This is a genomic window from Zarconia sp., assembly GCF_057467645.1.
This window is the reverse complement of record NZ_JBRJXU010000076.1, coordinates 1-57,671: the sequence shown is the minus strand read 5'-3', so window position 1 is coordinate 57,671 and position 57,671 is coordinate 1. Positions and strand designations below refer to the sequence as shown.

The following is a 57,671-nucleotide window of genomic DNA, read 5'->3' as shown; positions in this document are numbered from 1 at the left end:
AAACCCAAGGAAATCGCACAATCGGCAAAAATCCATCCCCACAAACCCACGTACATCAGTGTTTGACTGGCTAACCAAAAGCCGAATCCGATAAATCCCGCATAGCGAGAAAATAAGATTCGATCGAACTGGCGCGGTTTGTGAAAGGCTGCCAATCCAGCCATCATTCCCATGGCAAATTCCGTCAGTCGCGAGGGAATAAATCCAAAAGGTGCCCGATGTTGAAAGAGTTCAAATAGCCAATTGGGTTGTTGGTTTAGGGCTTCAACGGTTTGGGGAATGAGGGTTAAAAACTTTTCGCTATAGCCGATGGGTTGTCCGTCTAAGGCATAAATGGCGATGGCGCGATAGGAAAACTCAATGGCGGCGATGACCAGAAAAAAGGTTAAATAATGATGAGGTTTCGAGCATTTTTTCAGCGCCCCGTACATCCAAGGAAAGAGTAAATACGCACCGACAATGAGCGGTACGTACCAAAACGCACCGGTTCCGCCGCCTCGAAATTGCTCGAAGACATTATTGAGTAGGAAAAAATCCAAAAATGTTTTAAAAATTCCCGCTTCGACACCGGGTTTGGGTCCGAGATCTAAAAATAATAAAAATGGGACAGACCCGAGGACGGCAATCCAATATGCGGGTAAAATCCTCTTAAATCGCTTGTAAAACCAAGGTTTCCACTGGATTTTTCCTTCAGATTTCGCGCAAGAGTAGGTCAGTCCGAAACCACTGAGGATTAAAAAGACATGAACCCCTTGCCAACCAAACCAACCACTTTTAAAGTGAACTAAAACGACCCAGAGAATAGCAATTCCCTTGCAGAAGTTGGTTAGACTTAAAATTAGAGATGGCTCTTTTTTGAGATTCATAAGTTTATTTGAAGAGCAATATTTTTACTTTTTATAAATATTCATTGTCTTTTGTTATGCTAACGCTTCCAATTTTAAGAATTATTTAGCTACGGTAAATATCGATCGATGAATTTTAAATTTTTAGTAAACTAAAGATAAAGATTTGCCGTCGGAGTTTGACAATCTGCTCGGCTGCTGTCTTTGAGCATCCCAAAACCTCACAGGTCCGAAGAAAATCGAGAGCGTGGAAGAACAACAGCATCCTCAAGCCAGAACAGATCGAAGCATTGTCGATACCCTACTGATGGAAGAAGCGACCGATCGAAATCTCGCAGAACTGGCTCGCCTGCGCATCCGCTATCGCGGGTTCCCCGGTGCGAGAGATATTCAAGCCGATCTTGACCGAGTCTTGCAAAAGTGGCAGTTAACTGAGGATATTTTATTTGAAAAAACTCGCCTAATTCATGCCATGGGAAACGTCTATTCCCAAGTTCGCAGTAACAAGCGAGATGAAGAAGATTGGAGTTAAAATTTTATATTTTTAACCCCGTTTAAATTGAGAATTCGACTGAACTGAATCTTACCGAGGTCTTGGATCCGCGAGATTACCTGCGTGAAAGCGCGTAACTCTTTTTTCCGAGAAATCACAGATTGACATCAAACATTCATGCGTAAAATTGCATTGGCAATTGTGAAGAGAGCGATCGATAATAGAATTACATTGAAAAAATTAAATATTTGCGATTGTTATCGGGTTTCATTTTGATGTAACCGCAACTCAATATCCAACTCAATTCTTCTAAAATTTCTACATGAAGGATACCCTAAAAATCGCCCCATTCAAAGAGATTGACTGAAGTCTGCAGGCATTTCGTTACCGATTTAATAGATACAATTGCCACTGAATCGAAGAAAAGCTAATGAGAAGGCTTTTCTAATCTCTCGTGCTGTTTGTTCTTTCATTTTCTCCCAGTTTGCCATGCTATCGGATCGTCTACTCGAACGTTCGCGACCTGAATATTCACCGTGCTCGACCCGTCAAGTGGATGCGGCGATCGACCCCGAAGAAATACCCTACGCGCCACCCACCGCATCGATCTCAGAACTCGCGCGGCTGATGACCCAGGAGGATGCAAGTTACGTGGCGATCGTTGAAGAATTGCAGGCACCGAATGGCAACGATCGACCCCGTAACCCCCTGGGCATCGTCACCGCTCGCGATCTGGTCAAATGCCAATCCCTCCACGGACAAAATCCGGGCGATCTCGCAGTCGAGTTCGCCCCTTTAGTTTGCGTCAGTCCGACGGATACCCTCGAGAGCGCCTATCGGGAAATGCAGCAGCAGGACGTGCAGTACCTGGGGGTATGCGGCGAGGACGGCGAATGGATGGGTTTGGTAACCCCAGCGAGCTTGTTGGGGGCGATCGAACCGAGTCAATGGTCTCCAAGTCAACCCCCAGCCCCAGAATCCGAAAACCTCGAACGGCGAGTGGGTCAACTCGAACTCGAAAAAATCGAGTTATTGCGCGATCTCGAAGCCGAAGTGGAACGACAAGTCCGACAGCGTACCCTCGAACTCCAACGGCAGGTCGACGTACTCACCCAGTCCGTGCGCAAATGTGCCCAAACCCAGCATGCCGAAATCGCCTTCCAAGAAAGCGAAGAGAAGTTCCGCCAACTTGCCGAAAATATCCGGGAAGTCTTTTTCATCCACGATGCCAAGTCGTTTCAAGCCATCTATATCAGTCCCGCATTTGAGAAAATTTGGGGATTTTCGAGCGATCGCATCTATGAAAATTCCTTTGCCTGGCTCGATGTGGTTCATCGAGAAGATCGCGAGCGCTTTGTGACCGAAGCCCAGCAGCGAGGGGGCAAAACCGCGTTCGAGCGAGAATATCGCATCGTCAGACCCGACGGTGAAATTCGCTGGATTCGAGAACGGAGCTTTCCGGTGCGAGACGCTTCGGGAGCCATCTATCGCCTGGCGGGAATTGCCGAAGACATCACCGAGCGCAAGTTAGCTCAAGAAGCTCTCGAACACCTCAACCAACAACTCGAAACCATTGTCGAGCAGCGCACCTTCTTGCTCAAACAAGCCAACGCTCGCCTCCAAGCTCAAATCGGCGAGCGCCAGCAAATCGAGAGCGAAATCGCCACCCGAGCCAAACAGCAAGCGATCGTCGCCGAATTGGGTCAACAGGCCCTCTCGGGAATGGAGCTACACCCCCTCGTTCGCCAGCTCGTTCTCCAGGTGGCGGCGGGGTTAGAGGTGGATTATTGCAAGATGTTAGAGATTTTACCCGACGCTCGATCGTTACTCACCTTGGGAATCCAAAACAATTCTGAAACCGACGGCATTTTGCTCGATCGCGAACCCCTCGCCGCCGGCAGTTGGGAATTCGATCGGATTGCCCAACAACCCAAATTGGCCGGTTGCGACGCCGGTAGCAGCCTCAGCGTTGCCATTCAAGGTAAGATTGCCTGCTTCGGCATTTTAGGAGCCTACAGTCGCCAGCCGCGCACCTTTACCCAGGACGATATCCATTTTCTCCAAAGCGCCGCTAACGTCCTGGCCGCCGCCATCGAACGCCAGCAGTCGGAAACGGCATTGCGGGAGAGCGAAGCGCAATACCGACGAACCATCGAGACCGCAGCAGAGGGGATTTGGACCCTCAATGCCGAGCGTCACACCACCTTTGTCAACCCGAGGATGGCAAAAATGCTCGGCTATTCCCCAGAGGAAATGCTCGGGCGACCGATGTCGGATTTTATGGAGGAAACCTGTTGGGCGAGCGCCATGGAAAACTTCGGTCAGCGCCACCCAGACAAACCTCAAGAAACAAGGGAACCACACGACTTTCAATTTCGCGCTCAAGATGGTTCCCCCCTGTGGGCGATCGTCTCGGCGACTCCCATTTTCACCGCCACCGGTCAGTATTCCGGGGTGCTGATGATGCTCACGGATATTACCGCGCGCAAACGAGCGGAGGCCGCCGTCGAACGCCAGCATCTCAAGTCAAAACTGTTTGCCGAAATTGCCTTAAAAATTTGTCGATCGCTCCAACTCGATGACATTCTCCAAACCACCGTTACGGAGGTGCAAAAAATCCTCGATTGCGATCGGGTTTCGATCTATCGGTTGTTACCGGATGGTTCCGGACACGCCATTGCCGAAGTCGTCGAGCCAGGACACGCCTCCCGACTGGATCTGTGTTGGCCGACAAACATTTTTGGCAGCGATCGCCAGCAATGTTTTCTCGAAGGTCGAGCGATGGCGATTGCCGATGTGGAACGAGCTGATGACCAAACCGCGCCGAATTTACTGGCGTTGATGCGCAAATGGGGCGTCAGAGCTAAATTACTCGTGCCCATTGTGCAACACGATCGGATTTGGGGATTCATCGTCGCCCATCAATGTTGCACGCCCCGATATTGGACGGGTTTGGAAACGGAATTGCTTCAGCAATTAGCCGATCGGGTTGGCATCGCCCTCGCACAAGCCCAGTTACTCGCCGCCCGCCAGAAAAGCGAGGCTCGATTCCGCGCCATGTTCGAGCAGGCTGCCGTGGGCATCGTCCAGAACGATCTCGACGGACGATTTATCCGGTGCAACCAAAAGTCTGGGGATATTCTCGGCTATCCCTGCGAGGAATTACTCACCAAAATGCTCGGGGAAATCACCCACCCCAAAGATCTCGTCCAATGCAATGCCGCCCTGGCTCGGTTATTGGGCGATGAGATTCAAACCTTTTCGATGGAACAGCGCTTTACCCGCAAAAATGGCTCGATCGTTTGGGTCAATTTAACGGTGTCTCTCGTGCGCGCGCCCTTGGGACAACCGGATTATTTTCTCGGCGTGATGGAAGATATTAGCGATCGCAAAGCGGCCTTCTACGAACGAGAGCAAGCTCAAGCCAAACTCAAAGCCTCTCTCTACGAAAAAGAAGTCTTACTCAAGGAAATCCATCACCGCGTCAAAAATAACTTATATATCATTTCCAACTTGCTCGATTTGCAGTCGGAAACCTTAGAAGATGAGGCGAGCAAACAATTATTTGCCGATAGTCAAAATCGCCTGCAAACGATGGCGTTAATTCACGAGCAGCTCTACAAGTCTACGGATTTAGCCACGATTGACTTTACCAGTTACGTTCGCAACTTAGTCAATAATTTGTACTATTCCTACGATAATACCGATGGCAAAATTGAAATTGCCATCGATGCAGACTCTTTACTATTAAACTTAGAAACGGCAATTCCCTGCGGGTTACTCATCAACGAACTGATAACGAACTCGTTTAAATATGCATTTCCCGAATCTCGCCCCGGCACGATCTCTATTCAAATTAATTGCGATCGCCACGAAAACATCCACTTAACCGTTCGCGACGATGGCATTGGGATTCCCGATCGGATCGACTGGCAAAATACCTCATCTTTGGGATTGCGGCTGGTGAATATTTTAGCCGAACAGTTGGAAGCCGATATCGCCCTCGATCGCCACAATGGAACTTCGTTTCATTTAGTCTTTCGCGAACTCAAATATCAAGAGCGATTTTAGAGGAAACAGGCATCATTATCGAGTTCGGTTAAATACTTACAATTCCGGTTTGAGTGAGCTTCGGGGGCAACGCTAGCTCTCGGAGGCTTGGGGAGAGAGTTAGAGCCAAAGTTTAGCAATCGCGCTAATTGTACAGCTAAGCGCAGCGCTTAGCTATAAGTACCTCTGTGAGGGAGTTATACAGCACCCATCATCGCCCCTAGACAATGAATTTGATAATCATTATCATTTTATTATCTTCAGTAATCCCGATAAATTAGCGTGAGCCAACCCCAAACGAATCCATCCTATGACGTTGCGATTATCGGCGCGGGAGCAGCCGGCATTGGTTGTGGCGTCGTGCTCAAAGAACTGGGGCTAGAACGCTTCACAATTTTAGAACGACACCAGGTCGGAGCCTCCTTTAGCCGTTGGCCCCAGGAGATGAACTTCATCACCCCATCATTTCCCAGCCATGGTTTTGGCCTGCTCGATCTGAATGCCGTAACCTTGAAGACTTCGCCGGCGATCGCCTTTCGCCGCGAACACATCAGCGGCCAGCAGTACGCCCTTTATCTGCAAACCGTTGCCGACTACTTTGAGTTACCGATTCAGACTGAGGTGGATGTGCACAGTGTTGAACCCTTGCCCCAGGGAGGCTTTGCTCTACACACTAGCAGCGGTGAAATGTCTACCCAATTTGTGATTTGGGCTGCTGGAGAATATCAATATCCCCATCTCAATCCTTTTCCAGGGGCAGAGCACTGCCTCCACAACACTCAGGTTCGGTCGTGGACCGATCTAGAGGGGGATGAATTCATCATTATCGGCGGCTACGAAAGCGGTATGGATGCCGCTGCCAATTTAGTCGCACTGGGCAAGAAAGTCGTTGCGATCGATCGCACCGGGACCTGGGCCAATCCTGACACCGACCCCAGCATTGCCCTCTCCCCCTACACCCTACAGCGATTAGAGTTTATCTACCGCACGGGGCGTCTGGAGCTGCTCGGTAACGCCCTCATTGAAGAAGTCAAACCGATCTCCGGCGGCTACGCGGTTTACAGCGAATATCAGAAATGGGTGAGTGCCAATCCCCCCATTCTCTGCACGGGCTTCGACACCAGTTTGAAACAGATTGCTCCCCTATTCGATTGGTCTGAGGGCTACGCTGCCCTCACTGAAAACGATGAATCTACCCTTACCCCAGGTCTCTTTGTGAGTGGTCCCTCCGTGCGCCATGGCGACCTGATTTTTTGCTTTATTTATAAATTTCGTCAGCGGTTTGCCGTCATCGCCAATGCGATCGCCCATCGTCTCGGCCTCGACCCCACGCCCCTCGATGCCTACCGCCAGGCAGGACTCTTTCTCGATGACCTCTCCTGCTGCGGCAACGATTGCATCTGTTAGTGAGGTTCGCAATGCCCACAGCTCCCCCCTCCCGGCACACTATTGTGCTCATCGGCAAAGAAAGTACCGGCAAATCTGCACTCGCGGCGGCTCTCACTGGCCAATGCCCCACCAGTACGAACATTCAGGGCTCAACAATTGCCTGCGAAACCTATCAGACCCGAGACGATGCCTTTATCGACACTCCCGGCATTCTCTTTCGCTCCGACACCATCACCACCCGCACGGCCCTGGCGCAACTCCAGGCTCATGACAGGATTTTGTTAGTCGTTAAAGCGACCCATATTGATGATGACCTGGTGGATTTGCTGCCGCTAGTGGCTGGGAAGCAAGGGCTGATAGTCGTCACCTTCTGGGATAAGGTGTTGCCTTCTGAGTTTACCGAGCAGGTCTTGAGCCGTTGGGAGCAAACCTCCCAGGTTAGGTTTATTCCCGTGGATGCCCGTCATTTAAGCCAGAGTCAACGCCAGCAGATTCTAGAGGCGTTGCAGACTCCAGCCCCCTTCCCCCAGCAGTGGAACCCGATTCCGGCGGGCTGGCGGATCGAACCCGCACCCACCTGGCTGGAGCATCCCCGGTGGGGCGGGTTGCTGGCCATCTTGCTGTTGCTGTTGCCTGCGGTTATTGCCGTTTGGGTCGCCAATGGAGTTGCGGGTATGCTCGATCCACCGATCCAAGCCGGATTAGCCCCTCTGGTCAATTTTCTATCCCAGGCCCCCTCGCTGCTAGGGGCGATTTTAATTGGTCGCTATGGCTTAGTCACCATGGGACCGCTGTTATTTGTCTGGGCGGTGCCGACGGTGATTCTGTATGCCCTGTTTTTAGGCGCATACAAGGCCAGCGGGTTGGTGGAACGCATTACCGTGGCACTGCACCCAATCCTCAGACCTTTCGGCCTATCCGGGCGAGATTTGGTGCGGGTCATGATGGGGTTTGGCTGCAATGTGCCCGCCGTAATCGGTACTCGCGCCTGTTCGAGTTGTTCCCGGTCCACCTGTGTGAGTGCGATCGCCTTTGGCTCCGCCTGTTCCTACCAGTTCGGGGCTACCCTGGGAGTCTTCAGTGCCGCCAATTTGCCCGGTTTAGTCGTGCCCTACCTGGGCTACTTAACCCTAACCACCCTAATCTACACCCGTTCGATCGCGCCCTTCGCCGCCCGTTCTCCCCACAATACGCTGACGATCGAACGTCGCACCTTTTTGGAAATGCCCCGTCGAGCGGCCATCTGGCGCGAAACCCAAAGCACCCTCAGCCAGTTTTTTACCAATGCGATTCCCATCTTTTTCGCGATCGCGATCGTCGCCTCAGTATTGGACGGGTTTGGCCTCATCACCGCTCTGGCAGCATGGATTAGTCCCCTAATGGGGCTGTTTGGCCTGCCTCCAGAAGCCGCTCTACCGGTTATTGTGGCCTCGATTCGCAAAGACGGATTGCTGCTTTTTGCCGAACCGGACACCCTGGCAGTACTCACACCCCTGCAAATCTTGACGGGCGTTTACCTGGCCGGGGTGTTGCTGCCCTGCCTCGTCACCGCACTCACCATCGCCCGCGAACAGTCGGTGCGGTTTGCGGTGGGGCTGATGGCTCGTCAGGCGATCGCGGCGATCGCGTTTTCAATGCTGTTGGCCTGGGGAGGCAAGTGGTTTTGACACTCCCCCACATAAACGATCGAGGGTTCGAGTCGATAGCGACTTCTTGACTCGATTGCCACATTCAGAGCAATCCTGGCTGGTGTACGCTGGAGGTACGGCAACAGTGACTTTGCCAAACACTGTCGCAAAGTATTCGAGCCATACCCGAAACTGATACCAACCCGCATCGCCAGGGCAAACGCATCTTAAGCTGGATGATTCATGAGCCGGTGACGAAGGTGCGATCGTGTGTCTGTCTGACGGGGCGATCGCATAACGTAAACGATCCAGGTTTAAAGAAAACAGTAGTAGACACTCGCGTGTAAGGTAATGAGGAAACCACTGCCAACATTGGGGTAAAAAACAAGCGTCTGCGGGCCCGATGGGATGATGACTACCTCCTCGAGGTTTTGGCTGGTTAAGATGCGTTTGCCCTGGTAACCGCAAACCCAAACTTGACATAGCACTAACCGAGCAACGATAATTGAAGGCTGGCAATTAAAACTTACGCTCGGATCGGGTACAGCCAAGGCTAGCCTTCTCCATCCACGAGAAAGCTAGACACCCGTACGGCTACCTTGAGGACGATTAAATGACTTACGCAATTATTGAAACCGGTGGAAAACAGATTCGGGTCGAACCCGGTCGCTTCTACGACATTGAGCTATTACACGTCGAACCCGATGCCCCAGTGACCATCGATAAAGTATTACTCGTACAACACGACGGAGAGGTTAGCGTCGGTCAACCCTTCGTCGAGGGTGCAGTGGTTGAAGGCAAGGTGATGCGGCACTTCCGGGGTCGCAAAGTCATCGTCTACAAAATGCTGCCCAAGAAGAAAACGCGCAAAAAGCGGGGACACCGTCAAGAACAAACCCGGCTGATGATTGATTCCATTAGCCTCAACGGTAAGGTCTTAGCATCGGAAGCCAACTCCACCTCGTCCGAAGGAACCCCAGACTCCACCCCAGAAGAAAGCACCCAAACTGCGGCAGAATAGAAACAGTTCGATCGCCTCAAAGGGCATCAAACTCATGAATGGCAAGTTCTGCCAGCCCAAATCAATTGTATAGCACGACCAAAGCTTGAGACCTCTGACCGTGCAACCCGCAAGCAGTCGCGAGCTTTTCGCTCAATGCTAACGGTACGGTCGCTAAGTGCGTACTGCTATACAACGTAAATTGCACGAAAAATTTCACAATCGATTGTCAAATCGGAGGATAGTATGGCTCACAAGAAAGGAACCGGTAGTACTCGCAACGGTCGCGACTCCAACGCCCAGCGCCTCGGCGTCAAGCGTTATGGCGGCCAAGTCGTCAGAGCGGGAAATATTCTCATCCGCCAGCGCGGCACGAAAGTCCATCCGGGAGAAAACGTCGGACGGGGAAATGACGATACCCTCTATGCCAAAATCGATGGAATCGTCACCTTCGAGCGCAAGGGTAAAAGCCGCAAAAAAGTAAGCGTTTATCCCGCTTAATCGTTTCTCGCAAGGGAAACGGGAGCCTCGGGGGAAATGAAAGAAACGGGGGAAACGGGAAAAACGGGAAAAATTAGCGACATTCTTGCTCCCAAAGTCCCCAAAGCCCCCGAAGCTCCACTAAATCGCCCGCACGATGCCAATAATAGCCAGTCGGTCGTTGAGTTTCGCGCGATTACCTTCGAGTTCCACATTAATCAGCCTGCCTCTTTTTTGCCGACCGGTGAACGTACAGTAGATATAGTTCGTCAATCCTCGAAAACAATACTCAATCTGCTTGCGAATCAACACAGTGCTATCTGAGGCCACTAAATCGAAAATTGAGTTGACAGCAGTGACCTCACCGAACGCATAGTTAAAAATTTCTGCAAACCGAGGATTGGCATAAAGCAGTTTTCCTCGGGTCGTCATAATAAAAATTCCCGTCATATCCATGCGATCGGGTTTGGGCGCTTCTACAGCGATTTCCCCCTGAATCAGGGTTTTGAGTTCCGGGTTATCCAACTTACTAACGGGATAGGACTCTTGTTCGCGCAGGGCAACGTACAGGCGAACGTTATCGAGTACGAGCGCGATCTGATCGGCCATTGCTTCCATCGCCTGGATCGTGGAGTTGAAGTGTCCGGGTCGAGCGTGCATCAACGTAATGAGTCCTAAGAGCGTTTTCCCTCTCAAGATGGGGATGCACAGAGCCGAGCGCACCTCATACGGTTCGTTGGGAAGCGTCAACCAGCGAGCGTCTGTTTTTGTATCCTCGATCGTCCCGATTTTGTGGTGGCGGCTGACCCAGCCGGCCAAACCTTTATCGAGAACCTGCCCTAAAATCGTTTGTTTCTGGGATTTGAGGGTTGCCCCTCGCGCCAGGATGCTTTCGATGACTCTACCTTTGGCATCGAGGAGAAAAATACTGCTCTCCTGGGCTTGGGTGATGTCGTTGAGCAGTTGTGAGACTTTGAGTAAGATCGATCGCTGCATCAGCCGACCCGACGATGCTTGTTCCATCTGGGCCCAGCAAGCCGTGAGTTCGCGTTGAGCGTGGATAACCGCTTTGAAGATTTGGAGTTCCGATGCATCTGGCGAGGAAGCTTCGAGGGTTTCCATGGGGGGGTCCGTCGATCGATCTCGATTATTCATCTCAATTGGGGTCTGAAAATTGTGGACTAGACATTTAAATGGTGAGTAGCTTTCCCCTTCTCGGTTCTCTGATGGCGATCGCACTGATTCGCGTCACCGAGTACAATTCCATAGCCTGTGAATGCTGCGGTACGTCCGTAATACAATATTACGGTTATATGTAGTTACATTCGGTGGCAAACTTTGATAGAGCGTTATACATTGCCCGAGATGGGCAAGCTGTGGACCGAGCAGTACAAATTTGAAACTTGGCTGAGAGTTGAAATTGCCGTTTGCGAAGCCCAAGCCGAACTGGGTCTGATTCCCGATCGAGCCGTTGAGGAAATTAAGGCTAAAGCCCAGTTCGATCCCAAACGGATTTTGGAAATTGAAGCTGAAGTTCGCCATGATGTAATTGCATTTCTGACTAATGTTAACGAATATGTGGGGGATGCGGGTCGATATATTCACTTAGGATTGACCAGTTCCGACGTGCTCGATACCGCTTTGGCCCTGCAAATGGTTGCCAGCGTCGAAGTGTTGCTCGAAAGCGTCGAAAATGCCATCCACGCCATTCGCTACCAGGCGCAGCAGCATCGATACACCGTGACCATCGGGCGCTCTCACGGCATTCATGCCGAACCGATTACCTTTGGGTTCAAGCTGGCGGGATGGTTGGCAGAAATGCTCAGGCATCGAGATCGGCTCGCGAACTTACAGCGTCATATTGCAGTTGGTAAAATCTCCGGTGCGGTAGGAACCTATGCCAATATCGATCCTCGGGTGGAGGCGCTCGCCTGCCAAAAGTTGGGACTCAAACCCGATACCGCTTCAACTCAAGTGATTTCGCGCGATCGCCACGCCGATTTCGTCCAACAGTTAGCGCTACTGGCCGCAACGATCGAACGATTTTCTGTAGAAATTCGCAACCTTCAACGCACCGACGTTCTCGAAGTTGAAGAATTTTTCTCCAAAGGGCAAAAAGGCTCCTCAGCGATGCCCCATAAGCGTAACCCAATTCGCTCCGAACGTCTATCGGGACTGGCGCGGGTGGTCCGCGGCAACGCAGTCGCCGCCCTCGAAAACGTCGCCCTCTGGCACGAGCGGGATATCTCCCACAGTTCCGTCGAACGCATGATTCTGCCGGATAGTTGTACGGTGGTTCATTTTATGCTGAGCGAACTGACTCATTTGGTGAAGAACCTCCTGGTTTACCCGCAAAACATGGAACGCAACATGAATTTGTACGGTGGGGTCGTTTTCAGCCAGCGGGTCTTGTTAACCCTCGTGGAAAAAGGTTTGAATCGCGAGGACGCTTACGCTGTCGTTCAGTCCTGCGCTCACGGTGCCTGGAACCAACCCGATGGCAATTTCCGCGAAGCCATTGCCGCGGACCCTCGCGTCACCGAAAAGCTATCCCCTGAAGAAATTGACGCCTGTTTCGATCCCAAGCATCATTTCCAACATCTCGAAGAGGTGTATCAGCGATTGAATATTTAGGAGAAGAGGGGAATGGGAAGCAGAGGGAGCAGGGGGAGCAGGGGGAGCAGGGGAAGAGAATTAAAAATTAAAAATTAAAAATTTATTCAGACTCTCCATCACCCTATCCCTCGATCTCTGCGTCACTGTGTCATCCAAACTACCCCACACCTCACACCCCACACCCCACACCCATTAGAAATGTGACAACGGTTTCTTTATCCCAACTGATCGAAGGTGCGCGTCAGGGACGGGTGGTGAGTTTTCCCACCGATACCGTTCCCGCACTAGCCGTTCGACCCGATCGCGCGGCCTCAATTTTCGCGCTCAAACAGCGCAGCCAGAACAAACCCCTGATTTTAATGGGGGGCGACCCCGAGGATTTGTGGCCTTATGCGATCGAAAGCGATCTCGAACGGGAAATTTGGCAGCAGGTCGCGCAAACCTATTGGCCGGGCGCGCTAACCCTTGTACTGCCGGCGAGCGATCGCCTTCCCGAGCAAATGAATCCCACCGACCCCACCACCATTGGCATGCGGGTTCCCGACTGCACCATCGCTCGCGAAATTCTCCGGCAAACGGGACCGCTGGCGACCACGAGTGCCAACCGTTCCGGGGAACCGCCCCTGGAAGACGTGGCGAGCATCGATGTCGCGTTTCCCCAAGTGTTAACTCTGTCGGAGGTTTCAGAATTTCCCGCTCTCGGCGTGCCGTCTACGGTGGCAAAATGGACGGGTCGAAGTTGGCAGATTCTGCGTCAAGGAGCGGTAGAGTTGAGAGAAGAATAGAGAGCTTAGTAGACATGGATTGGAGCAATTGGGTATTTTTAGGATTTGGATTGGTTTTGGGAATCGGGAGTCGGTGGTGGAAACCTTCCTCTGCGGTTGAGCGTGAGGAAGAGACGGTCGAAGCCGCCCAACCCGCAATCGATACGAGTGAGGTCGAGAATCTGCGATCGCAGCTCGATCGACTCCGCCTCGATTATCAAATGCTCGCGGATATGGTTCGCTACAAAGCTGGATTCTTAGCGCGAGTCTCCCACGAACTGCGATCGCCTCTGAGTGGTGCCATTGGCGCTCACCAGATTATTCTGGCGGATTTATGCAACGATACGGAAGAAGAACGAGACTTCCTCTCTAAAGCCAACGAATCCGCTCTAAAAATGGTGGAGATGCTCGAAGAGATTATCAAAGTCTCCAGAGTCGAAGAAGGGAAACTGCCCCTGAAAATGAGACAGTTTCCCCTAGAAGATATTTTCGAGGAAGTGTACGGTTTGACGTACCTACAAGCGACGAATCGAAATTATCCGTTTAATATCGAGTATCCCGATCCCGAAATTCAGATTTACACCGATTTTAAAATCTTGCGGCAGATTTTAGTCCACGCCATCGAAACGGCAATCTCGAATATGGAAGAGGGAAGTTTGAACTTTTTGGCTCAAAGCATTCCCTCCCAAAACCAGGTTATGATTTGGCTGGATTCCCCCTGTCCTTTTGAGACTTGGAGCGATGGGATCGATTTCCTGAAATCGGAATATCCTTCCACTCCTGAGTCCGTTCCTCAACTTTCCGCCGGCTTAAGCGTCGATATCGATCGCAGCCTACTCGAGCTGATGGGAGGACGCTTGGAAATCCTCGCCGCGCCGCAAGAGGGCGATACGGGCTACGTTACTCGGATTCAATGCTTGCTGCCATCGATCGCTCCCGTTCCCGAAGTTCCGGCATGAGGGGACGATTGTGCAATACCATCGTGGTACTTGTATTTTCCTCGAACCCGATCCGCTTGTAAAACTTTTGTTGGTAGGTCGTCATTAAATAAATGCGCTCCACGCGGTTCATGCGAGGATGGCTGAGCAAGGTTTCGACGAGCTTGCTACCCAAGCCGACCCCTTGATATTCTGGATGAATGGCCACATCCCAAATGGTCGCCCGGAAGACACCATCGGAAGTTGCACGGGCAAACCCGATGAGACGCTCTCCATCCCAAACGGTAATGACCGGAGCGCTATTGTCCAGGGCGATCGCCCAATCTTCCAGACTGCGCTCTTGAGCCCAAAAAGCCGTTAATTTAAACAGGGCCTGGACTTGATGAAGGTCGATGGGGGGTTGACATTCGCTCGATAAGGCGGTGTCGCGAATGCAAAAGCGAATGTGGCTGCAATCCATTGTCATAAATCTGTAGGCCTCCTCAATCTACGTTAACGTGTCTTGTTGAATGGTGTTCTGTTAAAGCAATCTCGCTCATATTAACGAGATTTATCAGATTTTGATAGATGGGATACGATCTGCACGATCGTTTCTTGACCGATTCCATATCTGCCACTGTTGGAAAAGGGGCGATCGAAGGAGGGAAGGGAAAAGGTGAATTCGCGGATCGACAATGTTGGGTGAGCCATCGAAAATTGGCACCGGGTATTATTCATTAAAAACTGGCGATTGCCTTATCTGGTATGGGGTCGACCGCTCGGAAACGACAAAGATTTTCTTCGCGTTACACCAGCGAGCTCGATGCGTTGTGCCATACAGGAGTGCAAGTTTGACTCCAATACTCCAACGTTAGCTCGGGTTCGGTTTCAACCCACATTCTCGAGCGATCGAACTTTGACATTTATCCCGTTTTCCCACGGATCGATCGACTTGATTGACGGAGGTTATAGCAGTCCCTGCCGGTATCATTACAAATTTTCAGTCATGGGGAATGGGGAGGGAAACGGGGAATCGAAACAATCTATTTCTTCAATCGTGTAAATACACCAGCGCGAAGCGCTAGATTTGGCGAAAACGGCGATTCGTTCCGAGTGAAGATCCCTCAATCCTTTACTCTTTGGCAACATCATCATCCGTTCGAGCCACCTCATCTGCATCCGGAGATTCTTCTTCAACCTCTCGAAGGTTCACTTGTGCCACTTCAGCGTCTGGAATTTGAGCATCGGCCATGTCACCTTCGGGGATTTGAGCCTCTGATGCTTCTGGCTCGGAGACTTCAACCTCTGATGTTTCTGGCTCGGAGACTTCAACCTCGGGAACTTCCACTTCCGAGAGTTCTACATCTGATATTTCTACATCCGATATCGAAAGAGATTCGAGATCCGATGCCAAACTCGACTCATCCGAGGAGCCTTTCTTCACCCGCACAATGGGCAAATTTGCCGTGAGTGCCGTGACGCGCTGGCTGCTATCGAGGGAAAAAATCAACCCCTCCGAATCGACTTCCACGTATCGCGACACCACTTCCAAGATTTCCTGCTGCATCGACTCGATGGTGGCCGGATTCAAATCGGCGCGATCGTGAGCGATGACGAATTGCAAGCGGCGCTTGACTTCGCTGCGGCTATCGTCTGGTGAGTTCGAGCGCCGAAAGAGTCGTTCTAGAAGTTGGGTCAGGGTGTACATGGGATTTCATCGATATCGCAGTGGGAGAGCATTAGACTTTTGGAAAAAAAGGGTTCAGGAGGAAAGAAATCGATCGGTTCAACCGAGAAACTGGATGAATTTTTAATTTCGACCCGATGCCTATGGACGATCGGGCAAAAAGCCGGTTGCGATCGCCGTTTGTCAATCGATTGTCGAACCAGCGCCGATTATGGGTATGGTGCCAGAAAATCGGTGCTAGAGAATTTTCGAGGTCAAAATCTTTCGCAGGCGGGTGAAGAAGTTATCGGGGGGTGCAGACCAATCGATAAACGGAATTTTCTCACCTTCGAGGCGACGGGTAATATTATCGAAGGCACGACCGGCCGGCGAGAGTTCCTCAGCCAGTACCAAAGGTTCCCCTCGGTTGGTGGAAACGATCGCCCGTTCGTCATCGGGAACCACACCAATCAAAGAAACCGCCAGCAGTTCCCGCACGTCTTCCACCGACATCATATCGTTGGCTTCCACCATCGCCGGTTTGAGGCGATTGACAATCAAGCGAATCCGCTTTACCCCGTTGGCTTCGAGCAAACCCACCACCCGGTCGGCATCTCGAACGGCTGCAATTTCCGGAGTGGTGACGATAATCGCTTCCTTCGCCGCAGCGATCGCATTTTGGAAGCCATGTTCGATTCCCGCCGGACAGTCGACGAGAATATAGTGAAACTTCCCCGCCAACGCGCCGATGAGTTTTCTCATCTGGTCGGGGGTGACCGCATCCTTCATTCGATTTTGAGCGGCCGGCAGCAGGGCTAAATTACTTTGCCGCTTGTCGCGCACTAGGGCCTGTTCCAAACGACATTCTCCCGCGAGCACCTCCACGGCCGTATAGACGATCCGATTTTCCAAACCCAGCAACAAATCCAGGTTCCGCAATCCGAAATCGGCATCGACGACCACCACTTTGCGACCCCGTTTCGCCAGTGCCATACCAAGATTAGCCGTGGTGGTGGTTTTGCCCACGCCTCCTTTACCCGATGAAATGACAATAACTCGACTCATGATAGGAGATGTTTGAACGTAAGGATTGAACGATGCCGACCGGCTAGATGCGGCTAGTGCAACGCGGCAGAAATAACAAGCTCGTTATCAACCGCTGAAAGCTATGTACAGTAAGCATTTTTAATTTTGCATTTTTAATTCTGCGTAGCAGCTACTTGGAATTTCGCCTCGCAGGTTTCGACCCCAGGAGCATCTGAGTTCTCGAAAAATCGCTCGCGCGGGTAATGCGAATGCCTTGGGGAGTCTCGTAGGCCACTTCTGGGTAATACTGGCTGGGTGGGTTGGCTGGAGCGCGGGCCACGGCTTCGGCAATCCGAAGTTGGGTCGGCTCCATTTGTAATGCCATAATCATACACCCAGAGTTGCCAGCCGCTCCGGCGTGGGCCAAACCGCGCAGACGACCCCAGACGAGAATATCCCCATCGGCAATGACCGATCCGCCGGGGTTGACATCGCCAACGATGACGATCGTACCGGGATGGCGAATTTCCACCCCCGATCGCACTGTGGTTTGTAAGTATAAAGGTTCCGCAAGCGCTTGAGCTTGGTTTTGAGCGACTTGGTGCAAGCTCTCTTGACGAGATTGCTGCTCGACGGAGTAGCCGGCCGTTGCTGCAGCCACTGCTGTTTGTCGGCGACAGGTGGAGACGCGATCGAGTTGAAGTTGTTCTCGGCTGAGGGTTTCGGCGATTTCTTGGAGTTGGCGTTGGTCGAGCAGGCGATCGACAGCGATTAGATGTACGGTGGTATTAGGCTGCCAGAAGCGCTCGCCACCATTGAGACGATGTTGAAGCTGTTGCGACAATTCCGTCCACGTCAGTTCCCCTGCTGCGTCCCGTTCTTCGGCTTCCGGCGGCAGCAGCAGCAACAAGCGTTCCCCATCACTCTTCAATCGGACTTGCAGGTTGCGATCGAATGTTTGGATGGCATCGGGGACTTCAGAAATCCCGACCTCTGAAGATGGCACTTCTGGAGTTGGCACTTCTGAAGACGGCGTTTCTGGAGTTGGCACTTCTGAAGACGGCGCTTCTGGAGTTGGCACTTCTGAAGACGGCGCTTCTGGAGTTGGCACTTCTGAAGACGGCGCTTCTGAATATCGTGATTCTGGAGACGGTGTTTCTGGAGTTGGCACTTCTGGGGCTTGCACTTCTATATACAGCTCTTGAGGAGCGCTCGATTCGCCAGAAGCCGAAGAATCTGTGGTCATGCAACATCGCGGGACTTGTACGGATGAGATTATATCAAGTTCGGGTGTTGGGTGTGGGGTTCGGGCTTCGGAGACTTGGGTTGGTCTCGGCAATAGAGGGAGACCCAGTTGGCACTGGAGGGAAAATTTGCCCTTGTCCTCCAAATTGGTGATGGGAAAGTTCACCCGTTTGGATGAATTGCCCATTGGAGAATGTGCGGTATTCTACAAATATCGACATAAGCCTGTGATTTCCCCATCCAACTCGGTGGGGTATTTTTTTGGGAATGTATAGCAGTTCGCGCCGGTATCATTACAAATTTTCAGTCATGGGGAATGGGGAATAGGGAATGGGGAATGGAAAATACCTATTTCTTCGATTTGTGTAAATACACCAGCGCGAAGCGCTATACGTCTAATGTGTCTTGAGTGGAATTTAGAAAAATGGCAATCGTAGAGCGCTCTACCCTCAAGGGTAGAGGCTGGTTGACTGACAAAACTTACGAGATCGCATACTGGTAGGTTTGTACTGTAATCGCTTTTGTCGCTGGCGCGATAAGGGGGTGTGGGAAAAGTTGCTCGAGCGCTCAAATTCGTCTAAACTCCAGTATCCGTTCGGGAGAAAACAGTTGCCGACGAGGGAGAGAATTCGGCCGCCTCGCAAATTTCAGCATAAGGACAAACCTGGCAAATTTCCGATGAGGGGGTGGGGGTGTAGTCTCCGGCGAGAATTCGTCGTACCAATGCCGTTGCCTCTCGCGCGGTGGTTGCTAAATCCTCTGCCCCGAAGGTATGCAGGCGATCGTGCCGCAAATAGGCAATGTGAGCGGTACGGACTCCGGTTGCCTCTGCATAAGCCCAGAGTTGGAAGCGGTGATATTGGGGCGTAACCTGGCGATCGGTTTTGAAATCCAACACCCAATCCTCTCCAAGAACATCCACTCTCCCGTTTAACGTCAAGCCGGCAAACGTCAAGCTAACGGGTCGTTCTTTGGCAACGATGCCCTCGCGAAACGGGGCGTAACAGTCCTGACGATCGAATCTTGCCGCCAGAGCGATCGCCTCTTCGATGGATTCTGGTGCCAAACCGGGGTCGAACCGTGCCAGGGCTTCCACATCCCGAATTCCCGATTCGAGGGCTTTGTGGGTGAGGATGCCAATGCGGCAGGCTTGGGCAATTCCGTCCCCCAACCCCGGATGACCCCGTACGACGGCAAACTCGAATCGCCGGGGACAGCAGGCATAATCGCTCAGGGCAGTTACGGGAACCTCGAAAATCCCCGAACCGACGGAACCCAGGAGAGTGGGTGAGCTCGGCAGTGGGGTTGATAGGGTGCGGGTCTCGAGTCTCGGGTTTTCGGGCATTTCCCAAGTTTGAATGGGAATTCCAGCCGCTTCGAGTCCCGGACGCAGGCGATCGAGTCCTCCCCCTTTGGGATCGCAAGCGGTCAGCAGAAGGCGATCGCGCGCCCGCGTCAGGGCAACGTAGAGCACTCGCAGGGCTTCGGCGTCTTCGAGTTGTTTGTGCATCTGTTCTAAGACGATGTAGAGGACGGGTTTTTGGGGTTCCCCGGCCCCATCTTCCAACTTCAATCCCACCCCCACATCGGGATCGAAATAGAGAGGTGGAGGGGTGTTTTGACTGGTTCGGGCTAAATCGGCAACCACCACCACCGGCCACTCCAACCCTTTAGAAGCGTGAATCGTCATCAACGATACGGCATCTTTGGCATCGAGGGGAGGGCGGGGAATTTTGACGTCGGTTTCCACTAACTGTTTGAGGCGGCGCACCACGGCAAAAACGTCCTGACTCCCCGCTTCTAAGGTGCGTACCAGTTCCCGAAACCCGCGCCAGTCTGCTTCTCGCCGGGCCGCACCGGGAAGATTGGCAATGGCGGCCGTATATCCGGTCAGGCGATCGACCCGTTGTAACAAGCGGGAGGGGGGTTCGCGATCGCGATCGGCTAGGAGTTCTTTGAGGGTGGCGATGGGGCGCCCGAGTTCGGGGAATTCCTCTCGACGATCGACGTCTTGCAGGCGATGCCACCAGGCAATTCGCTCCCGATCGGATTTTTTGGACGATCGTTTTGATTTTGGGGATGGGGATTTTTGGGATAACTTCTGGCGAGAAACCCGATATAAAATCCGATCGCTGAGGGCGAAAAACGGACTGCGCAGAATGGCAATCAGAGCGATATCGTCTTTGGGATCGGCGAGAAATCGCAGCAGGGCGATCGCATCTTTGACTTCCCGCGTGGCCAGCAAACTTTCTCCCCCGGCAATGACCGCCGGAATGCCCGCACTTTCGAGAACTTCGCTATAGGTTTGCAAGGCATCCCAAGTCCGGGCGAGGATAGCGATATCTCCGGGGGCGATGGGGCGCAAATCGCCGTTTTTGGCGCGAATCGGGGTTTGGGCAGTCAACATCTCTTGCAACATTCCCACCAGATGTTGCGCTTCGGCGAACTGACGCTGGGGTTTGTTAATCCCCCGTTCGGCGTGGATGGCGTAAACTTCCAGATGGGGACTGGGGTGGGGGGCATCGGTGCAGTGGGCGGTTAAGTCTTGGTGAATCTCTCCGAGGAGGGGTTGAAAGAGGCGGTTGATACGATGGACTAGGGATTGGTGGGTGCGAAAACTCAAATCGAGGGTAATCGCTTTGCCCCCGTGGGAGACAATGCGATCGCGCTTTCGATCGAATACCCTCACATCGGCGCGACGAAAGCCGTAAATGGATTGTTTGACATCGCCGACAATGGTGAGGTGAGTGCCTTGGGTAAGGGCTTCGAGGAGTTCGGCTTGGACGGGGTTGGTATCTTGAAATTCATCGACTAAAAAGACCCGATAGCGAGCGCTCCATTCCTGGCGCACTCGATCGGATTGTAGGGCTTGGAGGGCGCACGCTTCTAAGTCGGAAAAGGTTAAAACGCGACTGCGGTATTTGAGCTGACTCAGGTGGTTTTGAATCCAGTCAAAGGCTTGTGCCAAAACCGGTAAGATTTGCGCGAATTGAGCGTCTACCTCCCCCAGTTCTAAGGTCACCAGTTGCTGGGCGAGGGCTTTTTTGACCAAGTCTCGTACTTGAGAAATGGCTTGTTTGACAATGGGTAACGCCCCGGCTTCCCAATTCTTCTTGCTGCCGACGTTAATTTTGAGGGTTTTCAGGGTTTCGAGGGACGTTGCGACGTTCTGCCGTTCCTCGACCCGGGCGATCGCGCTGCACGCTCCTTGACGGTAGACTTCTAATTTATCCCCCATTTTGCCGATATAGCGTTGGAGAATGTCTCGACTTTGGGCCCACGTGGGATGGGTGCACAATGCTTCTAAGGCCGTTTGCCGAATTTCGGTTGCTAAGGCCTCCCATCCTCGATCGCCTTTCGCCAGGGCGCGACGGGCGGAAATCGGATCGTCGATGAGGGATTTGACGGCAGCGGAAAGAAGGGAATAGGGAACTGTTTCGTAGAAATGTTGGGGGAGTTGTTCGAGGGCATCTTTCAAGGCATCCGCCAACCACAGGTCTCGCTCTAAATCGTCGAGCATGGCAAAATCTGGGGGGACGCCCGCGGCTTCGGGATACTGACGGCAAATGCGCGCTGCCAGGGCGTGAATGGTGCTAATTTGCGCGGCTTCCAACTCCGCAAGCATCTCTACCGCTTCGGGAAATTCTTGAGACACCGTCGATCGAATGCGCGATCGCAACTCGCTTGCTGCTTTTTCGGTAAACGTCACCGCCACCATCTCCAACGGTGAAATTTGGCGTTCTCGCAAGTAGTACAAGTAACGTTCGACGAGCATGTAGGTTTTGCCCGTTCCCGCTCCTGCCGTGACGGCGATGCTATAGGGAGCATAGGCTGCGGCTTGCTGTTGGGAAGTCAGACTCATAGAGCGAACAGAGGGAAGAACTCAACATTAATGTGACTCGAACAGAACTCACACGGTGACAAAGCTCTTAAGATATTGTAAAAGTCAGACCTTTTTAAACTTTTATTCTGTGCGAGTTCCCATAGACCGCTCGAATTGAATCGTTCGAGTAACATTTTCTGCCATTAATACGTTTTGTCAGTTAACTCCATGAACATCACAAACGAAGCCTACGTATGTGAAGAGCGAAAAAACATCGTTCTCTGTCCGCTCTCGGGAGAGAAGATGCAACTTCGTTTTTCGATTCCCAGAGATTGGCGCCGACCTCAAATCGAGCGAGATTTTCAATTATATTGGTGCGATCGTTCTCAGTTTGGGTGCATCTATCCGACTCCCACACCTCAAGAGGTTCAAGAGTTTTACGCTCTCGACAATTACTATACTCATACCCAGAAGTCTCAAGGGTCAAAATCCCATTCAACTCAAAATTTCTGGGAAAGACTACTCGTTCGCCTCGCTTGGCAATTCGATCGGGAAGTTGCTGTGGTCAGCGATCGCGATTGGTTCTCAAAACAGTTTGGTTCCCAGCCTCGTTCGATTTGTGAAATTGGCTGCGGTAGCGGACATCATCTCCAAGCATTACAATCTTACGGACATAGGGTATGTGGTGTCGAACCGGATCTGCAAGCCTACATCGTTGCCGGGCAACGCAATCTCCCGATTTTTCACGGCAGTGCTGAATCTCTTCCGGAACCGATTCAGTCCCAACGTTACGATGTCGTGTTGATGAATCACGTTCTCGAACATACCCTCGATCCGATTCAAGCGGTTCGGAACGCACTGCAGTTACTCGCACCGGGTGGGAAGCTGGTTCTGGAAACGCCTAATAATGCATCTCGAAGTTTTCAACTGGCCGGTCCGACTTGGTTTCACTTGGATGTGCCCAGGCACCTGTACTTTTTTACCCCCCACAGCTTGCGTTTAACCTGCGAAAAAGCGGGGGCCAAAATCCTGCGTACGGAATTTAGAGGGTATTGCCGTCAATTCAAATCATCTTGGATCGAAACGGAACAAAAAATTTGGGAGATTTTTGAAGACTGTGGCAATAGCCCAAGGGGGTTACCGCCTAAAAATTCAATGTTAAAAGCGTGGTTCCTCCTGCTACGTACGGTTTTTGCTGCCAAGGAACGGAAGTACGATTCCGTACGGGTCACCGTCGAGCGATCGATGATGAAATAACTCTCCCAACCTCGAGGCGATCGCCCTCGAGTGAGGATGTCGTCGGGGCAAGCAAGACAAAGGACTTCGCGTGATGGAGTTTCAGTTATCGCAATCTTGACAAGAGCCAGGGGACTTTTGCTAAAGATACTCGCCACTCCCGATCGATTTGCACGATGGATGAGTACGGCGAGACTTCTTGCTTGCCTTGGGACGGCTGATGACTTTCTTGGTGACCCTTACTCACTCAGCTTTGCTTTGACGATCGCCTGTACTTTTTTCCCATCCGCTTGACCTTTCAGGCGCGCCATCGTCGGACCCATCACTTTACCCATATCTTTGGGGGAGGTGGCTCCGGCGTTGGCGATAATTTCAACGACTACCGCCTCGATTTCTGCATCGGAGAGCTGTTTGGGAAGATACTCTTCTATAACCCCCAGTTCTTGGCTTTCTTTCTCGGCTAAATCCTCCCGTCCGGCTTTTGTGTATTGCTCGATCGCATCCCGTCGTTGCTTCGCCTGTTGCATGAGCACTTCCATTTCTTCAGCTTCTGTTAGGGTTTCTCGGCCCTGAGCGCGAACGGTTGATTCCTTTTCCAGAATGACCTTTTTGATACCGCGGACGGTTTCCAAGCGGACTTTATCCTTGGCTTTCATTGCCGCTTTGATTTCGTCGCTAATTCGTTCTTTCAAACCCATCGTTAATACCTCCGAGTCGTATTTTCTTATCTCGATTGTAAGCTGTGGTGTCTTGAGAAGTGGCTCCTCTAAAAAATCCTCCGATTTGGAGATTATACATTTGGGGAATCCAGAAATAGAGAAACCTAATTATAAAAAAAGATCGATCGGCTTTTTTTGGGTCAAGAAGACAGGTGAAAATCTGAATATTGCTGACACGCAGAATAAATAATTAGAGCTAATATTGACTGAAATAGCACGTAATTTAATGAATTATTTTATCGATTTTAATTATTTTAAATTGCATTTTTTAGATATATATTATTCCTAGATTGACGATTTTTTTCGCAACAGTTATCGCAATTTTTGCACCGATTGAGGTACACCCAAATTCTATTTTATATTCCCCACACCCTACACCCCACACCCCACACCCCAAAAGTTTGTCTACAATGATCGCTATAGCAAGCACACTCGAACCATGAAATTCCGATTTCGCTCCCGGATTACCCTGGTTGTGGTTGGCGTTTTTTTGGCGTTTGCCTTACTCTTTCCCTCGGGAGTGAGAAGCGCAACCCCCGACCCCCAGGTCTTACACGTCCTCAACCGCCTCAGTTACGGTCCGAGTCCCGGCGATCTCGATCGCATTCGGGATATGGGGATCGATCGCTATATCGAATCGCAACTGCACCCGGAAAATATTGCCCTGCCTCGATCGCTCAAAAGGCAACTGCGCCAGCTCGAAACCCTCACACTCAACCCCGTCGAACTGTTTAAAGGATACGATCGCTCTCAACAGCCCGAAGCCAACAACGACGAAGCCCGACGGCAACTGCAACAGCGAACCCAACAGCCCATCGAAGACGCCCGTCAAGCTCGCATTCTTCAGGCGGTTGCCTCTGGCCGCCACTTGGAAGAAGTGATGGTCAATTTTTGGTTCGATCGCTTCAACGTTTCTGCCGATAAAGGCAAGACGCGGCTGTGGGTGGGTGCGTACGAGCGAGACGCCATTCGCCCCCACGCTCTGGGTAAATTTCGAGATCTGCTCGAAGCCACCGCCCGTCACCCAGCGATGTTATTTTACCTGGATAACTGGCGCAATACCGATCCAGAGAGTCCCGGCGCTCGAGGTCGATTTCGCGGGTTGAACGAAAATTACGCCCGCGAACTGATGGAACTGCATACCTTGGGCGTTGATGGGGGATACACCCAAGACGATGTCATCACCTTGGCGCGAATCTTGACGGGATGGGGTTTGGATGAAAAAGGAGAACACGGTAAAAGCGGATTCTATTTCGATCGCAACCGCCACGATTCGAACGATAAAGTCTTGCTTGGAACCCCAATTTCCGGTGGCGGTATCGATGAAGTGGAACGGGCGCTCGATTTGTTGGCCCGCCATCCTTCGACAGCGCACCATATCAGCTACCAACTCGCTCAATACTTTATTGCCGACGAGCCACCTAAGGCCCTCGTCGAGAAACTCGCACGGCGCTTTTCTGATACGGATGGCGACATTCGCGAGGTTCTCGATACCCTCTTCCACTCCCGAGAATTTTCCGATCCCAAATATTTCGATCGCAAATTCAAAACGCCCTATCAATTTATTATCTCGGCTCTAAGAGCGACGGGAATTCAAGATCTGAAAGTCGGTCGGGTGTTAGGCAGCCTCTCTCAACTCGGGATGACTCTATACGGCTGCCGCACTCCAGACGGTTATCCCGATACCCAAGAGGCCTGGTTGAGTCCCGATGCCACGATTCGGCGCGTGAATATAGCCATCGATATTGCCAAGGGTCGATTTGCAAACGAAGACAACGCAGAAGTCGAACCGGAGGCACTTTCGCGGACTTTGGGAAATCCGTTCTCGGACAATACCCAAGAGACGCTCTCCGCCAGTTCTATAGAGTTGCGCTCTTCCCTCATGCTCGGCAGTCCGGAGATGATGTATCGGTAACATCAATTTTGGATCGGACTGTTTCGGGGAATAGGCAACGGGAAATCACGCCACGTGCAACTGAATTCTCCAAAATCTGACAACGCGGGGTGAAAGGGGAAAGGGTGAATTCGTCAGCGAAGCAGCCACAGGGTACAAAGTTGCACCGAAACACGAACGGGGAACAGGGAATGCAGATACTCGAACATTTGTAGAGAGACGAGCGCAAAACGCCGTCACCATCGACCATTTGCTATCGAACCATGAAACGACGAAAATTTTTACAATATGCCAGCCTTCTGGGTACCGCCGGAATCACCGCTGTGGGTTGCCACGGTTGGGTTGCCCGCAGTGTTGCCGCACCCAGCCAGCAAAAACGGCTCATCGTCCTATTTCTACGAGGTGGGCTCGATGGTTTGAGCGTGGTGGTTCCCTACCGCGAAGCCGACTACTACGAACTCCGACGGGGAATTGCCATTCCCAAACCCGGGGAAGAGGAAGGAGCGATCGATCTCGACGGTCGGTTTGGTCTGCATCCGGCTCTCGAAGATATGATGCCCTTGTGGGAACAGAACAGTTTAGCCTTTATCCACGCTTGCGGTTCTCCCGATTCCACCCGCTCTCATTTTGACGCCCAGTTCGATATCGAAACGGGAACCCCCCGAGAGCAGTCGACCATCGATGGCTGGATGAATCGCGTTCTGGCCGCACTCCCCCAAGGAACCCCAACCCAGGCGGTCAGCGTGGGGACGACAACCCCTTACATCTTGAAAGGGTCGATGGCGGTGGCGAATCTACCCAGGGGTCGTCGTGCGGGACGGGAGTTAACTATCGATCGACCCCAAGTGAATGCAGCGTTCGATCGCCTTTACAGTGGCGACGATGCCCTCAGCCAAGCCTACCGGGAAGGAGATACCGCCCGAGAAATTTTGCTGGCCGAGTTGCAAGCCGAAACGGAAGAAGCCAATGCCGGCGCGCCTCCTCCAGGTGATTTCGTTCGCAATGCCCGCCGGATGGCTCGGTTGATGGTGGGAGATGCCCACACCCAGCTCGGATTTTTGGAATTGGGTGGGTGGGATACCCATATCAATCAAAAAGGTCGCCTCAATCGCGCTTTGAAACCCGTGGGAGAGGGATTGGCCGTCTTAGTGCGCGAGTTGGGCTCTCTCTACGAAGATACGACGATCGTCGTGATGTCGGAATTCGGTCGTACCGTCGCCGTGAATGGTAATGGGGGCACCGATCACGGTTACGGAAATGCCATGTGGGTGCTTGGAGGTGGCATTCGCGGGGGTCGGGTACTGGGCGAGTGGCCGGGTTTGGCAGAATCTCAGCGCCATGAGGGTCGGGATTTGGCAATTACGACGGATTTTCGCAATGCGATCGCACCCCTCTTGACCCAACATTTACACATTCCAGATGGGAAATTGAGCGATATTTTTCCCGGTTTTCGGGTCGATCCCAAATTAAATTTGTTCTGAGCTCGAGTTCGGTGAAAATATAACCGCTCGCGCCCTGTTCGTGACAGGTTTTCAGAAATGGGGAACGGGGGACGGTAACGGGGGAATGGGCCGATAAGTAAGAGGGGGAAGACCAGTGGCTTTGTGAGTTCCGGAAGCCGGAAATCACCGAATCGATCGCATTGAGTCGATCGTGACCGTTGTGGTGAGAATCGGGAGCATCGGGAGAGACTTAAAGAAGAGATGGATCGGGTTTCGCTTAATTGTCACGAATTATCCGAACTCGATCTAACCGAATCATCGGATTGAGTCGATCGACAGCAATTATGGTTTTTTTATAAAGTAAACCTGAACATTAATGGTACTTTATCTCGATAAAACCTGATGAGTTGATGAAGACGAGTGCTCCGTAATATTTCGGAAATTTCAAGTCGTCCTGACGAAGTCGAGCGAAAAAAAAACGATCTCATTTGGGGTCGAGACCAGCCTCAAGCGGCGTTAAAGTCACCTGACGTACGTATTTTTAGTGAGAATGAAACTTGGTTAAAAGGCTGTTTTCAGTATTTTTATAGAATAGCTAATTTTACAATTGTTAAAACTATCAAATTGTTAACTTTTGTCGCTCTCAAAAAGTAGCTAACGGGTTGTTTTTTTAATTCAAATCGGGCTATTATATATTATCCTTAAAAAAGGGAACGACTCGAACTAATCAGCTTCAGAACTCTACAAAAAGTCTCAAAGCTCATTAATTGAGTCGTTCAGTTGCTTGCTTGCTTTGCTTGTAACCCCTGCTCTTCTTTGTTCCGGCGGGGGTTTTTCATTGCCTACAGTCAGTATACTGCTGCCGAGATCGAACTCAAAGTCACAAATGCTAACTTTACATTCAATTTGCGTGTCAACCGAATTTGTAAAGTTGGGTAAAAGCGAGCATTGCGTTTCAAGGGCCGATTTGAGTGCCGTTCGGGGGGAGAAACAATGCCGAGTCTAGCCTGAGTCGTGGTTAAGCGCCCAATTTTGAATGCTTCAACGACACAATCGGGTTTTTACCTATTTCTGGGTTACGGTAGCATCAGGATTTCGGCTTATCCAAAACTGACGTAGTCTACATTGCGTTCGCCCATTGAGAGCGAGTCCGTTATTTCTGCCGTACTGCACTAGCGACCGAGAGCGTGCATGGCGTTAATCCGATCGGCACACTGCTGGGTGACAGTCTCTAGCTCGTCTCGGCGAGTCGAAGCCGGTGTATCGACGAGCTTGCCGACTCGAATCGTAATTGGAGCCGGTCTGGGAATGGCCGAGCCTTTTTTGAGGACGGCTTGTGTTCCCCATAAGCTCACCGGGAGGATGGGAACTCCCGCTTTAGCGGCAATCATCGCCGCACCGAGTTTGGGAGCGGTAATACGTCCGTCAGCTGTTCGGGTACCTTGGAGGAAGACCCCCGTTGCCCAACCGTTTTCGAGAGATTGAATGGCCGCGCGGATGGCACTGCGATCGCTCGTGGCCCGTTTTACCGGATAGGCCCCGTATAGTTCGATCGCCTGTTTGAAACCGGGAATCCCAAATAACTCTTCTTTGGCCATAAACGATACAGGTCGCTTGACGGCACAGGAGACGATGGGGGGATCGAAATTACTGGCGTGATTGCTAGCGACCACGAAAGGTCGATCGAGAGGTACGTTTTCAGCTCCGTAGATGCGACCTTGAAAGTAAAGATGCAGGACGGGACTGACAAACGACCACTTCAACAAGTGGTAGAGGACTAAACTTTCAAAGGGCTCGCGAGTTCGATCCCGATTTATCAATTCAAACATCACGGTTCAACGGTTACAGCGCAGGAATCGCAGAAGAGGAATTAGCCAGCAGCGATGAAAAAACGATCTCCGCTGGAGGTGGCGATTTTTCCTCACTTGAAGCTCCCTTCTCTAAATTTCCACTATCATCATCGTATCCCCAAAAGACTTCCTGCGGGTTTGGCAACTTCACCTCTCTCAATGGCTTTGAGTTGGGAAGATTGAAGATGGAGAAATTGTGGAGTTTCCCTTATGCAATTGTACTGCAAAGGAAGAACCTAGTGCCGCTGCGCGGAATTAACAATGAACAATTAATAATGACCCGTAGCAGCACTAGTACTCCACCAAGCTAACTTTGCCCGGTGTTAAGATTCTCCGCGTCCCTGTTTCACCGTATTTCTGCGTCAGTCTTCACCAGTCATTTTTGACTTGGCGGAGTACTAGGACAAGTTAGCAAAAACATCTCCAGCGACCCGTTCGGCTTTGGCATCTAAGTTGTCCCAATGGACTTCCCCCGTATCGTCGAGCAAACTCGTATCGATCTGCACTTCATAAGTTTCCTGGGGTGCGTGGGTCGGGCGGTAATTACAGAAGCAGATTTTGTAGCACAATTCCCAGATATCGATGCTCACTTGGCGATCGCGAACTTCTAGATCGAGTTGATAGCCGGGGTAGGGAACGTGAGTTTCCCGATAACTCCCTTTCCAGGGAGAACGATCGAGTTTTTTTTGAATGTTGTCAACGAGACGAATCAGAGCGGGCTGCATCAGAGTTTCTGCTTGCTGCCATGCGAGTTCCGTGGTGAATTTGGGTTTCATTTTCAATTTGGGGACATCGAAAATTTGAACTTTAATTTTAACAGGATTGAGGTCGGTGTCTTCGGATTCGATCGGCACTCAGACTAAATGCAAACGGATGCCATCTATGATGTTGATTTTATTGTCAACTTTAATATTTTTCGTTATAATATAAGAGTAAAGCTCGAAATTGCGAAGAGGTTTATCGGATGAAAAATAGCCAGAAAAATATTCAAAAATCGCAATCTCAAAAGCACCGTCAATTTCGCAAGCTAGCGGCACGCAGTAATAAATATTTAAATGCCAAAATTGCCGAACATGGTGGCGTGGCGATCGTTCGCTGCAACCAGCGCGTCAATACTTATGCGACCGTTGCCAATATGAATAACGTTGCCATTAAAGGTAAAATGGCTCAGGTGATTCAAGCCACAATGGGAGTCAAACAAACTCGCGATGCCTATTCAGATCGAGAACTTGCTCGAATGGAGTTTCAAGAACTGTTAGAAGCTCAAGCCTTAGAAGCTCGAAATGCTCGCGGGCACGTCGAAATTATTTGTACGGTCGATGATGTCATTTCCGATATCGATCGACTCGTTAAAAAGTATTCGGCTGGATAATTTTGGGAAAACCTTTGTTGGAGAGATCGACGATTTCCTTCACATCGTAAAGAGATTCGATCCAAACCTTCGCACCGCAAAACGGACGTTCGGGACGATACACGACGCGACATCCTCCCGGCATGACCACCTCGTGACCGTAAATATTGCTACGCCCTTTTTTGACGGTAATCACAGGTTCCCGTTCCTGATTTTTGTGATTCTGTTTGATTGCTTGAGTACTCACGTGGACGATGGTTTTCGCTGGCTTTCTGGGATTGCGCCACCGGGGAGCCGGTCCTCGAGTTCTTCGCTCGATAATGGGTTTGCCGTTGAAAAGGGGAATTAACCACAGCTTCCCGGTTTTGTAAGCTCCTTGGACTCGACCGGAAATTAACAGAACTCTGAGTCGGGCCGTGGAAATTCTGAGAATGTTCGCAGCTTGGGTGGTACCAACTATCATCATCAATCTCTCAGGATCGTAATAGTTGTAGAGTATAGCAGTAATTTTGGGGTAAGCATTCAGATATCAGCCGTTAGCGTGAACTACCAGACGCTCAGATTTTCAGTGGCAATGATAGAGCTTGTAGCGATAGTCGCCGAGGTTCTTCTTCAAGCTGCGATCGCGATCGCATCCAAGGTCGTTGAGTTCGATGGGGGCGTGAAAGTCGATCGCCCAAACATCCACGGGGCGAGGTAATTGGGTAACCGCCTGTTGCAGGGCGATCGCCGCTGAGGTGGCATCTGGAGACCCCTCGGTTTTATGTGCCAAGAGAAATTGGGGAGGTTGCGCCCATTCAGATTGGGGATGTTGGCGAAACTCCCACGCCAACCCCATCATCCGTCCCGTATCCCCGTGATGTTTGTGGGTGGTGGTAATTAACACCGGCACGTTCGAGGTTCCCTCGATTAGCTCTGCCATCAAATCCGATCGATGGGTTTGCAAGTAGCCCAAATTCGAGATGACCGTTAAACCCCCCAAAAAGCCAGCGAAGCCGACAATCGAGATCGAGGAATTTTTGTTGAGGAACTCTATCGGAGACGAACTCGGTCGCAACCACCCACCCAGACAAGTTGCCACCAACATCACCCAAGCCGGAAAGTAGATAAAGCCGAACCGAGGGGCGAGGGTCAAATCGCTTCCATTACCGTAGGTCAACCCCAACATCACAACCCAAGCCGCCACCACCACCCCTCCGAAAACTTGAATCGAGAAGCGCGTTTGCGGGGCGGACATCTGCCGTCTGAGTCCCCGAGCGAAAAGACGAACAAACCACCCTAAAAACCCGATCGCCACCAAGCCAAAAACGATCGCCACCGGCAGGGGAACAACAGGGGAATAACTCGGAAGTAACAGGAGCATCGAACTCAACCAGGCAATCGATCGCCCCAGAGGTTCGACAATCCCCACAGACCCATCGTAAACCCAACCGGTCAGGTTGCTTTGGCGGATCTCTTGCCAGATCGGAATCCAGACGAAACTCCCGGCTGATGTCCCGAGGATGGCAAGGATAATATTTTTCCAGGCGGGTTGGGGCAGCTGGGAACGCCAGCGAGGAATTGAGAACCCCAGCAAAACGCAGAATTGGCTGCAGAGGGTGAGGGCAAAAAAGTAATGGGTGGCGATGCCGAGGGTATTAGTTGCGATCCAAACCAGAGACAGCCACAGAGGAAAAGATTTGCCATCGCCAAGGGCGCGCGCCGCCTTCACCAAGCAGGATAACGAAGCGATAATCAACAGGATGACTAGGGTATAGTGACGCGCTTCTCGGGCGAGATAGATTCCGAAGGGAGAAACAGCCATCAAAGCCGCAGCGAGGTGAGCTAGGGTGCGATCGCGAACGGTGAGATAGCAGCAGCCGAAAATTGCGGGGATGGCAGCGGTTCCCAAGAGTGCGGGGAGCGATCGGGCGCTCCACAGGGAGACGAGTCCGTTTTCTGGGGGAAACAGCTTCATCCACAGGCTCATCCACCCGTGGGCGAGGATGAAGTACGCCGGAGGATGGGTACTCTCCCCCATCAGGTATCGCCAAACATCGGCAACTCCGGCGTCGGGACGGGGTTGGAGGGGTTGCACGAGGAGATCGGAGGAGATGAGTCGATCGAGGGGAACGGTGCGAAAACTGTTTCCCAGACTGAAGACGAGGGTGGCGCATTCATCGGTCCAGGGCGGATCGGCCGCGAGGTTAACCAGGCGCAAACTCAAACCCAGGATGCACCAAATGAGGAGTAGCAGGGAATGTGGCAAGGGGTGTCGGGTGTGGGTGTTTGCAACTGACCCATTGTCAGTTGGTGACAAGTTATATCAAGTTCGGATGATTCGTTACAATTAGGCGCGATTGCTAAAATTTTTCTCGAATTCTCTCGGTCGGCGTTCCCTTGCGTAGGCGGCTCCCTACGGGTCCGACCGCTCCCGAAGCCCCCCACGCCCCCGAGAGCTAGCGTTGCTCACTCAAACCGGAATTTTAAGTGTTTAACCGAACTTGATATTAAGCCTATATGCTATTGGTCAAGGATTTAGGGGTGACCGGGTGTGGGGAATCGTGCGCGAGTTGGAGCATTGGTCGGTCATCGGAAACTATCTAGCCTGCATTATTCATGAGGTGCGACGAAAATCCCTCAAAGCCTTGGCCGTACCAAGCCAGCTGACCATTTACCCGAAAAACAGTCTGTTTTTTGAGATTCGCTTGCTATCGGGAGCGAGCGCGTTTGGTGAATAATCCAGGCGAGATCTCGATAGTCAATCGAGGAATAACACTCAATATGGGGCTTGACAAACGAGTGATTTTTTTACCTTTCACCAATGCCAATTGTCAATTGTCCATTGTCAATTGGCATTGTGCGGCAAGCCTTATTTGGGCTTAGATTCCGATTTAGATTCCAGGCGAAACAACCAGATCGTCAAGGCCACGATACCGGTTTGCAAGGCAAAATTGGGAAAGGCTTGGGATACATCCCGCCATGCCAACAATTGAGCCAGAAAAACCAGGGCACCGATGAAACCGGACGCGCCAAAGGCAATATATACAAACTTTCGCAAACCCCGATAGGGAGCTTGGGCTTCGGCGAGCAATCGTTGGTATTTTTCGGAGTTGGGATCGAGATCGGTTTTCGCTCGATCCATCGGGGATTTTGACATTCGATCGACAAATTGAAGAACCCAGAACGGATGGAATTCAGAGAGATTTAGTCTTCAGAATCCATCAACAAACACAAAGAGTCGAGATCGCCCGATACCATCACCGGTTCTTGATACAGGGGAACGGTAAACGTGACGGTGGCACCGAGACCTTCGCCCATACTGTAGAAGTGTACCACCCCACCCATAGACTCGACGAGCTTTTGGGAAATCACCAATCCCAGACCGGTTCCCCCGTACTGGCGGGTGCGCGAACCATCAATTTGGCTGAAGGATTGAAAGAGTTTGTCTTGTAAATCTAGAGACACGCCAATGCCGGTATCGGCGACTTGAATGCGGACGCTGCCGGCAAATTCGCGACCTTGAAATTTGACCTTTTTTTTAATAATTTCGGCGGCGATCGTAATTCCCCCTTCGTGGGTAAATTTAATGGCATTTCCCACTAGATTTAAGAGAACTTGCAGGAGCCGTTGGTAGTTGCAAAATAGGATGACTTCGTCGTCAGTGGGGGGAACGTGGATTTGGAAATATAAATTTTTCTGCTGAACTTGAGCCAGGGCAAAACTTTTGAGGTGATCGAGAATTTCCGTCAGCACCACTGGCTCTAAATCCAGCTGCATTTTACCCGATTCGATTTTGGCAATATCGAGAATATCGTTAATAATATTGAGCAGGTGTTCGGCGGAACGATAGGCTTCCTCGATGAACTCCATTTGTTCTTGGGGATCGTCGGCCATCCCATCGACGATCAGCTTCAAAAAACCGAGGATGCCATTGAGGGGAGTGCGCAGTTCGTGGGACGTATTCGCCAAAAAGTTGCTCTTGAGGCGAGAGACTTCCTCCGCTGCTTGTCGGGCTTCTTCGAGTTCGCGGTAGAGGGTGGCATGGGCGATGGCCGCCCCCACGATATCCGTCATTTCAGCGATCGTCTCCAAGTCTTGCCCCTGCCAAGAACTCGAAAGCTCCTGGGGAAAGAACAGCAAGACGCTATTGGGCTTGCCGCGATCGGAGGTGAGGGCAAGGGTTACTGAAAGAGCCCCTGATGTGACCGTCGCAATCGGTTGGGATTCCACCAAATCCAATCGAGTCAGGGCCATGTGAATTTCCGGATGCTCTTCGAGGTCGAAGGTCTTTCCCCGCCAAGACTTGACCCCCTCCAGGGTATATTCTTCCACCACCATCAGGGAGGGGTCTCCGGGGGAGTATTCACAAATCGAGCATCGCGTCAAGTCCAGCGCCGTTCCCAGCCCCCAAACGGCTTGCTGCCAAATGGTTTCGAGGTCTATGGCGTGGCGAATATCCCGTGCCACCTGACTCAGAAACTGGCAATCCGAGAGACCTGAAAGCCGTTGAACGTTGACCTCCGAGAACTCGGGGGCTGAGGAGGTTCGATCGAGCTCATCCACCCTGGGAAAATTGGAACCCTCAACACCCACTTGCCGTCCCATGGCTAAGACGGTCGGAACGGTCTTCCCTTGTAAGATGGGACTGAGAACGAGTTCGAAGTCAAAGAAAAGTTCGCCATCGGTAAATTGACAGCAAAACGATGTCGGTCGAGCGGTTTCTAGAACGCGATCGACCTGCTCCAAATACGAGGTTAAATCCACCGGGGCGAAGGTCTCGGTCATGGTACGACCGTTTGCGTCTGCCACACTCAGACCGTAACGCCGGGCATGTTGCCAGTAGAAAGCATGATAGCGCCCCGTCCCATCTTGAACGAACGCCAGTTCGGCCCCTAAGGCTTGTAAAACCTCCCCATTACCGTAGGGTGTGGGAGACTCGATGTCGGTAGATGAGGCACTCGAAGTTTGGAAGTCAGTTGGTGTGGTCATTAAAGTTCAGTGTAGGAACTGTCAGTAGATTGAGATGGAAGACACCCTTGCCCAGCAAATCCGTCAAAAATTCCTCACAAAAGGTCATCGAGACCAGACAGAAATACACCCTATGCAACCGAAAACGATCGAAACTCGCTCGGCGAGACCTCATTCTTTAATCGTTCCATTCACCTCTGGGGGGAACGGGTGGATTGCGTTGAAGGCGGCGACTGAGTTCGTCCTCTCGATTTTTTTCTCCTCGCAACCACTGACGAATTGCCGTTTCGATCACTTTTGAGGGATCGTTGGTGAGGTGTCCGATTCGATCGAGCAGTTCGGGATCGATTTGAATCGAGACTTCAACGGGGTCTCTTGCAGATTCGGATTGTGATGCGGAATCGTTCATAATGTGCTTGTAGACTTCCAAAAATAACGGACGCGCTGTTGGGTCGAAATCGGCTAAGATTTTACGAGAGTCTGGAACCCAATGCTGCCTTGACCCAGATGGAGATCGAAACAGCAGCTCGGGGCGATCGCATAGACTCGTATAAACCATCGAACCCTTCCCAATGACCTAAATCGCTCCGGGCTTTAGTGCTTCGGGGGGATTGACGGGCACTTAAAACCCATGGCGCGCTTCTTTTTATTGTACGATCGCGCGCCCGATCGCCACGGTCATTTCCGTTGCGCCCTTCTTCGAGCTTTGTCGTTCGATCTATCAAAGACCTCCCTCAGCAATCCCCACGCCAAGAATGCATCGGTCGGTACCGATGACAACCGGTCACTCCCTTCTCGGTTATTCTAACGGAAACAGCCACCCGACCGGCTGGAAATCGCATCTTCGTGGGTGCGTCAATCCAGATTCGGGCAAAGCCGTTCGGCAAATACCGCTAGCCAAATGCAAGGGGGGTTGGAACTGGTATATTCAACTCGGTGTTTTTGATGGGCCCGAATCAAGAGATAATCACCAGCTTTCAAGGTCACGATCCGATCGCCTGGGAAGGCGAGTTGGGCTTCTCCTTGCAAGAGTATCACCCATTCATCTCGTTCTTGGTCGTACCACTCTCCAGGGGGTGTCGTTTGTCCGGTGGAAATAATTCGTTCGATTTTGAGGCGATCGGTTTCGATTAAAGACTCAAAGAGTTCTTCGACGGGTAATTCGGACGGTAAGGTAAAAATATTAGACATCTGGTCGAAATGAAAAATCAGATCGATATAGCTAGGCGCATAGCAGTGAGGACGATAAAAATTCAGGTTGAGTTTTTCAGAACTTGGTCGGGGTCAACGGTCGCAAGCACCTGTCGGCATGGCTGCGCTAAGACCCCTACGGTCACTACGTCCCAAAATCGATGCTCCTCAGTCCCCTGCGCGGGGCTATATCTATAGTTCCAAAATGAATTTCTTCTCCCTTTCCCCCTTAACCCTTTTACTCCAGATGGGATGACATCGCTTACGTTTCCGGTTTGAGCTCCAACTGCTTTTTTTCTTCGATATAAAATTCACCAAACTCTCGATCGCCGATGGGAATGCTGTGATAGCGAACGGTCCCTTTCACCCGCATGTCTTCCCCCAACGGCGGCAACTCTCGGGGCGTCACCACCCAAATCGCTCCCGTCTCATCTTGCAATTGATAGGCCCCATTATCTAAAAAGGGTGCCGTTTGGGCGATCGTGCCTTGCAGGTAAACCCCTCGTCCTTCTTTGAGATTCTCAATCCTGCCGATGGGAGTGGTGCTGACCATGGGGGAATCGATGGGCAGGGGCAAACCGCAACCCCCCAGGGAGATCGCTCCAACTGTAAAGGAAAACAGGAGAAGGAAAAAGGGCTGTCCGTTGAATGGTAGGGTGAAAAGACGAATGCCTCGGTTGCCTCCTCTCGTACGTTTCCCGTTGCGCCTTGCAGGTACTCTCATCAATCTTATGGATTCTCAAACTGCCCACATCTTAGACGGTAAATCCCTCGCTCAACAAATCCAATCCGAATTGCGATCGCGCGTTCCCCAATTGCAAGAACGGGTCGGACGACCCCCGGGATTAGCGGTGTTGCGAGTGGGAGACGATCCGGCCAGTGCGGTGTACGTCCGTAACAAAGAACGGGCTTGCGAAAAGGTCGGCATTGCATCCTTGGGTCGCCATTTCCCGGCTAACGCGACCTACGAAGAGATTGCCACCGAAATCGATCGCCTCAACCAAGACGAACTCGTCGATGGCATTCTCCTCCAACTGCCCCTTCCCGCTCATCTCGACGCCGTTTCCCTACTACATCGCATCGATCCCGATAAGGATGTCGATGGACTGCACCCGATGAATTTGGGGCGGCTGCTGCGGGGGGAACCGGGATTGCGCAGCTGTACTCCCGCCGGAGTGATGCGATTGCTCGCGGCCTATCAACTCGATCCGGCAGGCAAACGAGCGGTGGTTCTCGGACGCAGTATTCTGGTGGGGAAGCCGATGGCCTTGATGTTACTTGCAGCGAATGCCACCGTCACGATCGCCCATTCTCGCACCGCCGATCTCCCAGACCTGACCCGCAGTGCCGATATTCTCGTAACGGCCGTGGGACGACCGGGCGTGGTCACCGCCGAGATGGTGAAACCGGGGGCGATTGTCGCCGATGTCGGGATTAATCGCGTGGAAACCGACCGTGGGAAAGCCCGATTGGTGGGGGATGTGGATTTTGAGGCGGTGCGCGCTGTCGCCGGATACGTTACCCCGGTTCCGGGAGGCGTGGGACCGATGACGGTGGCGATGTTGCTGGCCAATACCGTTGAAGGGTTTGTATCACGTTCGGATCGTTCGTGACCATTAAACTTCTGGTGGAAAAGAGTTAAGGGGGAAAGGGATAAAAAATGTATGAATTCGGGATCTAAATTGATTTTCTTTTTGATTTCGGCAAGATATCTATGAAGCGAGATGGCTGAATTTTTTTCCCACGCACTCGTTGTCCCCCGAGAGTAAGTGTTGCTCGCCTCGATCGAAATTGTCAGCATTTAACCGAACTCGATTTTCAGGGGAGGATGAGAGGCGTTGGGGACATCAGTGGGGTTTAGGTGCGCCTTTCCCCTGGTTTGGGAGAGGTGGGTGACCCCACTTGAAACCGATTTAGATCCCACTCATCCAACCATTTCGGAGATGGAACCTTCGAGATCCGTGCCATCGAGATTTTCCCCAATAACCACTAAATGGGTTTGGCGGGGTTCGTCCGGTTGCCAAGGGCGATCGTAAAAATAATCGAATCGCCGTCCCACCCCTTGCAACACCAACCGCATCGGCTTGTTGGGAACGGCGACGAACCCTTTAATTCGGTAAATTTCTCGGTCTTCCACCAATGCCGTCAGTTTTTCCACCAACTGTGCCGGATCGAAGGGGCGATCGAAACGCAGATGTACCGAGTTGATATTATCGTCGTGGTCGTGTTCTTCTTCGGTATCGTGGTGGGAGGGGCGATCGTCGAGATGGTCTTCTACGGCCGCATTAAAGCCGAGCAACACCTCCGAATCGATCTGTCCGCTTTGGCAGGGGACGATTTTCACCCCCGTCGGCACTTCCTGCGCCAACCAATTCTTCACCCGCGTCTGAGTGGGGGCATCCACCCGATCGACTTTCGTCAGTAATACCATATCCGCGCAGGCGAGTTGGTCTTCAAATAACTCTTCGATGGGGGTTTCGTGATCGAGGCTTTCATCGGCTTGTCGCTGGGCTTCCAACGCATCCAAATCCCCCACCAATTCCCCGTTGGCAACCGCCTCGCAATCCACCACGGTCACCACCCCATCCACCGTTGCCCCCGTGCGGATTTCGGGCCAGCGGAAGGCTTGAACGAGGGGTTTGGGCAGGGCGAGTCCGGAGGTTTCGATGAGAATGCTGTCGAGGCGATCGCGTCGTTTGAGGAGTTCTTGCATCGTCGGCAAAAACTCTTCTTGTACCGTACAGCACAGACACCCATTGGTGAGTTCGACAATATTATCTTGGGGGTTCTCCTCCTGTTCATCGCACACCTGACAGGATTTGAGAATCTCCCCATCAATTCCCACTTCCCCAAATTCATTCACCAGAACGGCAATCCGCCGTCCTCGATTGTTTTGCAGCAGGTTGCGCACGAGGGTGGTTTTTCCCGCACCGAGAAAACCGGTAATCACCGTAACTGGAATTTTGGTGGCCATAGGGATCGTTTTTTGTGGATGAATCGGAACAAATGGGTTTTAACCGAGGACGGAGGAGGCTAAAAATGCCGCCCCAATGCCGCAGATGGTAAACCCGGCAAACCGCAAGGATAAGTTGGGGGGTTCGCTGATGGTTTTCAGGGCGAATTGAGCGATGCTATAGGCAATCAGGGCGATCGCCAGTTGAATGAAGGTAAACCCGGCTAAATAGGCGACTAAGGGGTTCATTTCGGCACCGATAATCGCCTCGCCGTAGGCATATCCGTGGAAAATACCGGCAACGGCCGCCGCGATAATCGCCAGCACTAAATTCGGCAAACCCTTGCGGGCGAGTAAAATTCCAAACAGCAGTACCGATGCCGAGATAATAATTTCTAAAGCGGGTAAATCGATGCTGGCTAAATGGAATCCCGTTCCCGCCATGGCAGTGAGAACGAACGCCACGGGAATGGCCAACCCGCGCAGTCCCAGGGTGGCGGCGAGTAACCCGATGGCGATCGTAAACGTGAGGTGATCGATTCCCACCACGGGGTGACCTAAACCCGAGAGGAAACCTTCAAAAAAATTGGTCGGTGTTTTGCCCCCAAAGGGATGGTGAGCGAATGCGGGAGAGGCGATCGAAAATAAACCGACGCTGGCGAGTAAAAAGACGATTGTGCGATTGAGTTTGAGATTCGATCGAAAATCGTAAGAACGTAGCATGGCGATGGTTGAAAATAAGGGCAATGAATGGGAGATGCGTTCGACGGCAACCCGTTAGAGGAAAACCATGAGGTTAAAACCCGTCGCAACGCATCATCTACAGTTGTTGGGTCATCCGCCTGAGAATCTTTGAAACCCTTACCTGGCAAAGATAAGCGTTTGAGGGATTTCAAGGGCGATTTCCCAACCACTCGATCGTTTGGACTTTTCAGACTAAAACCACAGAAGAGAGTAAGGTCATCCCAACACCACAAATGGCAAAGCCGGCAAATCGCAAGCCGAGATTGGGGGCTTCGTCATTGCGATAAGAACGCAATAGTTGACCGACCCCGTAAGCCAAAAATCCCAGAACCCCGTGTGCAATCGTCAATCCTGCGTAGTAACCGGCGAGTAACCCCGCAGATGCGCCAGCGACCAACTCGCCGTAGGCGTAACCGTGAAAAAGACCGAAGATTGCCGCCGCGCCAGCGACTAGGGCTAAATTCGGCTGGCGCTGCCAAGCGAGGACGAGTCCCAAACCCAGGACCGAAGCGGAGATAACCGTTTCCAGGGCGGGTAAATGAGTGCCGGCGACCTGAAGAATGGCACCGACGAGAACCGTCGCGACAACGAGGACGGGAGCGGCGAGGCCCCGACGACCGACTGTAGACGCGAGCAATCCGAGGGCAACGATGAATGCCAGGTGGTCGAACCCGGTTAGGGGGTGGATTAAACCCGACATGAAGGCGGCAAAACCGGTTTGGGGAATTGAGTGACCCGAACCGGAGTGAGCCAACGCGGGACTGGCGAGTAATACCGGTACGAGTCCGATGGCGAAGACGGCGAGAATGCCGAGAAATTTGGGTTTGAGTTGAGATAGTTTAAAGCGAGAAAGTTTGAGATCTGAAACGCGAAGAAATAGCATACGTATACCTAATGTGAAAGATTCAATTTTAGGTTGCCAGCGATGGTTCGTTCGCGATCGCGCGTGGGTTCGGGTTTTGAGGTCGAAGGCGATCGCATGGCAACGGGGGGAATGTGAGCGACGACACGTTTTCTGAGCTGTTTGGGACGTTCTGCCCAGGGGAGTAAACCTTCAGCATCTGTGTAATATCGTTCGGCACATTCGAGCACGGCTTCTGAGGTTTCTAAAACAGTTTCCGATTCGGTTTGGATATCTCCAAAGAGATAGGTATGTTTACCGGAGGCTGCGAGGGAAAAAACACAACCTCGATCGCAAGCACTCATGCACCGAACGGGTTTGAGGGAAACTTTATCTTTATATTCCCAGTGTTGGTGCAAGGATTGAAGCTGTTTGAGAAACTGCTCGCCACCACAGCGAATTCGCTTACCATTTTCCCAGGTTGTGGCACAAGTGGTACAAATAAATAAAGTATGTTCGGACATTTTTAATGTGTCGCGCGGGAGGAATTTTGGGTCGTTCGATTTTGGGTTTCGATCGAGGAAGAAATTTACCTCAACCTCACACTCGATCGCCGGAAGGATGGGCTTCGATACATAACAGAAAAGAGAATCAAATTACCTTAAATTTTGCTAAAGATATTGAGCCACAAATCTCAATAGATTACGTTTCTTTCAGGGATATCTTTAACGGTTTGAAAGGGTGAAGATGGAGATTTCGAACGTGACGTTGGCGAACGTCGCGTTCGCCAACAATCCCTCGAGACTCTGTCGATCTCTACTCTCAATGCAGGGAACGACACCCGTTTGGGGGATGAAGCGGGTGGTTTAACCGAGGGTGAAACCAAATCAAAAACTTAAACTGAGTCATCATCCGTACCTCGCAGATGGAATTACATCATGACCGATCGCGTCGGCGGGCATTCTGACTTCAAGACTCGAGCGTCTCTTTACAGCTGCGGGACAGTGCCGGATTTTCACCGAACTTTCCCCCTTGCGTCGAATGGCTGCTCTCCATTCGAACCGACTAACCTATTAGGGTAGCATGGCGCGCGCGAACGCTATGCCCGATCGGGTTGAAATGACCGATCGCCCATTGACACATTCTCCGGAGAACCACAACCCATCTCACTTCCCGATACGATTGAGAAGGAAGCAAGTTTTCCCCACAGATCGGCTTAAAGATAATGCCAAAACACTGACCTCATTCTCTTCATGTCGAGGACTCGATGCCTCGATCGCGCTCTATGCGCTAGCTTAGAACAAGAACCACTGAAGCTGACCTGACCGAGTTCGCCATATATTTTAGGTTTCGAAGCCAGTCTAAATCTCGCTCGAACAATAAAAATTAATGAAACTTCGTTTTTCGTTGATTACTTTATTACAAATTATTCCGCTAGTTGTATTAATTATCAGTTTAATTAATCCATCTTCTGCCGTGCCCGTTTTGGTCTTGCTGTTTGTTTTATTTCCGGTTCTACTCTTTAAGTTTTTTCAGCAAGCCCTCGATGATTTCGAGCGCGAAATGTATCTCAAAAACGAGCCCAAAAAAGAAAAAAAATTTCCAGACTGGTATCAAATCCCGATTGAGCAGGAGTTCAATTCGGAGGTTGAAGAATTTAATCGTTTAACGCCCTATCTCTATACCCTCAGACTCTCTTTTCCCTACACCCGAGAACAACTCAACCAAGCCTATCGCCAACGGGCTCGAGAAACCCACCCCGACATTCCCGGCGGCAGCGAGCGAGAATTCATCCAGGTACGCAAAGCCTATGAAATTCTCAAAGAAGAACTTCAGACGGAAAATGGCAGTCATAAGTGATGGGGAATGGGGAATAATCGATCGATTTTATTTTTGGCATCAGGATTCAGGTATCAGCCGTCAGTCATCAGATAAAAATTCCAGTTCCCGCGGTCACTGATGTCCTCATTAATATGGCGACTTCTAGATTTTCGAGCTCCCAAAAAATTGATGCAGAACACACAAAAAAACTCCCGACATTGCCGGGAGTTCGATATAAAATTACCCTCAAGATATTTCGCAACGAGCTGCTTCAAAATCTGTCGGGTGTCGAAGGGTTAAACAACAACCACTTTTCCCAGACGTAAAGCGCGATGTAAGTGAGCAACCAGTTGATTTTCTCGCTCCGTTAATGGGTTGGAAAGTGCGAGGATTAACAACTGCCGATCCATCGGGGCAATCTTACCGATTGCCAAAATTTGATGAACGATTTGCTCGATGGTGAGAGGTTGGGAAATCGACACGGACGGACTTCTCGTAGACTGCTTGCGAACACTCTCATTGTGGCTTGCCCACTGGGGTCTCGGGGGCGATCGAATCGAGGAAAAACGGCGATCGTTGGGGAGATTTCGCGCGATCGATTCGAGGAGATCGGGCGATCGAAAGATAACTCTCCAGAGGATCTGATGCCAATTTTCCCGTGAGAAAAATCACAGAGTATCGATGAGATCGACCCAATTGCGCACAAAGGATTGGCTCGAAATTCGCCACTGCAACGAATCTACTCCCATCGAGCGGTTGGTGTTGAGTGCGTGTCAAACAGCCTCCGGGGACGATTGGGCTGCATTAGGATTGGCGGTGAGATCGGGAACTCGCAGCCCATTGACGACCTCTGACCAATTTTCAACAAAACAAAACTCTGCTTTATTGAGATCGAACGTTATTAGTATTTTGAACGGGGACAAATTTTCAATGATGGCTCGAACGTTTTGGCAACACTTGCTCGTGTCCATTTCCGTGCTGTGCTTTGTAGAATTAGGAGCGCTTCCACATTCTCTCAACTCGGTCTCGGCCGAGTCTGCCTGGGAGACCTCCGCTGCAATTGAGGGAAGCACTCCCACGATCGACTTCATCCCTCCCGACGACGGAGACCCCGGCGATACGGCCTCTGGCGGCACGCGAGGTCGCTGTTCCGAAATTACCGCCACTGCACCGGAAGAATTCAGGGCTTTGCTTCCCGAAAGCAATCGCGGTTTAACCCTGCACGCCCACCCGACCTTCTTCGTGTACGTTCCGCAAACATCGGCAAAGGCGATTTTTTTCCAATTGCAAGATGAGCGCGAAAGGGTTCGCTACCAAACTATCGTGCCAATCAACGACAGACCGGGAATCGTGAGTATCGAGCTTCCCTCCAGCGCACCGGCTTTAGAACTCGATCTCATCTATCTGTGGTCGGCTGTTGCCCTATGTGAATATGATGGAGGACAACTCGACCTCGATACGGTTCTCCCCTTTACCCCGAACGATCCCTGGGTGCAGGGATGGGTGCGGCGCGTCGAACCGAATGCCGATCTGCAAGGTCACATCGACTCAGAAGCCTCTCTAGAACTCGCCGCGTTGTATGCGGCTAAAGGGATTTGGTTCGATACTCTGGCGGTTTTAGCTACCCTCAGACGCGCTCAACCCGAAAATTCCAGACTGGTCTGGGAATGGGAAACCCTATTGCAATCGGTTGGACTCGATTCAATTGCCAGCCAACCCTTCATCGAGTAGAAGCGATCGGGCCCCACAGGTCGATCGTCGGTCCGTGAGGGTCGCACTCAAAAAGCTTTGGGGATGCGATTCCATCTGAGGACGCTATCTTAACTGACGTCAGGCGCGGGATAACAGTTTCCGGTGAGGATGGGGTGGGTGTAGGGAGAATCTCATCGAACGGCCTTGGTTGATTAATTGTCCCCAATGTGGAAAGCTCCCTTTTCACACATGAGGTGAATCCAGTTCACCGCTCCACCTCGGGATAATCCTTAACCCGAACTGGCGTTAACTGCGATAGCGACTCAGAAGAGGGAAGGGAAATGGGGAATGGACTTCAATCGTGTAAATCAACTGTGGGGGCAGCAAAGCGCAGGGGTGGCGCTATAAAATCTAAAATCCCAAATCCGCCTTCGCCGATTCCGCTGCGGGCAACAGCACCTCCGAGGGTTCCTCTTCCCAAGCCACATCGCCAATTTCGCGGTAGAAGGTCTCGTCGTAGGGTCGCGTCTTCACCACCACCGGCATGGGGACGGCATGACCGAGAATCAGGGCTTGTTGCTTGGAGTCGAGTTTGGAAAGAACCGATCGCAAACTATGCCCCCCAGAGACTCCCGTAAAAATCGCTTCGATATCTTTGTCGTCGTTGAGTAATGCCGTAATCCGGGTGCCGATTTGGGACATGACCTCGTTATCAATGCCCGAAGGACGCTGATCGACCACGAGCAGGGTGACGAAGTACTTGCGCATTTCCCGGGCGATCGTGCCGAAAATGGTACTGCGGACCGATGCCGGATCGAGAAAGCGGTGGGCTTCTTCGATGGTAATCACCAACTGGTGGGGGCGATCGAGGGGATTTTTGGTTTGCAGGAACCGTTCCGATTTGGCGACGTAGTGGGCGTGAATCCGTCGGGTAATAATATTCGCCGCCAGCATATAGGACAGCATGTTCGACTGGGAACCGAACTCGATGACGACGTGTTTCCCAGCTTCGAGGGACTCTAAAATCTGGTTGACGTAGTTTTGAGGGCAAGTGTTGCGGATGTACTTCAACTCGTCGAGGCGCATCAGTTTGCGCTGCAGGGCCATAATCGAGGACTTGTTCCCCCGCCGTTCCTCGCAAAACATCTGAATTTCTTCGTTATCCATCGCCAGGAGTTGGGTAATCCACGATCGCCCGAACTCCGTGCGCAGAATAATGGCATTTTCCAGGCTGGCTTCGGAAAGATTTAACTCTCGCTGCACCAGCATCATATCTTCCACGTCGATCTGGTCGTAGCTGAGGTACAGTTCTTGTGCGTCGCGAATGCCTCGGCGACGAGTGGACTCCGGATCGAGGGTGTAGATTTGCACGAGTGAGGGGAAAAGCTGGCGCAACCCTTTGACGGTACTGAACTGCTTACCTTCGCAGGGGGCTTCCCAACCGTACTCCGAGTGCATGTCGAATATTAAATTCACCGCTGCCTGTTTGCGAATCACCCCCGACAGTAATAACCGCGTCAGGAAGGATTTCCCCGTCCCGGATTTGCCGAACACCCCATTGCTGCGTTCCACAAATCGATCGAGGTCTAAGCATACGGGAACTTCCATATCAAGGGGCTGCCCGATGTTAAAATTTTTCCGATAGGGGTCGTCTTCCCAGCCGAACACCGCCCGAAAATCCCCCTCGCTGGCTTCGTAAACTTGGGAAAAGTGACTGGGAATGGTTTTTACGGGGAGTAATTCGATTTCGGCGTTGGTATTGGCGGAAAAGTTAGCGAGTTTCGACCCGTTTTCTCGATTTTCCGGCTGCGGCTTTTTTTGAGTATCCGTCAGCGTCAGCATCAGCATCGGACTGAGTTCGATGGTGCCGTAAGTGCCGCTACCGGCGAGAACCGATTGCAGGAGGGTATCTTCCGGGTGAGGGGGATCGGCAAAAATTCGAGTGCTGCTGGTGCCCAGGGTGACATCCGTGAGCATACAAAAGAAGCGCGATCGCACCCCTTGAACCACCAGGAACTTCCCCACCCGCATCTCTTCGACGGAAACATCTGGATGCAGTCGCACTTCCAGACCGTCGCTGAGGGAACCTTGAATGACCGAACCTAGAGGGCGATCGAAATCCATGGGAAGGAAATGGGGAATGGGGAACACCGGAATGGGAAAGAGCGATTTTTCCATTTCTCCCCGGTTAATTGTCGGGGAGAAGCATTCGACTCAAAACTTATCAGTTCGATCGATAAATGTAAACCCGAATCCTTCATGTGAAAAGGCGATCGACTCGACCCCAGACCCGCGCACCCCATATCCCAATTCACCCCGTTACTTCTGCTCGAAATTCGGTGCGTAAGCTTCGAGCAAACTGCTGATATTGGAGAGAAAATCGTCGGCGGAGACTTTGGGACCGATGGTAATCCGATCGGGGAAAAAGTCGGGCTTATCGATGTTTTGTTTGATCGCCTCGTCCACTTTGAGGGTAATCAACTCTTGCAGCTGGTCTTTAGCGCGCGATCGCTGGTAGGTTGCCCCCTCTTCGGTGGTGGCGTAAAGGGGCGGCAATCGGTTGAGGGCGTAGGCAGCAATATCCCCCACATCCAGGGTTTGATTGGTGGTAGCCTCGATTTCCGCTACCCGCGTAATCGCAGCAGACAGTACCAATTCTTCCATGACGTTGATAAACTGCTTGCGAGGCAAAACAACGACTTCACCGGTTAGCAGGGCCCCCATTAAGCGATCGAGGGACATATACTCTTCAATGGAGAGTTCCGAAGCCGTGTTGCAAATGCGTCCGACTTCCGCTTCCATTACTGGAGTGAGATATCCATCTTGCAGCGCTTGTTCGACAATTTTGACAATACTCATAATGTTCTATTCTATAGATTCCGCGCGGTAAATCGTTTTTGGGACTTCCCCGCGATCGAGAGTCAAGCTAAGGAAAAACCGGAGTTCAGCCCGCTCGATAGCGCACCCGAATCTCACCCTTCCTGGCATTTGAGATCGAACGGGTTCTCGCTTCCTATCAAAAATTAGGACAGCGCGATCGCGGTTGAAAAATTCTGCCTAAGCCATAGCCCAGCAAATTCCGTTTTAGCACAAAACGCTTACTTCAAGCCTCTCTCCAACCAGGGGATCGGATCGACGGATTCCCCGTGAACGTAGAGTCCCCAGTGCAAGTGGGGCCCGGTGGAAATTCCCGTCGATCCCACCCGACCGACGATATCTCCCGCCCGGACCATCTGTCCCTCGCGCACGTCAATTTCGCTCAGGTGAATGTACATCGTCGTTACCCCCTGACCGTGATCGATGCCGACGCTGTTTCCGTGCAATTCAAATCCCTCGGACACCCGACCCACGAGGGAGATGCGCCCGTCGGCCGCGGCGAACACCGGTTCCCCCATACCAGCGGCGTAGTCGAGTCCCCGATGGTAGTAGTTTTCGGCCCATTCTCCGTTGTAGTAGCGACGCACGCCGTAGACCGTCGAAATCCAGCCATCCACCGGCTGCAAAAATATCCCGTTCCAAAGCTGTTCGGGGGTGGTCAGGCTTCTAAATTCTGCAACGCGATCGAATTCGTAATCCGTCCCTTCAATGGCATTCACTTGGGCAGACAGCCAAATCTCCTGGATGGGAAAATCCCGATCGCCCACCTGCACCGTCAGCGTCTTCACCTGACCTTCTCCGGAGACTTCAACGGTACGCCCACCGGGAGATTCTAGGGGGGTCGTGGGGATGAACCCCCGAAATCGATTCGCCCCCACTCGATAGGTGGGATAAACTCGACCGTTAACGCTGAGGGTGGGATTGGCCGCATCGGCCGAATCCGTTTCGACGATCGCCGAGAGGGTATCGCCCAGTTGCGGATTCTCAGGCAAAATTCGCGCCTCTAACGCCATCGCTGCGGCCGTCGGCAAAGTACACGCCCACAGAAACAGACCCATGCAATGGCGAGATATCGTTTGAGTAAAATCGTTCACGCTCGAACCCAATATATTAAGACCAACTCTTATCGTAGACGTCGCTAGAGAATTCGGAGGCGCGGAATTAAAAGAAAGGGGAAAGGGGAATGGGGAATGGAAAAAACCTGTTTCTTCGATGAGTGTCAATAAACCAGTCCGCGTTTTGCCGTACGTATTTGACAATGATACAAAGGCGAGATTTCAAGGATTGGCTCTCCCCCAGTTCTCCCAGTTCCCGAGACCATCGATGGGAGTCTCGATCGAACTCACCCCATCGGTTTGAAATAAACGATCGCCGAACGAGCAATGATGATTTGAACCTCCGATGCGTCTACCGAGCACAGATACTGCGCATCTTGCCAGAGCACGCGACCGACGATCGCATCACCCGTGGACAGTTTGAGTTCGACTTGTTGTTTGGTTCGAATGAACTCTTGAATCTTGCGAATGCTCGGCAACCCAGTATCGAGTTCCATCACGACTCCTTTTTGTTAGAGAATATGGATGTAGAGGGCGATCGGACTCCAAGATCGATCGATGCAGCCTCTGGGGCGAGCAACTCGCTCCAAGTTAATGCCCAATTTACTGCTAGCCCGATCTTAGACTACTAAACCGAAAGCAAAATGGGAATTGAATTTACAAAGTATCACGGACTGGGCAACGATTTTATCCTAATTGATAATCGTGCCTCGTCCGAACCTTGTTTGACCCTCCAACAGGCGGCAAAACTGTGCGATCGTAACTTTGGCATTGGGGCGGATGGGGTGATTTTCGTCCTGCCACCCGAGGGAGACACCGATTACACCATGCGCATCTACAACTGCGATGCCTCCGAAGCTCAAATGTGCGGCAACGGCATTCGCACCCTGGCTAAATTTATCGCTCGCTTGGAAGGTCGCGAAACCGCCAGCGACCTCCGGTATCGCATCCACACCCTCGCCGGAGTCATGATTCCCGAACTCCAAAGCAATGGCGAGGTGAAGGTTGATATGGGGGAACCGATGTTGCTCGCCTCCCAAGTTCCCACAGCCCTCGCCCCATCCGATGAAAAAGCGATCGATGTCTCTTTAGAAGTTGCCGAGCGATCGTGGCAAGTGACGGCCGTGGGTATGGGCAATCCCCATTGCGTCACCTTTGTCGAGGATGTCGCCGCCCTCGACCTGGCAACCCTGGGTCCGCAATTCGAGCATCACCCGATGTTTCCCGAACGTACCAATACTGAGTTTATTGAAGTGGTCGGACGAGACCGGCTGAAAATGCGGGTTTGGGAACGGGGAGCCGGCGCGACTTTGGCCTGCGGGACGGGGGCTTGTGCGTCGTTAGTGGCTGGGGTGTTGACCGATCGATGCGATCGCACTGCCACTGTAGAACTTCCCGGCGGTCCGCTCCAAATCGAGTGGTCGATGGCGGACGGACGACTCTACATGACCGGTCCCGCAGAAGCGGTCTTTTCGGGCCGGATCGAAGCCGGATTTTTGAGCTAAAGTCTCTGAAGGTGAGATAACCAAGTCTCATGTCAATTCAGGGGTGAAGGCAAGCCAAGGCAAATTACAGGCTTCAATGACCGAACAGGCTTGGCAGAATGCTCCAGCCAACCCGAATCCAACGCGATGGACCATCTCATCGCTCCGAATTAACGAAACCCTTCGCGGGTTGAAACCCTCGACACTTGCATTGGAGTCACGATCTACGAGCAAATCCTAGATAGAGACGGTACGGGTCGAGGAATTGACTCCTCGATTATGACCCCTGGCTTGTCAAAACAACCGAACTCAGCTTGAAATTGAGTCAAAACGCACCAGTAAACCTTAGATAGAGAGACGGCATGGGTGGAGGAATTTATCTAATTGACGATGACGATCGGCTTGTAGAAATGACCGAGCAAGCATATGAATCGGAAGAGCGGCTGCAAGAGTGGCTCGAACAATATCCCAACTTACTTGCGGGCGATCGCCCCAACAACGAAATTTCCCGGCGTTGGTTGCTCGTATCGCGAGAAAATTCGAGTGCCAACGAAGAGGAGGGAACCCGACCGTGGTCGAGAGATCGCCTGTTTATCGATCGTCTGGGGATTCCGACCTTGGTGGAAGTCAAGCGCATCAATAGCGAGCGCTGTCGCCAAGAAGTAATCGGTCAAATGCTCGACTACGCGGCGAACGCGATCGTCTACTGGCCCATCGACCAGATCGTGGCGAAGTTTGAAGCCAACTGCCGGGAACAAGGTCGCGATCCCGAGCAGGTCTTCGAGGCGTTTCTCGGGGCAGATGCCGACGAAGAAGAGTTTTGGCAGCAGGTGAAAACCAACCTCCAAGCGGGGAAAATTCGCTTGGTCTTCGTGACCAATGAAATTCCCGTGGCAGCCCGTCGGGTGGTGGAATTTCTCAACGAACAGATGGACCCGGCGGAAATCCTCGCCGTGGAAATCGAACAGTATACCGATCGCGAAGAGGATTTGAGAGTCTTAGTGCCCCGCACCATCGGACAAACGGCCGGAGCCAAGCAGAAAAAAGCCAGTGCGACCCTCGGACGGCGTCAATGGGACGAATCGTCATTTTTCCAAGAACTCAAGGATCGACGGGGCAAGGAAGAGGAAATCGTGGCGCGTAAACTCTACCAATGGACCCTCGATCGTCCGAACGTTCTCGACGTGCAGTGGGGTATGGGAGATACCTACGGCGGATTTTCCGTGTGCGCCCTCTCGGGAAGTTCTGGAACCGCGGAGGATCTGTTTCGCGTGGGAATTTGGGGGGGCTTGGAAATTTCTTCGCGCGATTATGCCAGTCGCGAACCCTTCGATGCCAAAGACAAGTGGCAGGAACTCAGAGAGCAACTCAGTTCCATTGGGATGGCACTCCCCAACGATCCTCGGGAACCGCGTTTCCCGTTTCTGCGACTGTCTACTCTTCAAGACGAACCCGCCCTCGAGCGAGCTTTGCAAATTTTTGAGTGGATCGCTCGCGAAATTCAGGGAGCTTTAAAAGGTCGCGATTGACCCAAACCCAACGGGGCTTAAGCATTGGTGAGGCGGTTTTGCTGATGTGCTAGGGGTGTCGGGTGTAGGGGAAGAGTTTGGGGTGTGCGGGTGTAACCGGTGGAGTCTGTGTCGAGCATCACCCCAGGTGGCTTGACGACACTAAATCTGGGGCTTGACAAATCCGAGGCGATTCTGAGCTGTCACCAATGGGGTTGAAGTCATAGACATCGGGAGGAAAAGGGTGAAAAGTTCAGGGTTCACGGAGCAATTTGCCATCGATCGCGACAGACCGGAGTAAAATTAGCCCAGAATCGATCGCCCATGGGTTACACGTCGATCTACCTCACCCAGAGATGACCGATCCTGACTCCGATCGATTCGGCGAATGGCAGGCGATCGCGCATTCTCAACGCCCAAACCCCAAACCACTTACTCTCCACTCAAACAGACAAAGGACAACAGATCATGGCGCAAAGGGACGATCGATCCGCAACGGGCGCACCCCACGCTCGCTCTGCAGAAGAGATTCTACGAACTCTGAGTGAAGATCTAAAAAATCTCCAGCAAGATATCATCGTCCAATTAGCGCGGGATGTTTCGCGGCTGCAGGGGGAAAAGTCGCGCCTCACCGGGGAAATCGAACAATTGCAAGCCAGACGGCAACAACTTGCCGATGGATCGGGAGATCCGATCGCTCCGGAGCCTCTGTGGACGCAGCAAATGGCACAACTGTTAGCGGCGCAGTTGCAAGAGCAGTTATTCCGACGGATCGATCGTCCCATTGTCAACCCCTTCGGGACGTTTGATGGGGGAACGGGGGAATTATCCGCATGGGAATCGGGGGGATCTCACCTCGACTTTCCCCAAACCGCCGATGAGGTGACTCAGTTGCTCGATAACAGCCTCAACACCTCCTACCGCAACGTCGATCGAGATCTCGGCAGCCCCCGCAGTTCCCTGTCTCAGCAACTGCGGCAAATTCAAGGTCTCCAGCAGCAGGGTGAGGTGATTTTAGAAGCGTTGGTTCGTCGTCTGAGCCAGCAAATCCGGTTGGATGCGACAACGGTTCCCGAGAATGGCAGCATTCCTCCCAACGCAACCGATGGCTTACCCCCTCGGGATCAAACATCCACCCCGCGTCTATCTTCGACCCCGACACTTAACCGCCCCCAACTGACGAAATCCTCCGCGACGTCCCAACCGACATCTCAGGTCAAACTCGGGTTAATCCTGGCACTACTCTACGCGGCCACCCTGTCGCTGTTTAACGTCAGTATCGGGGTGATTCTCAACCCGAAAACGATTTTTGGCATTTGGGATTGGGGCGGTATCATCTCCCCGAGCGTCGGCAATTCCCTGCTGATTCTGTTTTTGCGCATGGTGGTGGTGGTGGGGTTGATGCCCCTGCTCGCCCTGTGGCTGTATCCGACCATGTGGGAGGATTTGGGACAATTTTGGCAGAGTCGGGACGATCGCCTCAAACTTCAAGTCATCGGCAGCGGTGCGGGGTTGTTTTTATCTCAAGTTCTCATTTACATGGCGTTCGGCACGGGAATTCCCATGGCGGTGGTGATTACCCTATTTTTCGTCTTTCCCATCGTCACGGTTTTGGGGGCTTGGGTGCTATTTGGTGCCCGTCCGTCGAACTTGCGCTGGGGAATTATGGCGATCGTTCTGTGTGGGGCGATTCTGTCCGTGCCGCGCATCTCCGATGTGTTTTCTGGAGATGTGGGGGAGAATTTCGTGCTTGGTAGCATTTATGCGGTGGCGTCGGGGATTACCTTTGCCGGATACGTGCTGCTCACCCAAATCTGCGGCAAAAAGCTGCACCCGATGCCCTTTAGTTTTGCCAATTTCCTCACGGTGTTCGCACTGTGTCTGGTGGGGGTTTTGCTGGCGGGAATTACCGGGTGGGGGTCGATGGAAGTGCTCAAAGACCAATCGATTCCCCTGCTCTCGAGCGGTATCTGGCTGGGGGTTCTGACCCTCGCGAGCTATATCTTCAATAATTTTGCTATTAAATACTCCGATGCGGCTCTGGCTTCGATCGTCGGGGCAACCGGACCGGTCATGACGGCACTGTTTGCCTGGATTATTGTCAATGAGGTGATGCAACCCCTACAAATCGGCGGCATGGTGTTGGTGACCATCGGCGTCGTGGGGTTGAGTTTGGAACGGATTTTGCTGGCGAAGCAGGGGGGTCGGCGTTGAGGTTTTTCCCCAGAGGATTTGTAGGGGCACAAGCAGTTGAACGATTGAGTTTGGAAAAAACGAAATCTGACAGCTCCAAATGCGCGCGCCCTCCCTTATTTATTGTTCGTAGGGTGGGTCGTTTTTCCTGTTGGAATTTCGCTGTTACACCAGCCATCGAACTGCCCACCAATCCTCAGAAAATTCGATCGTTGACCCAATCACGATATCTGTTGCGATATTAATAGAAACCCAAAAACTCGGAAGCCGGAATAGAGCCATCGCCCCCCATTGCTGACTTCCGAATTTTGAGTTTTGAATCGATTTTCAACTCATCAAAAAAAACAGCCAGGGTTAGAAACCTATCTAACTCTGGCTGTAACCATTTAGTTGGAAACTAAACGGAGAGGGAGGGATTCGAACCCTCGTTAGAGTTACCCCTAAACAGCATTTCCAGTGCTGCGCCTTCAACCACTCGGCCACCTCTCCAGGAAGCACAGTTTATTCTATTTTTTACTGTAGCTATAAAAGCATAACAGAATGTGCGCGCGAGACTCAAGCAAATTTGAAAAAGATCTGAGATTTCTCGGGATTCGGCTCGATCTACCAGATCGAGCGACCCTGGGAACACCCTTGGTTTCACTGCGCCCCTCCCTCGACTGTGCGACGGTGGCGAGCCATTCGAGAGCGGGTCGTCCTACGAGTGAGTATCGCGTGGGAATCGCAGGTGGGATATGATAGCTCAAGCAGGTAAAACCAATAAAGTGCTAACCGCCACCTGTGACTCAAAATCAAATTCAAATAGAACCCGGCACGGAGGGGCATCCCGTGTCGTTAATAAAGCTTACCGAGTAACCTAAGCAATCGCTGGTGTTGGTAAGAAGTCCGCACTCTCCCATTCGGGGAGGGTCGGGAGTATGTCACGGACGAGACGCTTATCCAAATTTTGGCTTCTGTTCTACCTTTCCCTATGACCCGTTCTTACCAAATCCACATTCACGATCGCCACTCGAACCAGGACTATTCCGTCCGCGTACCCGAAGATCGCTACATTCTCCACAGTGCCGAAAATCAGGGGGCAAACCTACCGTTTTCCTGTCGCAACGGCGCGTGTACTACCTGCGCGGTACGGGTTCTCTCCGGGGAACTCCACCAGCCGGAAGCCATGGGACTTTCCCCAGAACTGCAACGGCAGGGATACGCGCTGCTGTGCGTCAGTTATCCGCGATCGGACATTGAAGTGGAAACCCAAGACGAAGATGAAGTCTACGAACTCCAGTTCGGACGTTACTTCGGGAAAGGTCGGGTTCGCTTCGGATTACCTCTGGATGAGGATTAATGGGATAAGGGGGAGAATTATAGCAACCGCCACATGAATGAGGACACTGGTGAAAATGAGCTTCGGAGGCTTCGGAGGCGAAGGGGGCTTCGGGGGGAAGACTCCGGCAAAATTACAGAATTGTCCTCATCGAACTGGCGACTGCTATAACAATTAAAAATTCAGACCCCCGATCTCCCGTGGGATTTCCGCGCTGTCGAATTCGCCAAATCCAGGAGTTTATTCGGAGTCGGGAATGAGATTCAACAGGGCATCGATATCATTTAAGCTATCTTTGTAATCGCTCATTGCCTGCCGGTAGTTCCCCTCATCCGCTGCCGCATCGAGGCTTTCTAAGTGACCGAACAACTCTTTGGAGATTTCTTTGGCTTCTTTCTGTTCCGACTTGGACAGGTTGTTCGTAATCGTACCGGCTTGCTGACGGATGGTTCCCAAGGGACCGTGGATGAACATATCCACATAAGTCCAGTTTTCCTTATTGATGAGACCGATCAACTCGCTGGTCATGCGATCGCGCATGGTCGAAATTTTCTCTGCGGAGATATTCAGCAAACTGATTTGTGAGGGGCTATAGACGGGGGCAGCGGCTTGAGGGCTACCACAACTGACGAGGACGACGGCAAAAAGGGCACAAATCCAAGCCAGAAAAGACTGATTACGGCGCATAGTTCTCGATTGCGTTCAAATATTAACAAAACTTACGTCAATCATTTTACCGACGACGGAGAAACGTGAGAAGCGATTGGCTAATCTCGCTAGACCAATGTTCTTGGGGGTAGTGTCCCGCTTCTGGGAGTTCGACGAATTCGACGTTCGCGATCGCCTTGGCAGCGGTTTTTGCTTCGTCGAGGGGCAGCCAGGGATCGAGAATCCCCCACAGGATTTGGGTGGGTTGCTGCCACTGGGATAAACCGGACTCGATTTGGGCCATCGCCGACGGCATCTGAAGATTCTTTAGGGTCATCAGTAACGATCGACCGGCATCGGAACTGCTTAAATAAGGGCCGCGATAGACGTTCAAATCCTTATCTTCAACGACGAAACGACTTCCACCTTCCAAAAGGCGATCGACCAATAGCGGATCTTGGGTCATCATATCCCCAACAAACGGCCAACTCATTTGTTGCATTTTGAAGGGGAGTTTGGCACTTGCGGATAGGGGAGTATTTAAAATCGCCAGCCGTTCGATGCGATCGGGGTGAGCGAAGGCATATTGCAACCCCACCGATCCTAAAAATCCCTGCACCACCATCGAGAATCGATCGATGTCCAGGGCGGCTAAAAATGCATCGAGGGCTTCGATAAAGGCTTCGGGGGTATAGGCAAAATCCCGTTTGTCGGGTTTAGACGATCGCCCGTGACCGATCCAATCGGGAGCAATTCCTCGAAAACCCTGACTGGCTATCTCTGGGAGAATCGCACTCCAGCTATGACTCAGGGAAGGGATACCGTGAAGGAAAAGAACGGGAGGATAATCGGTCGGTTGTTCGGGTTGGGCTTGCAGGTAAAACCACTCGAACGACCCGACCTCGATCGAGTTTTTTTCAATAGACACCGTTTTTTTAGGGTTTAATTCTTTATGATGTCTTCCACTCTACCGTAAAGCTGTCATCGGGCTATCGCGTTTATCCTCAGTTCTGAGACCGGGGGTGGAATGAAAATTTTTTGAAATTCTCGATCGAAACTTATTCGACAAATTCGTAAAAGGCAATACAAACTCCCGCGAAATCGAGAATGGCAAACTCTTTTGAGCCCCAGGGCTTGGTTTCCAACTGACCGTTGGGATGAACGATATCTTCTCCTTTGGCTTGAAACTCTTCGTAGAGCGCTTCAACGCCTTGGACTCGAACCCGCAGGCTGGTGCCATCGACCAGATTTCGATCGTCATTTTTGACGAGAAAAAGAGAAACGCCATCCCGCTCGACGATCGCCATTTCGATGGGGTTGCCTTCTTGATGGGTGACAGTGAATCCTAGCTTTTGTTCGTAAAATTCAATCGCTTTTTCGACATCGTTTCCCGCCGGAATTAACGGTGTCATATCGAGAAGCTTTGGCGAGCTATTATTTTTGTTATTCATTGATGGATTGTAACCGTAGAGAAAAGGGTTTGAGATCGTTCGCCAAAAAGCTAAATTTTCAGGAGTTTTAGCTTGGAAGAGATTAAAGATATAGTAACTGCCAGTGCGGTTAGGACAACACCGGACAATTGTGTAATGAACTCGTCGTCTTCCCCCCCTGCCCCCAAAGCCCCCGAAGCCCACAGTCAATTGTGACCTAACCGATATGGCAACTGCTATATAAGCTGGGACTGGAGTTTTAAGCGGACAAGCACTCGCGTAGCAACTCTTCCAAAGTCTCGTGGAACGATCGCTCCCCCGCGTTGTCAGGTTTTGGACGATCGCAGTCGCACGTGGCTTCATGAGGTGACACTTACGATCTAGAGTCCTTCCACAATTTCTGCAATTGTTTTTGACGGTAACGAGTCATTCCGTACATCCCAAGAACGACCAAACTTACGGTTGTGGTGGATAGAGGTTCGGGAACTTCTTGCACGGGTTCGGGTTCCGGTTCTGGGAGGGGTTCGGGTTC

At 51.8% G+C, this 57,671-nt stretch carries 52 protein-coding genes, 1 tRNA gene, 1 pseudogene and 1 riboswitch (1 of these 55 running past the window's edge); of the genes and pseudogenes, 21 read left to right on the top strand and 33 right to left on the bottom strand.

The features are described 5' to 3' along the window. Positions 1-866, bottom strand: the 5' portion of a protein-coding gene (locus tag AC2215_RS11340) for an acyltransferase family protein (RefSeq protein ID WP_486810102.1). It extends 538 nt beyond the left edge of the window; only the first 866 of its 1,404 coding nucleotides appear in the window; its start codon is at positions 864-866; its stop codon lies beyond the left edge, outside the window. 226 nt (positions 867-1,092) lie between these two features. Between AC2215_RS11340 and AC2215_RS11335 the strand changes: the two genes are divergently transcribed. From AC2215_RS11335 to AC2215_RS11320, 4 genes are all read left to right on the top strand, one after another. Beyond that, positions 1,093-1,377 (top strand): DUF3288 family protein, encoded by a 285-nt coding sequence (locus tag AC2215_RS11335; RefSeq protein WP_486810101.1) that lies wholly within the window; start codon positions 1,093-1,095, stop codon positions 1,375-1,377. Between the two features lie 450 nt (positions 1,378-1,827). Further along, positions 1,828-5,409: a PAS domain S-box protein gene (locus AC2215_RS11330; protein ID WP_486810100.1), complete on the top strand. Its 3,582-nt coding sequence runs from the start codon at positions 1,828-1,830 to the stop codon at positions 5,407-5,409. 261 nt (positions 5,410-5,670) lie between these two features. Beyond that, positions 5,671-6,795 (top strand): NAD(P)/FAD-dependent oxidoreductase, encoded by a 1,125-nt coding sequence (locus AC2215_RS11325; RefSeq protein ID WP_486810099.1) that lies wholly within the window; start codon positions 5,671-5,673, stop codon positions 6,793-6,795. Positions 6,796-6,806: 11 nt separating this feature from the next. Further along, entirely contained in the window at positions 6,807-8,444 is a 1,638-nt protein-coding gene (locus AC2215_RS11320; RefSeq protein WP_486810098.1) for a nucleoside recognition domain-containing protein, read from the top strand. On the opposite strand, the pseudogene AC2215_RS11315 reads toward AC2215_RS11320, so the two are convergent. Further along, positions 8,409-8,615 (bottom strand): annotated as a pseudogene (locus tag AC2215_RS11315) (zinc ribbon domain-containing protein); the annotation flags it as partial. The gene AC2215_RS11320 and the pseudogene AC2215_RS11315 sit on opposite strands and share 36 nt — an antisense overlap. A gap of 403 nt (positions 8,616-9,018) precedes the next feature. Between AC2215_RS11315 and rplU the strand changes: the two are divergent. Together rplU and rpmA are read left to right on the top strand one after the other, a co-directional pair. Then, positions 9,019-9,426 (top strand): 50S ribosomal protein L21, encoded by a 408-nt coding sequence (rplU, locus tag AC2215_RS11310; RefSeq protein ID WP_486810097.1) that lies wholly within the window; start codon positions 9,019-9,021, stop codon positions 9,424-9,426. A gap of 225 nt (positions 9,427-9,651) precedes the next feature. Continuing rightward, positions 9,652-9,906 carry a 50S ribosomal protein L27 gene (gene rpmA, locus AC2215_RS11305; RefSeq protein WP_486810096.1) on the top strand — a complete coding sequence of 85 codons (255 nt, stop codon included), beginning with the start codon at positions 9,652-9,654 and terminating at the stop codon, positions 9,904-9,906. Positions 9,907-10,026: 120 nt separating this feature from the next. On the opposite strand, the gene AC2215_RS11300 is transcribed toward rpmA, so the two are convergent. Then, positions 10,027-11,040 carry a GAF domain-containing protein gene (locus AC2215_RS11300; protein WP_486810095.1) on the bottom strand — a complete coding sequence of 338 codons (1,014 nt, stop codon included), beginning with the start codon at positions 11,038-11,040 and terminating at the stop codon, positions 10,027-10,029. Positions 11,041-11,078: 38 nt separating this feature from the next. Between AC2215_RS11300 and AC2215_RS11295 the strand changes: the two genes are divergently transcribed. From AC2215_RS11295 to AC2215_RS11280, 4 genes are all read left to right on the top strand, one after another. After that, positions 11,079-11,204: a hypothetical protein gene (locus AC2215_RS11295; protein WP_486810094.1), complete on the top strand. Its 126-nt coding sequence runs from the start codon at positions 11,079-11,081 to the stop codon at positions 11,202-11,204. A gap of 19 nt (positions 11,205-11,223) precedes the next feature. Then, positions 11,224-12,519 (top strand): adenylosuccinate lyase, encoded by a 1,296-nt coding sequence (gene purB, locus AC2215_RS11290; protein WP_486810093.1) that lies wholly within the window; start codon positions 11,224-11,226, stop codon positions 12,517-12,519. Positions 12,520-12,701: 182 nt separating this feature from the next. Then, positions 12,702-13,286 carry an L-threonylcarbamoyladenylate synthase gene (locus AC2215_RS11285; RefSeq protein WP_486810092.1) on the top strand — a complete coding sequence of 195 codons (585 nt, stop codon included), beginning with the start codon at positions 12,702-12,704 and terminating at the stop codon, positions 13,284-13,286. Between the two features lie 14 nt (positions 13,287-13,300). Continuing rightward, complete coding sequence (locus AC2215_RS11280) at positions 13,301-14,224, top strand: sensor histidine kinase (RefSeq protein WP_486810091.1); 924 nt, start codon at positions 13,301-13,303, stop codon at positions 14,222-14,224. Here the strand turns inward: AC2215_RS11280 and AC2215_RS11275 are convergent. From AC2215_RS11275 to AC2215_RS11255, 5 genes are all read right to left on the bottom strand, one after another. Then, positions 14,166-14,663, bottom strand: a complete 498-nt coding sequence (locus AC2215_RS11275) for a GNAT family N-acetyltransferase (RefSeq protein ID WP_486810143.1) — start codon at positions 14,661-14,663, stop codon at positions 14,166-14,168. The genes AC2215_RS11280 and AC2215_RS11275 overlap by 59 nt on opposite strands. 651 nt (positions 14,664-15,314) lie before the next feature. Continuing rightward, entirely contained in the window at positions 15,315-15,890 is a 576-nt protein-coding gene (minE, locus tag AC2215_RS11270; protein WP_486810090.1) for a cell division topological specificity factor MinE, read from the bottom strand. Between the two features lie 216 nt (positions 15,891-16,106). Further along, positions 16,107-16,913 (bottom strand): septum site-determining protein MinD, encoded by an 807-nt coding sequence (gene minD / locus AC2215_RS11265; RefSeq protein ID WP_486810089.1) that lies wholly within the window; start codon positions 16,911-16,913, stop codon positions 16,107-16,109. A 151-nt stretch (positions 16,914-17,064) separates the two neighbouring features. Next, positions 17,065-18,120, bottom strand: coding sequence for a septum site-determining protein MinC (gene minC, locus AC2215_RS11260; RefSeq protein WP_486810088.1), 1,056 nt, complete (start codon positions 18,118-18,120; stop codon positions 17,065-17,067). Between the two features lie 576 nt (positions 18,121-18,696). Then, positions 18,697-21,981: a UvrD-helicase domain-containing protein gene (locus AC2215_RS11255; RefSeq protein ID WP_486810087.1), complete on the bottom strand. Its 3,285-nt coding sequence runs from the start codon at positions 21,979-21,981 to the stop codon at positions 18,697-18,699. Positions 21,982-22,170: 189 nt separating this feature from the next. On the opposite strand from AC2215_RS11255, the gene AC2215_RS11250 reads away from it, so the two are divergent. After that, a complete protein-coding gene (locus AC2215_RS11250; protein ID WP_486810086.1) occupies positions 22,171-23,199 on the top strand; it encodes a class I SAM-dependent methyltransferase in 1,029 nt (342 codons plus the stop codon). A gap of 218 nt (positions 23,200-23,417) precedes the next feature. On the opposite strand, the gene AC2215_RS11245 is transcribed toward AC2215_RS11250, so the two are convergent. Beyond that, on the bottom strand, positions 23,418-23,876 hold the full coding sequence (locus AC2215_RS11245) for a GatB/YqeY domain-containing protein (protein ID WP_486810085.1): 459 nt from the start codon (positions 23,874-23,876) through the stop codon (positions 23,418-23,420). A gap of 460 nt (positions 23,877-24,336) precedes the next feature. Between AC2215_RS11245 and AC2215_RS11240 the strand changes: the two genes are divergently transcribed. Both AC2215_RS11240 and AC2215_RS11235 read left to right on the top strand, forming a co-directional pair. After that, a complete protein-coding gene (locus tag AC2215_RS11240) occupies positions 24,337-25,812 on the top strand; it encodes a DUF1800 domain-containing protein (RefSeq protein WP_486810084.1) in 1,476 nt (491 codons plus the stop codon). A gap of 242 nt (positions 25,813-26,054) precedes the next feature. After that, positions 26,055-27,272, top strand: coding sequence for a DUF1501 domain-containing protein (locus AC2215_RS11235; RefSeq protein ID WP_486810083.1), 1,218 nt, complete (start codon positions 26,055-26,057; stop codon positions 27,270-27,272). A gap of 1,133 nt (positions 27,273-28,405) precedes the next feature. Here the strand turns inward: AC2215_RS11235 and AC2215_RS11230 are convergent. Together AC2215_RS11230 and AC2215_RS11225 are read right to left on the bottom strand one after the other, a co-directional pair. Continuing rightward, positions 28,406-29,062, bottom strand: a complete 657-nt coding sequence (locus AC2215_RS11230; protein WP_486810082.1) for a lysophospholipid acyltransferase family protein — start codon at positions 29,060-29,062, stop codon at positions 28,406-28,408. A gap of 419 nt (positions 29,063-29,481) precedes the next feature. Continuing rightward, on the bottom strand, positions 29,482-29,859 hold the full coding sequence (locus AC2215_RS11225) for a hypothetical protein (RefSeq protein WP_486810142.1): 378 nt from the start codon (positions 29,857-29,859) through the stop codon (positions 29,482-29,484). Between the two features lie 188 nt (positions 29,860-30,047). Between AC2215_RS11225 and AC2215_RS11220 the strand changes: the two genes are divergently transcribed. Then, on the top strand, positions 30,048-30,455 hold the full coding sequence (locus AC2215_RS11220; protein WP_486810081.1) for a hypothetical protein: 408 nt from the start codon (positions 30,048-30,050) through the stop codon (positions 30,453-30,455). Here the strand turns inward: AC2215_RS11220 and AC2215_RS11215 are convergent. The 7 genes from AC2215_RS11215 to AC2215_RS11185 form a co-directional block, all read right to left on the bottom strand. Further along, entirely contained in the window at positions 30,433-30,900 is a 468-nt protein-coding gene (locus AC2215_RS11215) for a DNA-binding protein (protein ID WP_486810080.1), read from the bottom strand. The two genes, AC2215_RS11220 and AC2215_RS11215, sit on opposite strands and share 23 nt — an antisense overlap. 99 nt (positions 30,901-30,999) lie before the next feature. Next, on the bottom strand, positions 31,000-32,682 hold the full coding sequence (locus tag AC2215_RS11210; RefSeq protein WP_486810079.1) for a glycosyltransferase family 39 protein: 1,683 nt from the start codon (positions 32,680-32,682) through the stop codon (positions 31,000-31,002). Positions 32,683-33,285: 603 nt separating this feature from the next. Then, positions 33,286-33,573: a DUF3493 domain-containing protein gene (locus tag AC2215_RS11205; protein ID WP_486810078.1), complete on the bottom strand. Its 288-nt coding sequence runs from the start codon at positions 33,571-33,573 to the stop codon at positions 33,286-33,288. 47 nt (positions 33,574-33,620) lie between these two features. Beyond that, positions 33,621-35,405: a GAF domain-containing sensor histidine kinase gene (locus AC2215_RS11200; RefSeq protein ID WP_486810077.1), complete on the bottom strand. Its 1,785-nt coding sequence runs from the start codon at positions 35,403-35,405 to the stop codon at positions 33,621-33,623. 157 nt (positions 35,406-35,562) lie between these two features. Next, positions 35,563-35,793: a hypothetical protein gene (locus tag AC2215_RS11195; RefSeq protein ID WP_486810141.1), complete on the bottom strand. Its 231-nt coding sequence runs from the start codon at positions 35,791-35,793 to the stop codon at positions 35,563-35,565. Positions 35,794-36,239: 446 nt separating this feature from the next. Further along, positions 36,240-36,575, bottom strand: coding sequence for a cupin domain-containing protein (locus AC2215_RS11190; protein ID WP_486810076.1), 336 nt, complete (start codon positions 36,573-36,575; stop codon positions 36,240-36,242). Positions 36,576-36,837: 262 nt separating this feature from the next. Continuing rightward, positions 36,838-37,299, bottom strand: a complete 462-nt coding sequence (locus AC2215_RS11185) for a hypothetical protein (RefSeq protein ID WP_486810075.1) — start codon at positions 37,297-37,299, stop codon at positions 36,838-36,840. A gap of 7 nt (positions 37,300-37,306) precedes the next feature. Here AC2215_RS11185 and folD point away from each other — a divergent pair, with 7 nt between their 5' ends. After that, on the top strand, positions 37,307-38,188 hold the full coding sequence (folD, locus tag AC2215_RS11180) for a bifunctional methylenetetrahydrofolate dehydrogenase/methenyltetrahydrofolate cyclohydrolase FolD (RefSeq protein ID WP_486810074.1): 882 nt from the start codon (positions 37,307-37,309) through the stop codon (positions 38,186-38,188). Between the two features lie 311 nt (positions 38,189-38,499). On the opposite strand, the gene cobW is transcribed toward folD, so the two are convergent. The 4 genes from cobW to AC2215_RS11160 all read right to left on the bottom strand — a co-directional run bounded on the left by cobW (position 38,500) and on the right by AC2215_RS11160 (position 41,637). Then, the gene (gene cobW / locus AC2215_RS11175; protein ID WP_486810073.1) at positions 38,500-39,549 is read right to left on the bottom strand and encodes a cobalamin biosynthesis protein CobW; all 1,050 of its coding nucleotides are present in this window, start codon (positions 39,547-39,549) and stop codon (positions 38,500-38,502) included. Between the two features lie 39 nt (positions 39,550-39,588). Continuing rightward, positions 39,589-40,251, bottom strand: coding sequence for a HupE/UreJ family protein (locus AC2215_RS11170; RefSeq protein WP_486810072.1), 663 nt, complete (start codon positions 40,249-40,251; stop codon positions 39,589-39,591). Positions 40,252-40,459: 208 nt separating this feature from the next. Then, positions 40,460-41,155: a HupE/UreJ family protein gene (locus AC2215_RS11165; protein WP_486810071.1), complete on the bottom strand. Its 696-nt coding sequence runs from the start codon at positions 41,153-41,155 to the stop codon at positions 40,460-40,462. 8 nt (positions 41,156-41,163) lie between these two features. After that, positions 41,164-41,637 (bottom strand): DUF1636 family protein, encoded by a 474-nt coding sequence (locus AC2215_RS11160; protein ID WP_486810070.1) that lies wholly within the window; start codon positions 41,635-41,637, stop codon positions 41,164-41,166. A 412-nt stretch (positions 41,638-42,049) separates the two neighbouring features. Continuing rightward, positions 42,050-42,194, bottom strand: a riboswitch (cobalamin riboswitch). Between the two features lie 308 nt (positions 42,195-42,502). Between AC2215_RS11160 and AC2215_RS11155 the strand changes: the two genes are divergently transcribed. Further along, entirely contained in the window at positions 42,503-42,973 is a 471-nt protein-coding gene (locus AC2215_RS11155) for a J domain-containing protein (protein WP_486810069.1), read from the top strand. A 257-nt stretch (positions 42,974-43,230) separates the two neighbouring features. Here AC2215_RS11155 and AC2215_RS11150 read toward each other — a convergent pair whose 3' ends face one another. Both AC2215_RS11150 and AC2215_RS11145 read right to left on the bottom strand, forming a co-directional pair. After that, the gene (locus tag AC2215_RS11150; protein ID WP_486810068.1) at positions 43,231-43,416 is read right to left on the bottom strand and encodes a hypothetical protein; all 186 of its coding nucleotides are present in this window, start codon (positions 43,414-43,416) and stop codon (positions 43,231-43,233) included. Positions 43,417-43,450: 34 nt separating this feature from the next. Next, positions 43,451-43,585 carry a hypothetical protein gene (locus AC2215_RS11145; protein WP_486810067.1) on the bottom strand — a complete coding sequence of 45 codons (135 nt, stop codon included), beginning with the start codon at positions 43,583-43,585 and terminating at the stop codon, positions 43,451-43,453. 30 nt (positions 43,586-43,615) lie between these two features. Between AC2215_RS11145 and AC2215_RS11140 the strand changes: the two genes are divergently transcribed. Further along, positions 43,616-44,665, top strand: a complete 1,050-nt coding sequence (locus AC2215_RS11140) for a DUF928 domain-containing protein (protein ID WP_486810066.1) — start codon at positions 43,616-43,618, stop codon at positions 44,663-44,665. Between the two features lie 372 nt (positions 44,666-45,037). Here AC2215_RS11140 and AC2215_RS11135 read toward each other — a convergent pair whose 3' ends face one another. The 4 genes from AC2215_RS11135 to AC2215_RS11120 form a co-directional block, all read right to left on the bottom strand. Continuing rightward, a complete protein-coding gene (locus AC2215_RS11135; RefSeq protein ID WP_486810140.1) occupies positions 45,038-46,750 on the bottom strand; it encodes a helicase HerA domain-containing protein in 1,713 nt (570 codons plus the stop codon). A gap of 195 nt (positions 46,751-46,945) precedes the next feature. Further along, complete coding sequence (locus AC2215_RS11130) at positions 46,946-47,485, bottom strand: late competence development ComFB family protein (RefSeq protein ID WP_486810065.1); 540 nt, start codon at positions 47,483-47,485, stop codon at positions 46,946-46,948. Positions 47,486-47,724: 239 nt separating this feature from the next. Next, positions 47,725-48,597: a M23 family metallopeptidase gene (locus AC2215_RS11125; protein WP_486810064.1), complete on the bottom strand. Its 873-nt coding sequence runs from the start codon at positions 48,595-48,597 to the stop codon at positions 47,725-47,727. Between the two features lie 248 nt (positions 48,598-48,845). Continuing rightward, entirely contained in the window at positions 48,846-49,055 is a 210-nt protein-coding gene (locus AC2215_RS11120; RefSeq protein ID WP_486810063.1) for an Hfq-related RNA-binding protein, read from the bottom strand. Positions 49,056-49,202: 147 nt separating this feature from the next. Here AC2215_RS11120 and dapF point away from each other — a divergent pair, with 147 nt between their 5' ends. Further along, positions 49,203-50,063: a diaminopimelate epimerase gene (gene dapF, locus AC2215_RS11115; protein WP_486810062.1), complete on the top strand. Its 861-nt coding sequence runs from the start codon at positions 49,203-49,205 to the stop codon at positions 50,061-50,063. Between the two features lie 341 nt (positions 50,064-50,404). Further along, the gene (locus tag AC2215_RS11110; protein ID WP_486810061.1) at positions 50,405-51,571 is read left to right on the top strand and encodes a hypothetical protein; all 1,167 of its coding nucleotides are present in this window, start codon (positions 50,405-50,407) and stop codon (positions 51,569-51,571) included. Positions 51,572-51,588: 17 nt separating this feature from the next. Here AC2215_RS11110 and AC2215_RS11105 read toward each other — a convergent pair whose 3' ends face one another. Next, complete coding sequence (locus AC2215_RS11105; protein WP_486810060.1) at positions 51,589-51,732, bottom strand: hypothetical protein; 144 nt, start codon at positions 51,730-51,732, stop codon at positions 51,589-51,591. Between the two features lie 286 nt (positions 51,733-52,018). Between AC2215_RS11105 and AC2215_RS11100 the strand changes: the two genes are divergently transcribed. Beyond that, a complete protein-coding gene (locus AC2215_RS11100) occupies positions 52,019-53,764 on the top strand; it encodes an EamA family transporter (RefSeq protein ID WP_486810059.1) in 1,746 nt (581 codons plus the stop codon). Positions 53,765-54,145: 381 nt separating this feature from the next. Here the strand turns inward: AC2215_RS11100 and AC2215_RS11095 are convergent. Next, positions 54,146-54,232 (bottom strand) — tRNA-Ser (locus AC2215_RS11095). Positions 54,233-54,713: 481 nt separating this feature from the next. Here AC2215_RS11095 and AC2215_RS11090 point away from each other — a divergent pair. Beyond that, positions 54,714-55,082, top strand: coding sequence for a 2Fe-2S iron-sulfur cluster-binding protein (locus AC2215_RS11090; protein WP_486810058.1), 369 nt, complete (start codon positions 54,714-54,716; stop codon positions 55,080-55,082). Between the two features lie 219 nt (positions 55,083-55,301). Here the strand turns inward: AC2215_RS11090 and psbQ are convergent, their stop codons facing one another. The 3 genes from psbQ to AC2215_RS11075 form a co-directional block, all read right to left on the bottom strand. Next, positions 55,302-55,748, bottom strand: a complete 447-nt coding sequence (psbQ, locus tag AC2215_RS11085) for a photosystem II protein PsbQ (RefSeq protein WP_486810057.1) — start codon at positions 55,746-55,748, stop codon at positions 55,302-55,304. Between the two features lie 46 nt (positions 55,749-55,794). Then, positions 55,795-56,637, bottom strand: a complete 843-nt coding sequence (locus AC2215_RS11080; RefSeq protein ID WP_486810056.1) for an alpha/beta fold hydrolase — start codon at positions 56,635-56,637, stop codon at positions 55,795-55,797. A 130-nt stretch (positions 56,638-56,767) separates the two neighbouring features. Continuing rightward, positions 56,768-57,160, bottom strand: a complete 393-nt coding sequence (locus AC2215_RS11075; RefSeq protein ID WP_486810055.1) for a glyoxalase superfamily protein — start codon at positions 57,158-57,160, stop codon at positions 56,768-56,770. Between the last annotated feature and the right edge of the window lie 511 nt (positions 57,161-57,671).

Coding starts and splice junctions, on each gene's coding strand:
- AC2215_RS11330 (WP_486810100.1), top strand. CDS start 1,828: ATGCTATCGGATCGTCTACTCGAACGTTCGCGACCTGAATATTCACCG.
- AC2215_RS11320 (WP_486810098.1), top strand. CDS start 6,807: ATGCCCACAGCTCCCCCCTCCCGGCACACTATTGTGCTCATCGGCAAA.
- rplU (WP_486810097.1), top strand. CDS start 9,019: ATGACTTACGCAATTATTGAAACCGGTGGAAAACAGATTCGGGTCGAA.
- rpmA (WP_486810096.1), top strand. CDS start 9,652: ATGGCTCACAAGAAAGGAACCGGTAGTACTCGCAACGGTCGCGACTCC.
- AC2215_RS11300 (WP_486810095.1), bottom strand. CDS start 11,040: ATGAATAATCGAGATCGATCGACGGACCCCCCCATGGAAACCCTCGAA.
- AC2215_RS11295 (WP_486810094.1), top strand. CDS start 11,079: ATGGTGAGTAGCTTTCCCCTTCTCGGTTCTCTGATGGCGATCGCACTG.
- AC2215_RS11280 (WP_486810091.1), top strand. CDS start 13,301: ATGGATTGGAGCAATTGGGTATTTTTAGGATTTGGATTGGTTTTGGGA.
- AC2215_RS11275 (WP_486810143.1), bottom strand. CDS start 14,663: ATGGATTGCAGCCACATTCGCTTTTGCATTCGCGACACCGCCTTATCG.
- minE (WP_486810090.1), bottom strand. CDS start 15,890: ATGTACACCCTGACCCAACTTCTAGAACGACTCTTTCGGCGCTCGAAC.
- minD (WP_486810089.1), bottom strand. CDS start 16,913: ATGAGTCGAGTTATTGTCATTTCATCGGGTAAAGGAGGCGTGGGCAAA.
- minC (WP_486810088.1), bottom strand. CDS start 18,120: ATGACCACAGATTCTTCGGCTTCTGGCGAATCGAGCGCTCCTCAAGAG.
- AC2215_RS11255 (WP_486810087.1), bottom strand. CDS start 21,981: ATGAGTCTGACTTCCCAACAGCAAGCCGCAGCCTATGCTCCCTATAGC.
- AC2215_RS11250 (WP_486810086.1), top strand. CDS start 22,171: ATGAACATCACAAACGAAGCCTACGTATGTGAAGAGCGAAAAAACATC.
- AC2215_RS11245 (WP_486810085.1), bottom strand. CDS start 23,876: ATGGGTTTGAAAGAACGAATTAGCGACGAAATCAAAGCGGCAATGAAA.
- AC2215_RS11240 (WP_486810084.1), top strand. CDS start 24,337: ATGAAATTCCGATTTCGCTCCCGGATTACCCTGGTTGTGGTTGGCGTT.
- AC2215_RS11235 (WP_486810083.1), top strand. CDS start 26,055: ATGAAACGACGAAAATTTTTACAATATGCCAGCCTTCTGGGTACCGCC.
- AC2215_RS11230 (WP_486810082.1), bottom strand. CDS start 29,062: ATGTTTGAATTGATAAATCGGGATCGAACTCGCGAGCCCTTTGAAAGT.
- AC2215_RS11225 (WP_486810142.1), bottom strand. CDS start 29,859: ATGAAACCCAAATTCACCACGGAACTCGCATGGCAGCAAGCAGAAACT.
- AC2215_RS11220 (WP_486810081.1), top strand. CDS start 30,048: ATGAAAAATAGCCAGAAAAATATTCAAAAATCGCAATCTCAAAAGCAC.
- AC2215_RS11215 (WP_486810080.1), bottom strand. CDS start 30,900: ATGATGATAGTTGGTACCACCCAAGCTGCGAACATTCTCAGAATTTCC.
- AC2215_RS11205 (WP_486810078.1), bottom strand. CDS start 33,573: ATGTCAAAATCCCCGATGGATCGAGCGAAAACCGATCTCGATCCCAAC.
- AC2215_RS11200 (WP_486810077.1), bottom strand. CDS start 35,405: ATGACCACACCAACTGACTTCCAAACTTCGAGTGCCTCATCTACCGAC.
- AC2215_RS11195 (WP_486810141.1), bottom strand. CDS start 35,793: ATGAACGATTCCGCATCACAATCCGAATCTGCAAGAGACCCCGTTGAA.
- AC2215_RS11190 (WP_486810076.1), bottom strand. CDS start 36,575: ATGTCTAATATTTTTACCTTACCGTCCGAATTACCCGTCGAAGAACTC.
- AC2215_RS11185 (WP_486810075.1), bottom strand. CDS start 37,299: ATGAGAGTACCTGCAAGGCGCAACGGGAAACGTACGAGAGGAGGCAAC.
- folD (WP_486810074.1), top strand. CDS start 37,307: ATGGATTCTCAAACTGCCCACATCTTAGACGGTAAATCCCTCGCTCAA.
- cobW (WP_486810073.1), bottom strand. CDS start 39,549: ATGGCCACCAAAATTCCAGTTACGGTGATTACCGGTTTTCTCGGTGCG.
- AC2215_RS11170 (WP_486810072.1), bottom strand. CDS start 40,251: ATGCTACGTTCTTACGATTTTCGATCGAATCTCAAACTCAATCGCACA.
- AC2215_RS11165 (WP_486810071.1), bottom strand. CDS start 41,155: ATGCTATTTCTTCGCGTTTCAGATCTCAAACTTTCTCGCTTTAAACTA.
- AC2215_RS11160 (WP_486810070.1), bottom strand. CDS start 41,637: ATGTCCGAACATACTTTATTTATTTGTACCACTTGTGCCACAACCTGG.
- AC2215_RS11155 (WP_486810069.1), top strand. CDS start 42,503: ATGAAACTTCGTTTTTCGTTGATTACTTTATTACAAATTATTCCGCTA.
- AC2215_RS11140 (WP_486810066.1), top strand. CDS start 43,616: ATGAGATCGACCCAATTGCGCACAAAGGATTGGCTCGAAATTCGCCAC.
- AC2215_RS11135 (WP_486810140.1), bottom strand. CDS start 46,750: ATGGATTTCGATCGCCCTCTAGGTTCGGTCATTCAAGGTTCCCTCAGC.
- AC2215_RS11130 (WP_486810065.1), bottom strand. CDS start 47,485: ATGAGTATTGTCAAAATTGTCGAACAAGCGCTGCAAGATGGATATCTC.
- AC2215_RS11120 (WP_486810063.1), bottom strand. CDS start 49,055: ATGGAACTCGATACTGGGTTGCCGAGCATTCGCAAGATTCAAGAGTTC.
- dapF (WP_486810062.1), top strand. CDS start 49,203: ATGGGAATTGAATTTACAAAGTATCACGGACTGGGCAACGATTTTATC.
- AC2215_RS11110 (WP_486810061.1), top strand. CDS start 50,405: ATGGGTGGAGGAATTTATCTAATTGACGATGACGATCGGCTTGTAGAA.
- AC2215_RS11100 (WP_486810059.1), top strand. CDS start 52,019: ATGGCGCAAAGGGACGATCGATCCGCAACGGGCGCACCCCACGCTCGC.
- AC2215_RS11090 (WP_486810058.1), top strand. CDS start 54,714: ATGACCCGTTCTTACCAAATCCACATTCACGATCGCCACTCGAACCAG.
- psbQ (WP_486810057.1), bottom strand. CDS start 55,748: ATGCGCCGTAATCAGTCTTTTCTGGCTTGGATTTGTGCCCTTTTTGCC.
- AC2215_RS11075 (WP_486810055.1), bottom strand. CDS start 57,160: ATGAATAACAAAAATAATAGCTCGCCAAAGCTTCTCGATATGACACCG.